Annotated in this window: 76 protein-coding genes and 1 pseudogene (2 of these 77 only partly in view); 17 read left to right on the top strand and 60 right to left on the bottom strand. The window is 37.5% G+C overall.

The window, feature by feature from the left end; all coding sequences use genetic code 11:
* From HX129_RS07370 to HX129_RS07150, 45 genes are all read right to left on the bottom strand, one after another.
* Window positions 1-555 carry the 5' portion of a C40 family peptidase gene (locus HX129_RS07370; protein WP_286436130.1) on the bottom strand. Its footprint begins 195 nt before the window's first position, so only the first 555 of its 750 coding nucleotides appear in the window; it begins with the start codon at window positions 553-555; its stop codon lies off the left edge, out of view.
* Between the two features lie 3 nt (window positions 556-558).
* Window positions 559-1368, bottom strand: coding sequence for a phage minor tail protein L (locus HX129_RS07365; RefSeq protein WP_286436129.1), 810 nt, complete (start codon window positions 1366-1368; stop codon window positions 559-561).
* Window positions 1358-2326 carry a phage tail fiber protein gene (locus HX129_RS07360; RefSeq protein WP_286434740.1) on the bottom strand — a complete coding sequence of 323 codons (969 nt, stop codon included), beginning with the start codon at window positions 2324-2326 and terminating at the stop codon, window positions 1358-1360. Before HX129_RS07360 ends, HX129_RS07365 begins: the two co-directional genes overlap by 11 nt.
* Window positions 2327-2377: 51 nt before the next feature.
* Window positions 2378-2722, bottom strand: coding sequence for a phage tail protein (locus HX129_RS07355; RefSeq protein ID WP_180046628.1), 345 nt, complete (start codon window positions 2720-2722; stop codon window positions 2378-2380).
* On the bottom strand, window positions 2723-6859 hold the full coding sequence (locus HX129_RS07350; RefSeq protein WP_286436128.1) for a tape measure protein: 4137 nt from the start codon (window positions 6857-6859) through the stop codon (window positions 2723-2725). It abuts the gene before it with no gap.
* A gap of 164 nt (window positions 6860-7023) precedes the next feature.
* A complete protein-coding gene (locus tag HX129_RS07345) occupies window positions 7024-7674 on the bottom strand; it encodes a hypothetical protein (RefSeq protein ID WP_286436127.1) in 651 nt (216 codons plus the stop codon).
* Window positions 7675-7746: 72 nt separating this feature from the next.
* Window positions 7747-8133: a type II toxin-antitoxin system death-on-curing family toxin gene (locus tag HX129_RS07340; protein WP_286436126.1), complete on the bottom strand. Its 387-nt coding sequence runs from the start codon at window positions 8131-8133 to the stop codon at window positions 7747-7749.
* Window positions 8130-8309 carry a hypothetical protein gene (locus tag HX129_RS07335; protein WP_286436125.1) on the bottom strand — a complete coding sequence of 60 codons (180 nt, stop codon included), beginning with the start codon at window positions 8307-8309 and terminating at the stop codon, window positions 8130-8132. Before HX129_RS07335 ends, HX129_RS07340 begins: the two co-directional genes overlap by 4 nt.
* Window positions 8310-8389: 80 nt before the next feature.
* Complete coding sequence (locus tag HX129_RS07330) at window positions 8390-8614, bottom strand: hypothetical protein (protein WP_286436124.1); 225 nt, start codon at window positions 8612-8614, stop codon at window positions 8390-8392.
* Between the two features lie 326 nt (window positions 8615-8940).
* Complete coding sequence (locus HX129_RS07325) at window positions 8941-9117, bottom strand: hypothetical protein (RefSeq protein WP_286436123.1); 177 nt, start codon at window positions 9115-9117, stop codon at window positions 8941-8943.
* 138 nt (window positions 9118-9255) lie between these two features.
* On the bottom strand, window positions 9256-9426 hold the full coding sequence (locus tag HX129_RS07320; RefSeq protein ID WP_228199118.1) for a hypothetical protein: 171 nt from the start codon (window positions 9424-9426) through the stop codon (window positions 9256-9258).
* 50 nt (window positions 9427-9476) lie between these two features.
* Window positions 9477-10001: a phage-derived protein YdaY family protein gene (locus tag HX129_RS07315; protein WP_180046620.1), complete on the bottom strand. Its 525-nt coding sequence runs from the start codon at window positions 9999-10001 to the stop codon at window positions 9477-9479.
* 22 nt (window positions 10002-10023) lie between these two features.
* Window positions 10024-10935: a phage tail tube protein gene (locus tag HX129_RS07310; protein ID WP_286436122.1), complete on the bottom strand. Its 912-nt coding sequence runs from the start codon at window positions 10933-10935 to the stop codon at window positions 10024-10026.
* Between the two features lie 63 nt (window positions 10936-10998).
* A complete protein-coding gene (locus tag HX129_RS07305) occupies window positions 10999-11508 on the bottom strand; it encodes a Rha family transcriptional regulator (RefSeq protein ID WP_286436121.1) in 510 nt (169 codons plus the stop codon).
* Window positions 11509-11766: 258 nt separating this feature from the next.
* Entirely contained in the window at window positions 11767-12171 is a 405-nt protein-coding gene (locus HX129_RS07300) for a hypothetical protein (RefSeq protein ID WP_286436120.1), read from the bottom strand.
* On the bottom strand, window positions 12168-12548 hold the full coding sequence (locus HX129_RS07295; protein WP_130075269.1) for a hypothetical protein: 381 nt from the start codon (window positions 12546-12548) through the stop codon (window positions 12168-12170). Before HX129_RS07295 ends, HX129_RS07300 begins: the two co-directional genes overlap by 4 nt.
* A gap of 23 nt (window positions 12549-12571) precedes the next feature.
* Window positions 12572-13267, bottom strand: a complete 696-nt coding sequence (locus HX129_RS07290; protein WP_286436119.1) for a hypothetical protein — start codon at window positions 13265-13267, stop codon at window positions 12572-12574.
* Window positions 13268-13296: 29 nt separating this feature from the next.
* Window positions 13297-13668 (bottom strand): glutamate 5-kinase, encoded by a 372-nt coding sequence (locus HX129_RS07285; RefSeq protein WP_502872673.1) that lies wholly within the window; start codon window positions 13666-13668, stop codon window positions 13297-13299.
* Complete coding sequence (locus HX129_RS07280; RefSeq protein WP_286436118.1) at window positions 13661-14038, bottom strand: hypothetical protein; 378 nt, start codon at window positions 14036-14038, stop codon at window positions 13661-13663. The genes HX129_RS07285 and HX129_RS07280 overlap by 8 nt, the downstream gene beginning before the upstream one ends.
* Window positions 14039-14045: 7 nt before the next feature.
* On the bottom strand, window positions 14046-14429 hold the full coding sequence (locus HX129_RS07275) for a hypothetical protein (RefSeq protein ID WP_286436117.1): 384 nt from the start codon (window positions 14427-14429) through the stop codon (window positions 14046-14048).
* A gap of 4 nt (window positions 14430-14433) precedes the next feature.
* A complete protein-coding gene (locus tag HX129_RS07270; protein WP_286436116.1) occupies window positions 14434-15045 on the bottom strand; it encodes a HeH/LEM domain protein in 612 nt (203 codons plus the stop codon).
* A gap of 37 nt (window positions 15046-15082) precedes the next feature.
* Window positions 15083-16033: a major capsid protein gene (locus HX129_RS07265; protein ID WP_130075274.1), complete on the bottom strand. Its 951-nt coding sequence runs from the start codon at window positions 16031-16033 to the stop codon at window positions 15083-15085.
* A gap of 9 nt (window positions 16034-16042) precedes the next feature.
* Complete coding sequence (locus HX129_RS07260) at window positions 16043-16807, bottom strand: DUF6651 domain-containing protein (protein ID WP_286436115.1); 765 nt, start codon at window positions 16805-16807, stop codon at window positions 16043-16045.
* Window positions 16808-16915: 108 nt separating this feature from the next.
* Window positions 16916-17263: a hypothetical protein gene (locus tag HX129_RS07255; RefSeq protein ID WP_130075276.1), complete on the bottom strand. Its 348-nt coding sequence runs from the start codon at window positions 17261-17263 to the stop codon at window positions 16916-16918.
* Window positions 17264-17378: 115 nt separating this feature from the next.
* Window positions 17379-18488: a phage minor head protein gene (locus HX129_RS07250; protein WP_286434752.1), complete on the bottom strand. Its 1110-nt coding sequence runs from the start codon at window positions 18486-18488 to the stop codon at window positions 17379-17381.
* Window positions 18454-19932 (bottom strand): DUF4055 domain-containing protein, encoded by a 1479-nt coding sequence (locus HX129_RS07245; RefSeq protein WP_286434753.1) that lies wholly within the window; start codon window positions 19930-19932, stop codon window positions 18454-18456. Before HX129_RS07245 ends, HX129_RS07250 begins: the two co-directional genes overlap by 35 nt.
* 2 nt (window positions 19933-19934) lie before the next feature.
* Entirely contained in the window at window positions 19935-21221 is a 1287-nt protein-coding gene (locus HX129_RS07240; protein ID WP_286436114.1) for a terminase large subunit domain-containing protein, read from the bottom strand.
* Window positions 21160-21702, bottom strand: coding sequence for a DUF2280 domain-containing protein (locus tag HX129_RS07235; RefSeq protein ID WP_286436113.1), 543 nt, complete (start codon window positions 21700-21702; stop codon window positions 21160-21162). The genes HX129_RS07240 and HX129_RS07235 overlap by 62 nt, the downstream gene beginning before the upstream one ends.
* Before the next feature lie 58 nt (window positions 21703-21760).
* Entirely contained in the window at window positions 21761-22399 is a 639-nt protein-coding gene (locus tag HX129_RS07230; RefSeq protein ID WP_286436112.1) for a putative metallopeptidase, read from the bottom strand.
* Window positions 22400-22440: 41 nt separating this feature from the next.
* Window positions 22441-23364, bottom strand: coding sequence for a DUF6414 family protein (locus HX129_RS07225; RefSeq protein WP_286436111.1), 924 nt, complete (start codon window positions 23362-23364; stop codon window positions 22441-22443).
* 178 nt (window positions 23365-23542) lie between these two features.
* Entirely contained in the window at window positions 23543-23974 is a 432-nt protein-coding gene (locus HX129_RS07220; RefSeq protein WP_286434758.1) for a hypothetical protein, read from the bottom strand.
* Between the two features lie 49 nt (window positions 23975-24023).
* The gene (locus tag HX129_RS07215; RefSeq protein WP_286436110.1) at window positions 24024-24416 is read right to left on the bottom strand and encodes a PDDEXK family nuclease; all 393 of its coding nucleotides are present in this window, start codon (window positions 24414-24416) and stop codon (window positions 24024-24026) included.
* A 260-nt stretch (window positions 24417-24676) separates the two neighbouring features.
* Window positions 24677-25063: a beta-sandwich lipoprotein gene (locus tag HX129_RS07210; protein ID WP_286436109.1), complete on the bottom strand. Its 387-nt coding sequence runs from the start codon at window positions 25061-25063 to the stop codon at window positions 24677-24679.
* Between the two features lie 62 nt (window positions 25064-25125).
* Window positions 25126-25428 carry an Acb2/Tad1 domain-containing protein gene (locus HX129_RS07205; protein WP_286436108.1) on the bottom strand — a complete coding sequence of 101 codons (303 nt, stop codon included), beginning with the start codon at window positions 25426-25428 and terminating at the stop codon, window positions 25126-25128.
* A 774-nt stretch (window positions 25429-26202) separates the two neighbouring features.
* Window positions 26203-26706, bottom strand: a complete 504-nt coding sequence (locus HX129_RS07200) for a hypothetical protein (protein ID WP_174492729.1) — start codon at window positions 26704-26706, stop codon at window positions 26203-26205.
* Between the two features lie 5 nt (window positions 26707-26711).
* Window positions 26712-27107, bottom strand: a complete 396-nt coding sequence (locus tag HX129_RS07195; protein WP_286436107.1) for a putative endonuclease domain-containing protein — start codon at window positions 27105-27107, stop codon at window positions 26712-26714.
* Window positions 27104-27451, bottom strand: coding sequence for a hypothetical protein (locus HX129_RS07190; protein ID WP_286436106.1), 348 nt, complete (start codon window positions 27449-27451; stop codon window positions 27104-27106). Before HX129_RS07190 ends, HX129_RS07195 begins: the two co-directional genes overlap by 4 nt.
* A 68-nt stretch (window positions 27452-27519) precedes the next feature.
* Window positions 27520-27846, bottom strand: coding sequence for a hypothetical protein (locus HX129_RS07185; RefSeq protein WP_286436105.1), 327 nt, complete (start codon window positions 27844-27846; stop codon window positions 27520-27522).
* Window positions 27843-28025: a hypothetical protein gene (locus HX129_RS07180; RefSeq protein WP_286436104.1), complete on the bottom strand. Its 183-nt coding sequence runs from the start codon at window positions 28023-28025 to the stop codon at window positions 27843-27845. Before HX129_RS07180 ends, HX129_RS07185 begins: the two co-directional genes overlap by 4 nt.
* Window positions 28022-28783, bottom strand: a complete 762-nt coding sequence (locus tag HX129_RS07175; RefSeq protein ID WP_286436103.1) for an ATP-binding protein — start codon at window positions 28781-28783, stop codon at window positions 28022-28024. The genes HX129_RS07180 and HX129_RS07175 overlap by 4 nt, the downstream gene beginning before the upstream one ends.
* Window positions 28783-29625 (bottom strand): hypothetical protein, encoded by an 843-nt coding sequence (locus HX129_RS07170; protein ID WP_130075289.1) that lies wholly within the window; start codon window positions 29623-29625, stop codon window positions 28783-28785. Before HX129_RS07170 ends, HX129_RS07175 begins: the two co-directional genes overlap by 1 nt.
* A complete protein-coding gene (locus HX129_RS07165; RefSeq protein ID WP_130075290.1) occupies window positions 29622-29888 on the bottom strand; it encodes a hypothetical protein in 267 nt (88 codons plus the stop codon). The genes HX129_RS07170 and HX129_RS07165 overlap by 4 nt, the downstream gene beginning before the upstream one ends.
* A complete protein-coding gene (locus HX129_RS07160; RefSeq protein ID WP_228257115.1) occupies window positions 29885-30097 on the bottom strand; it encodes a hypothetical protein in 213 nt (70 codons plus the stop codon). The genes HX129_RS07165 and HX129_RS07160 overlap by 4 nt, the downstream gene beginning before the upstream one ends.
* 186 nt (window positions 30098-30283) lie before the next feature.
* The gene (locus tag HX129_RS07155; RefSeq protein ID WP_286436102.1) at window positions 30284-30784 is read right to left on the bottom strand and encodes a phage regulatory CII family protein; all 501 of its coding nucleotides are present in this window, start codon (window positions 30782-30784) and stop codon (window positions 30284-30286) included.
* 70 nt (window positions 30785-30854) lie between these two features.
* Complete coding sequence (locus HX129_RS07150; protein ID WP_286436101.1) at window positions 30855-31076, bottom strand: XRE family transcriptional regulator; 222 nt, start codon at window positions 31074-31076, stop codon at window positions 30855-30857.
* Between the two features lie 127 nt (window positions 31077-31203).
* On the opposite strand from HX129_RS07150, the gene HX129_RS07145 reads away from it, so the two are divergent.
* The 3 genes from HX129_RS07145 to HX129_RS07135 are packed head-to-tail and all read left to right on the top strand — an operon-like array spanning window position 31204 to window position 32749.
* Entirely contained in the window at window positions 31204-31896 is a 693-nt protein-coding gene (locus HX129_RS07145) for a LexA family protein (protein WP_286436100.1), read from the top strand.
* 33 nt (window positions 31897-31929) lie between these two features.
* Window positions 31930-32151 (top strand): hypothetical protein, encoded by a 222-nt coding sequence (locus HX129_RS07140; protein ID WP_286436099.1) that lies wholly within the window; start codon window positions 31930-31932, stop codon window positions 32149-32151.
* A 58-nt stretch (window positions 32152-32209) separates the two neighbouring features.
* Window positions 32210-32749 carry a hypothetical protein gene (locus HX129_RS07135; protein WP_286436098.1) on the top strand — a complete coding sequence of 180 codons (540 nt, stop codon included), beginning with the start codon at window positions 32210-32212 and terminating at the stop codon, window positions 32747-32749.
* A 282-nt stretch (window positions 32750-33031) separates the two neighbouring features.
* On the opposite strand, the gene HX129_RS07130 is transcribed toward HX129_RS07135, so the two are convergent.
* Complete coding sequence (locus HX129_RS07130) at window positions 33032-33211, bottom strand: hypothetical protein (RefSeq protein ID WP_286436097.1); 180 nt, start codon at window positions 33209-33211, stop codon at window positions 33032-33034.
* 124 nt (window positions 33212-33335) lie between these two features.
* On the opposite strand from HX129_RS07130, the gene HX129_RS07125 reads away from it, so the two are divergent.
* Complete coding sequence (locus HX129_RS07125; protein WP_107010229.1) at window positions 33336-33536, top strand: hypothetical protein; 201 nt, start codon at window positions 33336-33338, stop codon at window positions 33534-33536.
* Between the two features lie 22 nt (window positions 33537-33558).
* Here HX129_RS07125 and HX129_RS07120 read toward each other — a convergent pair whose 3' ends face one another.
* Window positions 33559-33792 carry a hypothetical protein gene (locus tag HX129_RS07120; RefSeq protein WP_286436096.1) on the bottom strand — a complete coding sequence of 78 codons (234 nt, stop codon included), beginning with the start codon at window positions 33790-33792 and terminating at the stop codon, window positions 33559-33561.
* A 189-nt stretch (window positions 33793-33981) separates the two neighbouring features.
* Between HX129_RS07120 and HX129_RS07115 the strand changes: the two genes are divergently transcribed.
* Genes HX129_RS07115 through HX129_RS07085 form a run of 7 tightly spaced genes read left to right on the top strand, consistent with a single transcriptional unit; the run spans window position 33982 to window position 38001 of the window.
* Window positions 33982-34446, top strand: a complete 465-nt coding sequence (locus HX129_RS07115; RefSeq protein ID WP_286436095.1) for a hypothetical protein — start codon at window positions 33982-33984, stop codon at window positions 34444-34446.
* Window positions 34446-34742, top strand: a complete 297-nt coding sequence (locus HX129_RS07110) for a hypothetical protein (RefSeq protein WP_286436094.1) — start codon at window positions 34446-34448, stop codon at window positions 34740-34742. Before HX129_RS07115 ends, HX129_RS07110 begins: the two co-directional genes overlap by 1 nt.
* A gap of 11 nt (window positions 34743-34753) precedes the next feature.
* Complete coding sequence (locus tag HX129_RS07105; RefSeq protein WP_130075533.1) at window positions 34754-35548, top strand: hypothetical protein; 795 nt, start codon at window positions 34754-34756, stop codon at window positions 35546-35548.
* Window positions 35549-35558: 10 nt separating this feature from the next.
* On the top strand, window positions 35559-37154 hold the full coding sequence (locus tag HX129_RS07100) for a hypothetical protein (RefSeq protein WP_286436093.1): 1596 nt from the start codon (window positions 35559-35561) through the stop codon (window positions 37152-37154).
* Complete coding sequence (locus HX129_RS07095; RefSeq protein ID WP_130073635.1) at window positions 37154-37357, top strand: hypothetical protein; 204 nt, start codon at window positions 37154-37156, stop codon at window positions 37355-37357. The genes HX129_RS07100 and HX129_RS07095 overlap by 1 nt, the downstream gene beginning before the upstream one ends.
* Before the next feature lie 9 nt (window positions 37358-37366).
* Complete coding sequence (locus HX129_RS07090; protein WP_130073636.1) at window positions 37367-37714, top strand: hypothetical protein; 348 nt, start codon at window positions 37367-37369, stop codon at window positions 37712-37714.
* Window positions 37714-38001: a DNA-binding protein gene (locus HX129_RS07085; protein WP_286436092.1), complete on the top strand. Its 288-nt coding sequence runs from the start codon at window positions 37714-37716 to the stop codon at window positions 37999-38001. The genes HX129_RS07090 and HX129_RS07085 overlap by 1 nt, the downstream gene beginning before the upstream one ends.
* Here HX129_RS07085 and HX129_RS07080 read toward each other — a convergent pair.
* On the bottom strand, window positions 37998-39017 hold the full coding sequence (locus HX129_RS07080) for a tyrosine-type recombinase/integrase (protein ID WP_286436091.1): 1020 nt from the start codon (window positions 39015-39017) through the stop codon (window positions 37998-38000). The genes HX129_RS07085 and HX129_RS07080 overlap by 4 nt on opposite strands.
* 144 nt (window positions 39018-39161) lie before the next feature.
* Complete coding sequence (locus HX129_RS07075; protein ID WP_180045559.1) at window positions 39162-39746, bottom strand: YceI family protein; 585 nt, start codon at window positions 39744-39746, stop codon at window positions 39162-39164.
* A 412-nt stretch (window positions 39747-40158) separates the two neighbouring features.
* Between HX129_RS07075 and HX129_RS07070 the strand changes: the two genes are divergently transcribed.
* On the top strand, window positions 40159-41430 hold the full coding sequence (locus tag HX129_RS07070) for a mechanosensitive ion channel family protein (protein ID WP_174492749.1): 1272 nt from the start codon (window positions 40159-40161) through the stop codon (window positions 41428-41430).
* Between the two features lie 102 nt (window positions 41431-41532).
* A pseudogene (locus HX129_RS07065) lies at window positions 41533-42194 on the top strand (transposase).
* A gap of 224 nt (window positions 42195-42418) precedes the next feature.
* Here HX129_RS07065 and HX129_RS07060 read toward each other — a convergent pair.
* From HX129_RS07060 to argC, 8 genes are all read right to left on the bottom strand, one after another.
* Window positions 42419-43060, bottom strand: coding sequence for a hypothetical protein (locus HX129_RS07060; RefSeq protein WP_174492750.1), 642 nt, complete (start codon window positions 43058-43060; stop codon window positions 42419-42421).
* Between the two features lie 95 nt (window positions 43061-43155).
* Complete coding sequence (locus tag HX129_RS07055) at window positions 43156-43371, bottom strand: hypothetical protein (protein ID WP_130073642.1); 216 nt, start codon at window positions 43369-43371, stop codon at window positions 43156-43158.
* 183 nt (window positions 43372-43554) lie between these two features.
* On the bottom strand, window positions 43555-45543 hold the full coding sequence (gene tkt, locus HX129_RS07050) for a transketolase (protein WP_286434780.1): 1989 nt from the start codon (window positions 45541-45543) through the stop codon (window positions 43555-43557).
* A 350-nt stretch (window positions 45544-45893) separates the two neighbouring features.
* Window positions 45894-46247, bottom strand: a complete 354-nt coding sequence (locus tag HX129_RS07045; RefSeq protein ID WP_286434781.1) for a YnfA family protein — start codon at window positions 46245-46247, stop codon at window positions 45894-45896.
* A 74-nt stretch (window positions 46248-46321) separates the two neighbouring features.
* Complete coding sequence (clpA, locus tag HX129_RS07040) at window positions 46322-48598, bottom strand: ATP-dependent Clp protease ATP-binding subunit ClpA (RefSeq protein ID WP_286434782.1); 2277 nt, start codon at window positions 48596-48598, stop codon at window positions 46322-46324.
* Between the two features lie 9 nt (window positions 48599-48607).
* The gene (clpS, locus tag HX129_RS07035) at window positions 48608-49024 is read right to left on the bottom strand and encodes an ATP-dependent Clp protease adapter ClpS (RefSeq protein WP_286434783.1); all 417 of its coding nucleotides are present in this window, start codon (window positions 49022-49024) and stop codon (window positions 48608-48610) included.
* A gap of 18 nt (window positions 49025-49042) precedes the next feature.
* Window positions 49043-49792 (bottom strand): DUF6776 family protein, encoded by a 750-nt coding sequence (locus tag HX129_RS07030; RefSeq protein WP_130073647.1) that lies wholly within the window; start codon window positions 49790-49792, stop codon window positions 49043-49045.
* 79 nt (window positions 49793-49871) lie between these two features.
* On the bottom strand, window positions 49872-50930 hold the full coding sequence (gene argC / locus HX129_RS07025; RefSeq protein WP_286434813.1) for an N-acetyl-gamma-glutamyl-phosphate reductase: 1059 nt from the start codon (window positions 50928-50930) through the stop codon (window positions 49872-49874).
* 408 nt (window positions 50931-51338) lie between these two features.
* On the opposite strand from argC, the gene HX129_RS07020 reads away from it, so the two are divergent.
* The 3 genes from HX129_RS07020 to HX129_RS07010 all read left to right on the top strand — a co-directional run bounded on the left by HX129_RS07020 (window position 51339) and on the right by HX129_RS07010 (window position 53840).
* Window positions 51339-52076, top strand: a complete 738-nt coding sequence (locus HX129_RS07020) for a class I SAM-dependent methyltransferase (protein WP_286434784.1) — start codon at window positions 51339-51341, stop codon at window positions 52074-52076.
* Window positions 52077-52232: 156 nt separating this feature from the next.
* Window positions 52233-53399, top strand: a complete 1167-nt coding sequence (gene metK / locus HX129_RS07015; RefSeq protein ID WP_130073649.1) for a methionine adenosyltransferase — start codon at window positions 52233-52235, stop codon at window positions 53397-53399.
* A 123-nt stretch (window positions 53400-53522) separates the two neighbouring features.
* The gene (locus HX129_RS07010; RefSeq protein WP_286434785.1) at window positions 53523-53840 is read left to right on the top strand and encodes a monooxygenase; all 318 of its coding nucleotides are present in this window, start codon (window positions 53523-53525) and stop codon (window positions 53838-53840) included.
* Between the two features lie 101 nt (window positions 53841-53941).
* On the opposite strand, the gene HX129_RS07005 is transcribed toward HX129_RS07010, so the two are convergent.
* Window positions 53942-54193, bottom strand: coding sequence for a hypothetical protein (locus HX129_RS07005; protein WP_130073651.1), 252 nt, complete (start codon window positions 54191-54193; stop codon window positions 53942-53944).
* A gap of 267 nt (window positions 54194-54460) precedes the next feature.
* On the opposite strand from HX129_RS07005, the gene HX129_RS07000 reads away from it, so the two are divergent.
* Entirely contained in the window at window positions 54461-54673 is a 213-nt protein-coding gene (locus tag HX129_RS07000; RefSeq protein ID WP_130073652.1) for a hypothetical protein, read from the top strand.
* On the opposite strand, the gene HX129_RS06995 is transcribed toward HX129_RS07000, so the two are convergent.
* Both HX129_RS06995 and HX129_RS06990 read right to left on the bottom strand, forming a co-directional pair.
* Window positions 54627-55256 carry a LysE family transporter gene (locus tag HX129_RS06995; RefSeq protein ID WP_130073653.1) on the bottom strand — a complete coding sequence of 210 codons (630 nt, stop codon included), beginning with the start codon at window positions 55254-55256 and terminating at the stop codon, window positions 54627-54629. The two genes, HX129_RS07000 and HX129_RS06995, sit on opposite strands and share 47 nt — an antisense overlap.
* 133 nt (window positions 55257-55389) lie before the next feature.
* A protein-coding gene (locus HX129_RS06990) for an FxsA family protein (RefSeq protein WP_130073654.1) crosses the window boundary here: on the bottom strand, window positions 55390-55672 show its 3' portion. The gene runs 278 nt beyond the window's last position; the window shows 283 of its 561 coding nt (coding positions 279-561); the start codon falls outside the window, past its right edge — the gene reads right to left on this strand; it ends in the stop codon at window positions 55390-55392.

Raw genomic sequence — 55672 nt, 5'->3', positions numbered from 1 at the left:
TCCAACTTTGCATAAAAGTACATCACCATATTGCATATCACTGACTTCAACAAAACCTGCTTTGGAAAAGTTCTCTAAATACAGTGATTCATTTTCTACCGATTCCCACCAACGATCTTGACGCTCAAAATCAATGAGCTGAATACCCAATTCACGCTGATAAAAATCACGCACGATTGAATAACAGTCTTGCCAACCATGATGATAGTTTCGCCCCACAAGCGGTGCCCTATAGCCGAAAGGCTCATAGATCTGAAACTCAAGATCAGGATAAGCACAAATCACCCATGGTTTTTCATGCAATTCTATTTGATGTAAATCAAGATCAGATGCCTGTGCTGAAGCATTGGGATGTGAGTGTACATAGGCTTGAATTTCCCCCACATCTTCAGCTTTGGCTAAGTCTTTATGATGGATTTCAAACTGATGATCATTTTGAGCAATGTTTCGACATGCAATATATTGATCATTCACAACCACGCCACAGCACTCACGTGGAAAACACTTTTCAGCATGAGATCGAATAGCTTTTTTTAGCTTAGCTGTGATTTTCATACATCACCCCAATAAATTCGCAGCAGGAAAACCACCAAATGGAATCGCTTTGTTTTCACCGAAACGCAGCCGGCATGAAGTAAGCCGACCACTGCATTTGTCTAATGCTGGGTTGTCTGTTATCTCGTCTTTTTCAGTGAACATTGCAACACCTGTGTAACCACATTCTTCACCGCGATAATCTCCCATCGTCGCCCAATGACACATCGATGTAATCTGTCGAACTGGAATACGCAAACCCTCAAAATCAATGGGGTTTGAAAGCTCAAAAGTCACTGCTTGCGGGTTTTCAGAGGTTTTTTGCTCAATATACCAAAGCTGTTCTTTTGCTTCATTTGCAGCAGTTTGATTACCTGAACCAAAGTTTTCAGCATCAAGATACTTTGCAAGTGTGGTGATAACTTTAAGCTTTGCGCCTGCAAAATCATTAAATTGCAAACAATATGCAGAGACCGCATTTTGAATACCATTGATATTGTTTGCCATCGAAAGTGTTGGTGCTGAAGCCTTACCATCTGAGCGCATTTCTAAGCCGGATACTTCAAGCGCCATCGGCTCAAAAGTCTGTCCTTGCCAAATGATATTTCGATACCAAACTTTTTCACTGCCTGAGCCGAAAAGCTGATCAGCCGTAGGTTGGAGAGAATCAGGATTAATATTTGCATCAACTGTCGAATAAATTTTTTCCCAATCTGCAAAGGAAATATGCCCATGAAAACGTAAGATGCCAGCACCTAAGGCACTAGCATCTAACTCATAAAGGGTAATCAATCCATCAACATAAAGTTTCTGAAAATCACTATTAAGGCTCATCAATCCCCCCTTGCGGTAACTCTTGAAGTCGTAAATCAATCCAACGCCCTTCAGGAATATCTACAGGCTGTGTTAAATCAGCAACAATCGAAGCAGTTTCAATATCAAATTTCTTTTTATAGGTTTTGACAGAAATATCATTATTTTCAAGCTGCTCATAAACTACAGCAACAAGAACATTACCGTTTGCATCTTTTGGCATCTCTACATACCAGCCTTCTTGTGCAAAACCTGTTGAACCTTTAATTACATAATCGCCCACATCAAGTTTTTCAAACGTAATATCTTGCTGCTTCGCTTCATCATTGAGTTCAATTTTTTCAGAAAAAAGCTGAAGAATTGGAGATGCGGCTTTAATAAAGCCGTTACCATCTACAGATGTATTATTTGAGGTTCTTAGAAATCCAGTTGTGAGTGAGCTTGTAGCACTTGCTGTACCTTGTCGAACCATATAACCAACTCTTCTATTTGAGTGATCAGACCAAAAGGCTAAAGCTGTATCTTGAGATTTAGCATACATCATTGCTGCATACAATACACGTGATGATGTTGTGCTAGTCGCCGCCTCCCCCGTCACATCATCCGAGCGATAAAACCCTGATCCCTTTCCATGCATTTCAGTGAAAAATGCATCAAAAGTTTTTTCCCCAATAATTTGTGGATTTGCTGTATTTGAACCCAATCCAAACGCCCCAACTTGCAGTACGTTGCCACTTGCAGTTCCTACAGTTTTTGTAGCTGCATCACCAAGCCCCAAATTTGTTCTCGCTGCCGCCGCAGTGGTTGCACCCGTACCACCATTCACAATAGGAATAGCACTTGGAATCGTGCCATTTGAACCACCTACAGCATTATAAAGTTCTGTAAAATTCGCATTCACATATTGAAATGCTGTACGAGTTGGTGTGCCTGTACCATCGTTCGCTGCTGAACCAACGCTAATTGTTTGTTTTGACATATTTTTCTCACAAAAAAACCGCCAAAAGGCGGTGATTAAAATCTAAATGAATTAAGGGTGAAAAACTTGATAGAACGTTGTTGAGATTTGCCAAACATCACCCCCAATTTGCTTTGGTGAATATGATGTATTTGTTTTAACCCACACCTCTCCATCCAAAGGTGAATCCCAAAGAAAGGAATCAGCACCTTTATGCTTATCAAAGAATGCTTTAATTAAAAGAATTTCATCTTTATAGGCTGTTCGTTGGTAAGACCATTCTCCTTTTCTGTTATTAATCCCTATTGAGATATTTTGTTCATACCCATCACCAAATTTACTGGTTAAAACATTGAAGTTTTGGGTATTTGAGTTCCCATCTAAATCACAGGGAAATGTAAATTTTTCATTGCTCATCTATTTCCACCCCTGACGATTCGCCATCCTAAATCGCTTCTCGATCTTCGCATCCATCATGGCTTCATTCTGCTTTCGCATTTCAGTTAAAATTACCTTTAATTCATCCCCATCCCATTGAGATGTAGCTTCAACTGGTTGAGAGGTTTGATTAATAATGGTTACTTTTGCTTGCTTAGCTTCAGGTGATCGTTTCTCAACAAGTTGCCTTTCACGATAAATCTGCGAATAAGAATTAGGTTGAACGCGCGAAGATCCAACCAAACCACCATCTTTATACTTGGATACAATAAACGGTTCCGGAAGTTGATTCCCCGCAATTCGCTTATGTAATTCTTCGTACTCACGTTGGAATGGCATTTCCCCAGTACGGTTCATATACTCCATATTCGCAACACCAATCTTCTTCACCGCGGATGCTTTAGTCACAAACTCGTAGTCCGAAAGCATTGCGGGAATGGAATCACTTGTTGAAGTACCGGGACCGCGAACGTGACCACCTGTGGCGAAGCCTTGTGGAGTAGCTGCTTGGATTAAGGAAACAAATGCGCTTGATTCAAGAGTAGCCATTGCTGCCGCACCAGCTTTTTGGTACCACGTTCCAGGTTCATTCGCATAAGCATCAGAAGCTGACTTAAATACATTCATACCCGCTTGAGATAGTGCAAACATCTTCTGAGCCATGTAAAGAGCCCTATAAGCAGTCGAAGATTCACCCTGCATTACTTTAAACATATTTGCTAAAGCACCTGCTGAATTTACTGCATATCCTAATCGCATGTTCAAGGATTCATGATTGTATTGTTGATCAATCAGCAACATCCGATCATTGTGCTCTTGCCATGCCTTTTCTCTCAATGCTGCAATCTCAAACAAGTCAGCAGTTGGATTTTGCTCTTGCTGGTCGATAGATAACATATTTGAATTAAATAATTCTTCAGATGCTTTATATCGATCATTTCGAGTGTGACCGAGCTGATCCATTTCACCGGTTCCGTAAATTTCAGATTGAATATTGCCCCAATTTTTCATAGCATTATCCGATCTGTTTTTTACTTCCTCTTGTTTTTGTAAACGAAGCATTTCACGTTTAAAGTTACGCTCTTGAAGATCATTAACTTCAATGAGTTTCTTTTCCTCAAGCTCATAACGCTCTTCCATTGCTTGCGTTTCAGACATGAATTGCAAACGCATTTGGAACTCGCGTTCCTCTCTTGCAAACCTAATTAAAGCGAGTTCGTGTTGGTATTGATCTTCTGCAGATTGGAGTGCTTGATTTTTAAAATCATCATTCATATCTGCATCAAGTTGAATCATCAAATCATTTACATTTTTCTTTAATTCAAGCTTACGCTCTTCTGATAATCGCCATGAACTCACATCTTCAGTGAGTTGTGCAACGTAGAGTCGTTTTTCTAGATCGGCTCTATGTTTAGCATTCTCGATATATCCTGCAGTGTCTTTAGGGCTGAAATTTGCCTTCTGAATCTCGGAGATTTCATTCTCTAAGTCTTTTTCAATCTTTAAGATTCGGTCTTTGTAATCATAAGCAATTCTTTCACGAGATTGATATTGCTCCGATTCTATTTGTTCTGACTCTTTTTGCTGAGTCAAGAAAGCCTCATAAGCTTCATTACTTGATGCTGAATGTCCTTTGCTGACCCCACCTTTGATTTTAGATTTCATCTCAGGGATTTGATGCAATAAATTTACAATCACACCATCCTCAAATGTCACTCTTGATGTATAGCCACCACCTTTTTTATCGTAAAAAGTTTCTACATTTTTTACTGCAAAATTGGTTGTAACTTGTGTGCCTTCAGGCGCTCTAAAATCATAACCACGATGTAATTGCTGTTTCCCTGTGATGGGGTGGGTACGCATACCATAGGGAGAGTTAGAGTTTTTAGGATCTAGAGTTTTACCACCCAATTGGAAGCGAGCCATGTGCTCAGCAGAAATTGCACCATTTGAATATGAGCGATCGTATCGAATGTCGAGATGATTACCTGTGCTTTTACCTGTGCTGCCAACCAAGCCAACTAAGCGCTCAGTGATCTTTAATTGATCCTTTGACTCCTTATTTTGCTTTCTTTTAGCCTCTGTTATCTCATCTTCTTTCTCTTTTACCTTATCAAGAATATTCTGAGCTTGAATAATACGACTGATTTCTTCTGTTGTTACAATAGCTGTAACACCATCACCCAAGGCTTTCTGCTTCTCCTCTTGGAGTTTATTAATTTGATCAATCACCTCTTTGCTAAAGCCCAAATTCATGTAAGCTAGACGCTCATTTGCACTAAGAACATCTTGATTTAAACTGTCAAAATAGTCCTTTTGAGCTTTTGCGGCTTTATCGGCAGCACTGGCGTTTTTATTCAACGCTTCAGTGTACTTGTCCAACCCAACTGACGCATTTGTCGCCTTATTCCCATTTAACTCAACTTGATTACCATAAAGTTTTAATTTATCGGCAACTTTTACGGTAGTAGAGGCTTGCTCAATATTTGCATTTACAAAGTCTAAACCCTGCTTTTTCTGCTCTGGAGTAAGAATATTTAAGCTATTTAGCTGCTCCAATGCATCAGCTTGGGAAATAAGACCAAGTCTAACTTTGCGAGAAATTTCAGCAACCTCTTCATTTCCCTTATTTGCATTCTGAACGGAGATAACAAAAGCATTAAATTGATAATTCAACTCTTTTAGTTTCTTGTTCTGCCCCTCGAATGCTTCTTCAAGGTCTTTTTTCGCTACGTCAGCTTCAACACCTTTTAACTTCAGCAATTCTTCAGTGGTTCTTTCAGCAACTTGAGTCTGCTCTTCAAGTTTTTTGCTTGCTTCTTCTGTACGTTTTTGCATGTACATGTAGCCCGCAGCTAAAGCAGTTACTCCGATTGTTAACGCACCAATAGGACCACCAACCAAACCAAGCAAGCGAGTACCAACTGCACGGCTTGCATTTAATGCATTTTGAGCTACTGTCTGTGCTGCAAGTGCTGCTGTGCCTTGATTTAAAGCTAAACGATGTGCAACTTCAGCTTGCGTTAAGCGTATTGTTGCTGCTGCGCGTGCTGCTCTGGTTTGTGCCGAGTTGTATTCAGCACGAGCCAAATTAACCTCGGTTGCTGCTAATGCTGTAACTTGACGAGTACGCTGAACCTCTAATGCTGCAAGTCGAACATGTGATTCTAGTTGCGCTGTTTTTGCTGCTCGATCTGCTATTGAATCAGCAATTCCCTTTTTCATTGCAACTGATTGCGTAAGAATTGCTTTGGTCAACATTGCAACACCGCCAAGTACAGCAATATGAGCTATCGAATCAAGATTGTCTGCTAACCCTTTAATTGATGATGATAAGAATGATGCTGCACCTGATGCTTCACCTGCACCACCAATAAACTGTGTTGCAGCATTATTTAATTGAGTGAATGATTGCCCAATTGTAAAATTGGTTTTCCCGAAATCCTCTTCAATTGATCCAGTCATTTTTTCAATAGCTTGAACCATTTTGTCAGTCGTTAATTCACCTGCCGTAGACATCGCCTTTAATTCAGCACGTGTAACGCCTAAACCTTTAGCAAATACCTCCATGAGATAGCCTGCGTTTTCACTCATAGAAACAAATTCATCACCATTTAAGCTTGATTTATCAAAAGCTTGTCCAAGCTGGTAAAGTGCTGCTTGAGCCGCTTGAGCGCTCGACCCTGAGTTACTGATTGATTTAGAAATTGATTCAGTGATACGCGCTACTTTCTGCTGACTTAAACCCAATTTTTCACTGTTGTATTGGATTTTTTGATAGATTGCTGCTGTTCCACCCCATGCAGCACCTGAACGCTGAGCAATATCAAAAGTATCTTTCATCGCCTGAGTGAGTTCTTTTTGGCTATTAGTTACGAGGCGCAAGCGGTTGTTTAGATTTGTGTAATCATCCATCTTTGCAATTGCCGCACCCGCAGTAACCACCCCCATCATGTAACCTGCAAGCTGCCGAGTGGCTACAGACATGCCGTCCATCGAACGTGACGCAAAATCACCGTTTCTCTGGATGCTTCTTAACTCTCGATCTAACGCCTGTGCATTTCGTTCAGCATTGCGTGAGTCAATCACGATTCTTAAAATTGATTCTTGAGCCATGTTTACTTTCCTGCGGACATAAAAAAGCCCGCAGATGCGAGCTATAGGCGTAAAAAAACCGCCTTTAGGCGGTGTTGGAATTATTTTGGTAACTTTAGGATGCTATCTAAACAGTCATGTAGAACTGAATTTCTATAAATGTTTTCTCACTCTGCATCTAACCTTTAATCAATAAACTGAATAATTTTTTTACCCGTAAAATCATAAGTACATCTAGCCCGTTTCTCTACACCATCGGACAAATACTTAATTGACACAGCAGAAGTCATTGCTGACTTCCCTTTAAATCCTGTGCTATCTAAAATTTTAGCTTCATTTATGCTGGTATCATTTTTTAACTGTTTAACCAACTCTAAACACTGCTTTGAAGCATCAATTTCATTTATTGGGTGTTTGATCTTTAAGTCAATAAAAACATGATTTGTTATATCGTTTTCAGATATATAAAACCTTTCTCTATTAGCGCAGTCTATAAAAACTACAGCTTCTTTTTTAGGATTGCTCTTGTTTTCTGATAAAGCAACCATCTCAATGTAATTACAATTATTTTGTTCCGTTGATATTTTAAATGCAGCATCTCTCTCTAGTTGCTCTATTCTCTTAATTCCATCCACACCCCACACTTCATACGTTCTTGGGAAATTTTCCCTGTTATAAGATGTAAAAATTAATGGATCTATCTCTTTAATAACAAATGTGTTATTGCTCGGATCACTTTTATTTTCTGCTTGCGTTTTCTTGATTGAGATTGGCTTTTCTGGTTCGACACACCCAACCAAACTCATCAATAAACCTAAAAGCAAAACCTTCTTCATACCCCACCCCCAAAATTAAATTTAGACCAAGATACTAATTTATGAACAAAAAAACCACTCTTTCGAGTGGTTTTATATTTCAGAAATTTCAAACAAGAAGTCTGAAACCCTTAATGCCAATATTTCATGGTCATCTTGTGACTTCACAATATCAACCATAAGATCATCCAAACCAGTATCATCTTTAATTGATACACCTTGAATCTCAAGAAAGGTTAACATCGTCGCAAGTCCAGTACGCTTATTTCCATCTACAAAAGCGTGACCTTTTGCTATAGCGATACCGTACCAAGCTGCGATTTCAAATAAATCCTCAACATTGTTGTAATACATTTGTTGATCTATACGACCTAATACACCCTCAAGTTTCTCAACATTACAACCCTCTCTCCCCACACCTGTTTCTTTCAGGATTTCATCATGAACAGCTACAACAAAGGTTGAGTTAATAGCGCTCATTTATAGGCTAACTCTTGAATTTCTGCTTTGTGTTGCTTAATTACACGGCGAGCACTATGCATAACAACACGTTTGGTTGCTTCATCATTTTTAAACTGCATTGACAAAACCTGACCTGATAAACATGAGCGAGGTTTTCTGCCCTCAACTTTATAGTCTTCAAGACGCTTAATCATCTCGCACCTCAAGTAATTTATTTAGTTTTAATAATATAACATATAGCTTCATGCATTAAAAAACCACCTTTTAGTGATTTTTACTTAATCTCGAGATAATGCTTTTCTGTAATCATTTTAATTTTAATACCTTGATAATAGCGAACCATTGGATCATTTTGGTCTTTACTAAGATGATCAATAAAACTTTCTTCTTTCATTAGTTTCGAATATGTTTTATAGCCAATCACAATCTCTCTAGGTTCTTGACCAGTACTTTTAAACTCTTCAATGCGTTTATTGAATTCTTTCAGATTAATTCCCATTATTCACTACTCGCAATAATTTTGCACAACCTAACATTCAATTATGACAAATTAAAGAAATTGGAGTTAAAAAATAATATTGATTTGATCGTTTTAGTTAAATAGCTTAAAAACTCGCAGCAAAATTTCAACATAGAAATTGGCTATCAGGAATCCCACAAACAATACAAATGGATATTGTAGAATTTCAAATTTCCCAGCCACATACAAAGTCAAAATAGCTAAAGCGATACAAACCAAAATGCACAATATTACAAGTAAAAAAGCTATTGGATGGTTGATCAAAATATCAAATAAGCTATTGAGATTTTCTCTAAATATATTGATCATCGTCCCACACCTAGCACATTAAAAAAATGCGATAATGAGTAAATAAACGGACTTGCAGCAATTAATAGAATTGCCACTCCAATACAAAATCTCAACCAACCTGATAAATAACCTTCCATTTCCACACCTTCTTTAGGATGTAATTTAAATTTACCTTTGGTAAACTTGTTCATAGGTTCTCACTTATTCCTGACTAATTTGTGGGAAACAAAAAACCCAAGACTGCGAATCTTGGGTTTTTGCTTTTTCAATTATTGATTTCTGAATTCCAAAATCATATTTAATAAAGTTGTAAAATGACTTAATACAACTCACTTCTTCTTATAAGCCTGATCTAGAAATAAATTATCCAACATCAAAACACATTCAACAAAGACATGCAGTTCAACTGGAGAATCATGTAATTCTAAATATGATTCAATATCCGCAATGCTCAATGCCAACGGCGTACCCTGCTCATATCTTCTAGAACGCGCAATCATGTTGTAAGCATGCAATACCGCATGTGCAGTATAAGAATATTTAGGTGGATCTATGTAGTCTGGCGGTTTGACACCGATTTTTTCGTAGACTTCGCGACTCTTTTCCGTGCCCCATTTGAGGGTTTGGTGGTGGTACAATCTTCGGACTTTCCCAAAGTATCTTCCTTGATTTGATTGGCTTCCTTCTGAATCTTTTCAGCCTCAGACTTTACAAAGCCCCAGATCTGCCAACCCAAATCCCCCATGTGAAACAACTTAGTTGCATTTTCTTCAGAATATGGTTGCTCCTTAACAACTTCACCTTCTTCAAACTCAATACCTTCCCAATCCTCAATCAGGTGACATGCCACGGCTTCCATTGTGAGCTGATACCACACCTTGTCATCGGCAGAGGCTTTTCTAACATCATAACCTTTGGACACAATCTGATTCTGTGCGCGTTCTAATGCTACTTGATACGCCTGATATTCAATACCACGAATTTTAAAACGTGCTAATACTGTACCTTCCTTATCCTTGTATTCACGCCACAATGAAATTTCTTTGCTTTCTTTAATTGCTACTTTTAAAGCCATGTTAATACCTCAAAAACAGCTCTTAAGGAGCTGCAACTGGAATTCGAGTTAAGGTTGGTGCTTCATCTGCCACTGTAAATGAAAACTGAGTATTCAAAACATCGCCCGCACCACCACTTGGTAATGGTGCTGAAACTGTTAATTTTGGAAGCAACAAGGTGTATTTATTACCCTTATTGTCTTTTAGTGAATACTGAAGACTAATCGGCTCATTTAAAAACTGATTTTCATACAACTCAGCAGTATTTTTAGACCAAGCAACCGTGAAATTACCTGTACCCTTCATAAGAGTTTCAAGGATTGCACTGATATTATTTTCATAATTCAGGCACTTTTGAACCTGCATCGAATTATCAATTGTTAGGTCCAGCTGTGTGACACACATACCCGCTTTGGCTTGACCATCAATTAAAATGTCACCAGTAGAAAGTGATGTAAAGACAATGGCATCTTCAGCAGGTGTAACGGTAGTTGCTGGTGATACTTCGTAAGCTGTACGCTTCATTCCCATAATTGAGAATTTTGAAGTCACGATACCACTATCAGGAATAGATAAAGACCATTGATTAATATGACAACCTGTAAATACTTGGTAGTTATCAATATCCGTAAAACCACGAATAACTGAGAATGTTTTACGCGTTGTGCCACCAAAGATTAAAATATTATTTAACCACTGGTTGAATGCAACACCTTCAAGCAAATCGTCTTGGATACCATAAGCAAATTCTGTTTCAACGTCACCAGTTACCTCAATTCCAGTCACCATTGATCCAGCAGCAACCCGGCTATCTTTGATTGTTTGTGATTCAGTTGTCTGTGCAGCCGCATCTAAACCATTTGATGTAAATGCCAGTGTTTTCCACGTTGTTGCGATTACACCTGGTGCGGATTCAATTCCGTACGGTGTTGTTTGTTTAGCGCCTGAACTCATAGCGACTCCTTAATTTAGGCATTAAAAAACCTCCGCTAAGGAGGTGGATAAATAAAATCTTGTTTATTCAAATAAGCATGGTTGCATCAAACGTTCTACTTCTTTGATTGCCCCCACCAATGTGTCACGTTTCTTTCGATAACTTCCTAAAATGTGCCCTGATAAACTCGCATCTGCTTTTTCTAAATTCAATTGCAAACTAAGCTTATTGTGGATATTTACATGTGATTGATATTGAGTACTCAGATATTCTTTTGTCTCATAAAATGCTTGAACCAAAGCACACTTAAAATCTACAACTCTCTCTGTGTTACGCATTAATGTCATCAAAAATGTTGCTTGTTGTTCATTTAAGATGGCGATTCGTCTAGATTGGATGCCACCTTCTGTTTCAAAGGGTCGCATTTCAAATGCCACCCTTCCAAATTTATTAAAGTGATGGATATGCGTTTTAATTAGCTGCATCACAGCCTTGTGGTTCGCTTTCGCTCCATCCGCAATATGCAATGATGTAGTTAAAGCCTTTTCATTTTCTACAATCACAATCTCTTGGGTTGTTAGTACGTTTGACATGGTTTATTCCTAGATGCTCAATTGATTTAAACCATTCACCTGAGCATCAAAAAATTGTGGTGAATGGCATAGGTAATAAAAGAGCCGACAAGAAGATGCAATGAATAGTCGAAACGACCATCTTCTCTTTCGGGAGCTACCCTAGTCGGCTTGATTGCCATATTTCAGGCAATAAAAAACCCCGCTATTGCGAGGCTTAAGGTAAAACTTGGTTTAATTATTTGAAATTTGACAGCGTTGTATTAACGCTTAATACAACTAATTCACTCGAAACTCAGCACGAATGATCTTTGCGTAAAAATGCTTATCATCCATATCTTGTGGTGCATGAACTAAATAAACCTCTAAATGAGATACACCAAAGTTTTGCAGGAACGACCGCCAGCCATCACACAACTTTGCCATTGCTGTGGTACCTGAATTCAACGGTGCAAAACATTGGATTGAAATCATTCCATGGTCACGAATGCAGGGCTGGTTACCAATACCTACAACATTACTTCCTGAATACTGAATGTAAACCTTGCACCACAACTTATCCTTAGGTGGTTTGAAGTGTTCACCATTATTAATTTTTTGGTTTTGAAACTGAATTACATCCACACCGTCAAACTGTGCCAAGCGCGTTCTAATTTCTAATTCTGCTTGTTCAAGTGTCATCATTTATATTTACTCGTCACTCGCTGAAAGGTTAAGGCATAGATCCCTGTTGGAGCTTGCTGAGAATACCCATTTTCCAAAGCAACGGAATAAGGCAAATTATTCTGCACATAGACTAGATCACCAATCTTTGCCTGAAGAATTCTCATATTTCCCTCAGCAATTGTTTGCCCACCTACTTTATCCACTTTATTCAAATCATAACGAACATCCACAGAGCCAATTGAAACAAGGTTATTACCACGGAATGCGCCTGTGTCAACAGGACTTGCGAGTACAACACCTTGTAGGAACTCGCTAATAATTTTTCTTTGTAGAACAGTTGCACTTTGCAGTACTTCAAAGGTGAACTGTGATAATCGTGTACCTTGCCATGACATTTAGCACCCCTTAAGTTTTAAATTTAACTTTGTAAAATAGATTTTTGCACATTAATTGCTTGTTTATTAAATTCTACAACAAGAGCATTGAGCTTCTTAAACTTGCTATTAAATTCATCTGAGTGCTCTGAATATTTTTTGAAATTGCCTTCGTAGTTAACATGTTTTTTATCCGATGCTAAATTAAAAGAAAAATACTCCATCCCATGCAAATCATCCAAAGCCTTACCTGCCAGCTCCTTAAATTGTATTTGCAAATATTTAAAAGCCTCAATGTCTTTATTTTTTATCAAAAATTTACCATTCAGTCTTTCTAATTCTATAAGTTGCCATAATAACACTTGACGATCTTCTCTATTTCTAAATTCGTTCGTAGTTACTTCTCTCTCTTTAATAATTTTAACGTTATAAAAACCTAATCCTTTTTTAATATCAAAAGACGCATTATTTAAATCATCTAAAAGCTGAAGTGTGTTTTTTATTTGATGTTCAATCCGCCAATCATTAAAAAGTACAATAGCCACAGCAGGCGCAAGGAAATAAGCTGAGAGTGTGAGGGCATCCCTTAGAATCTCGTACGCTTTACCAAGATTAAAAGAGTATTTGTAAGTTGGATAATTACTATTTAAGAAAAAGCCTACAACTAAATACCCTAAAAAGAATATAGAAATACATATTAAAACTTTTTTCAGCTTCTTCTCTAATTGATTACTTTTCATAATATCCCCTAATTTTAAAAGTGATATTACTAAACTTTCCTCAACTGGCATACCCAAATCGAATCTGTTGGATCTGTTCCTACATTCAATACCTTAAAATCACCTTTAGCCGTTATCCAAACATCACCAATCTGCGGTACTGCCGCAACCTCATTTTGGAGGACTGTCGCCTTAGAGTCTGTCACCTGATAATCAGTAGGCTTAACCAAATCTTTTTTATAGCTACCGAACAATACGCCACGACCTGAATAAGAACCGTCAATTTGATTAGGATACGTTTCAGTAACTGGATCATATTTGCCAGAGTTAATAATTTTGGTGCAGGAAAAACTCGCCACCGCATCAGCGAGTTTTGTATCAAAGGCTTTGGCAACTTTGGATTGGATTTTATTCTTAATCATCACATTGACTCTCTTCAAACATTGCAAATAAATCCTGAGCAATTGCCTGAATTGAGTAGGCTTCAAATTCAGTGCTTGGATCACGCTCATTCATTCGCTGTTTAATACGCTGCCAAATATGAACAGCTTCATGCAGTAATAGACCATGTATTTCAATTAAAGGACGCTCACAGTCTTGAATCTGGACAATTGCCATTGAATCATCATTGTAAAAATTCACCTGAGCATCACAACCATTTGACATAAACTCATCAACATCATTCATGTTTTCAAATAGCAGATCCATGTGAATCTGATTACGAGCCAATGTATATTTGACGTGCTGGAATGGCGATATATACCATTCAGGCACATAATTATTATTAATCATACCTGTATCAAACTCGCGTTATCAAAATACCAAACGGCATTTTGTTTGGATTCACTAAATCAAGTGAAGCAATCAAAGCTTTAGCAATTTGCTCAAACTCTGAAATATCCACACTACCCTCAGCAAAAGTTTCTGTGACCTGTATCGTGTCAGCCTTTACACTTTCACTGACCGTCTGCCGAGCAACACCACTGTAAATTACCCCTGCTTGAATACCTTTGATGATTTCGCATGCAGCATCCTGCAGTAATGGATCAATTGGATCAGGAACAAAGCTAACTTCATTCTTCATCCAAGTATTTGCTAATAAGATCAAACGCGCTTTATCACCATCTGGTGCAAAGTCACTTCCTAAAATTCGATCTGCATCATTTATGGTAATAAAGCTCATAAAATTATTCCTTTGGAATTAATGCTAAAAGCTCATCTTTAGATGCAGATGCCTTAAAGCCAATTTCTTTTGCTGCCAGATAATCTTTGATTTGTGGAATTGTCCAGCTCGCAAGGTCATTTTCAGTAGGTTTTGGCAGTTGTGTTTCTTTTGGAGCTTCAGAAGGCTGTTCAGCACTCAAATCAGGATTTGCAGCAGCTGACTTAAGCTCATCAATTCGAGCTTGCATCGCACTCACATCATCCATAAATGCAAGATGTACAGCGCGTTCTGTTTCTAGATCGGCAATGGCTTTTTTGAGTTGATCATGCAAAGTTTCATTTTCAGCAACTACTTTTTCAAATTCAGCCTTGGTATCCGCAAGAACTTTCTGTAATTCAGGAGATGTTTCGACACCCAATTGAACAGTAATTTTTTCCACTTTAGCTTTGCGCTCTGGTACTTCACGCACCTCAACTTCCACACCGAGTGCATCATAAGCTGCTTTGATTTGAGGATAATCACCGTAAATCAAAACTAATGTTGCAGTTGTATCTGGACGATCAAAGTACTTTGGATTTTGAAATGAACCTTTTTCATCAATCCCTGCGCTTTTTTGAGCATAAATAATTTTCATTTTATTCTCACAAAAATGGGGCTTAAAGCCCCGATTGTTATGGTGTGATTCCTGATAGATCTAGCAATGTACCTGCTGTCATCTTGTTGCTAGTTGCGTGTTTTTTCCAATTCGCATCAGCACCCAATAGTGCCAATGTTGGATTAGCACCTTTTGTGGTATCCCAAGAGTAACCTAGTAAATCTAGATTAAAGGTCCCTTCAGCACGCATACCAATTGCCAAGTTCTCTTCATCATTAATGTCATATGCACGGAAACCCGGTGCCTGAGACTCAGTGACAGTTACTGCACCAGTCTGCAAACCAAAAGCATCATCGTCTTCAATCAAATCTGTGACTAAAACAGGCTTACCCAACGTACCTGGTAAACCGCCATAAATCACAATTTCAGATTCACCATAAATTTGATTTGTTAATGCTTCATCCACAATGTCGAAATAAGTGTCTGAGTTCATCACCCAAAGTGAGATGCGACCAAACTTATCGCCGAACTTACGCATACCTTTGGTTAAGGCTTTACGACCATCTGTAGCAATACTACCTTTGGCAATCATGTCAGGATTACTGGTGATTGCCGCCTTAAGTGCAGCTAAGCTGTATTGCAAACGGCCATGGACAAGCGCATCTGCCAAGTCATAACCGATAATTTCAGCAAATTCTTCAGGAGAACGTGCACGGCGTTTAAACGCTTCTTCAGTTGAAGCATAAGGACCATATTTAAACGGTACTTTCACCCCCACAGATTCACCTGCACCAATTTTTTTATTGGTCACTTTTGCTGTCGAGTTCACATCACGGTGTTCAATACTACCGCCAACACGATAAAAAGACTGCTGATTAAAATCACCTTGAATGATCTCATTCACATAACGGATTGCTCCGTTTGAAGCTTGGTTAAATACATTCAGATTATCTTGTAGACGTTCCAAATATGCGGTTTGCGCCAATTGATTGTAGATAATCATGTCGCTATTTACAGTAGTAGTCATAATGACTCCTTATTTTTCAAGTTTTAAATATGCTGCTTGACCATGAGTTTGAATGAAGTCTGATTTAGCTTTAGCATCCATTTGGCTTCGCTTCAGACCTGCATTTGCATTGGTATTGCCTTGGAAATTACCACCTGAACCTTGACCACCTTTTAAAATGTGATCTTTGTACTGATAGCCATCAATTAACTGATCTAGCGCTTCATCGAAATCAGCCAACTCCCCCGGACGAGAACGCGAATAGATTTGTTGGCCCTGATTGTCATAAGCCACAACTTTGCCATTTTCGACTTTGAAATTACGACCGAACTGAGCCTGCACCATGTCCGCTGGTACTGAAATTTTGTCTTTAATCATTTGTGATCGAGCAAAGCCACCACCAATCAACTCGCTGTGTAATTGATTCTGTAATGCATCACGCTCCTGAACGATCGGAGCATACTTTTCTTCTACGGCTTTAATTGCTTCCGCTTTCACTTTCTCGACTTCACCTGCATCCACAAGCTTTTTATCGTCAAAGTTTTTTAAAGTTTCCATTGCTTTTTTGGCAGCAACTGGATCTTCAATACCTGCAAAAGTCGTTAATGCTGTTTCGGCTTTTTCATAACGCTCACGATTTGATTTAGCTTCACCATTTAGACGAGTAATCGTTGCTACGGTTTGTGCTGCATCGTGTGCGACCTCTTTACCATCATCGTGAATATACAAAGGCAAACCTTGTTCATTCACTTCTGCATACGTTTTGCCATCAATCTGAGTTGTTTTAAGTTTCATAAGTCATCCGACCCTAATTTGATTTGAGCATCCGCTCGTTACGCCTTTTTCATCCGAAATTTAGGCAATAAAAAACCACCCGAAGGTGGTTTTAATTTGTGTACTTGATTAATCGAAAAGCCCTGAATATTCCGTCAGTGCTCTATAGCACGTTGCGTTTCTACCCGTTTCTTCCATCTCTCCTTTTACCGAGAAAATTCCAGCTCGAGTAGCATTTGCCATTGAGTTCTCTCCGTACTGAGCTATACATTGTCTGCTCATTTGATTAATGGTTTCTACGAGCAGATTACCATCACTTTCACTTTTTAAATTGCATTGTGCTTTAATCGTAAGCATATACCCCAAAAGATCTGCATTATCTTTACAATTTTCCAAACTTGGATTATCTAAGTCGATTGCCCAAGCATTAATCGCTGTTATAGATAAAATAAAAGTTAAAATAGCTTTTAGTTTCATTAATTTCTCATTTAAAAATAATATCTTTCATTATCTTAAATAAAATACATCATCTAGGAAAAGTTGTCTAAAAATTCTCGGTATATAAGAAATTAAGAAATGAAGCATCAAATATTCACAACCCCAACTCCTTGAATGTCTTTTCATCTAGAGCTTTTAATTGCTTCAAAGTAAAAGGTTGACCACTCAAAGGATCCACAAACTTATCTAAAGGATAGCCACCTTCCTTGTAAAGCTTATATTTAGATGGTCCAAGCCATTCGCGTTGGAAGCTCTCATCTTGCTGTGCAAACCAAGCTTTGTATGTCGTATTTGCATCAACCTGACCAATCTTACCAACGCGCTGATCTTTAGGAATATCTTTCACAGCGCGTTTATCTGCTACAAATGGTCGTAATCCCTCTACAGATCCATCAACACTACACCCAATTTGAGTCGTTCGACAACGGCGATGATAAGGTGGTTTTTGATGACCTTCTCCAAGTTTTTGAATCCGACCATCTTTCATTGCACAACCTTTTGAGGTTCGACCATCTAAAGTGGCCACATCTTTGGTGTACTTATAACCTAAGGCTGTCCAAGTATCTAAGTAAGTGGTTGAACTAATATGTGCTCTGGCTGTTCTCACCTCTGCATCTATTGAACTACGCGTTTGATTTAATAAACCATCTGCGTAGTTTTGCTTTTTAGTGCCTTTAATTCTCTGGATGATCTGTTGATTGCTTTGACCGTTATCAATACCATCACGAATCACATATTCAACTTTCTTTCGTACGCTATCTGCAATACCGGGAAAGATATAATGGATTAATTGACCACCTGCATAAGGTGCTTTCTTAGCTTTCTTCAGTAAAGATTCACCACTGATTGCTGGAGCCTCTTTATTGGTGAGTTTATAAATATAAGCCGCTTCATAGGTCGCTAAAGCAATCATCGACACATCCAGCAATTGTGGCAAATTCACCGCGATTGCTTGTTGCCAACTCACCATGACACTCTGAAGCTCTTTTAATGATGCTGTGCTGTACTTCCCACTCATTAAAATCGTTTTTTCAGCTTCAGTTAAGTCGTCTAGTAACTCTCTAAGCTTAGTCAACATCTCCAAAGAATAGCCATCAAACTTTTTAAGCAGCTCATTGATTGCAGAAGAAGATAAGCGTTGTAGATAAGAATTATGCTGATTCAAGGCATCAAGAATTGCCTGCTGTATTTCCTTCTTGTCCATCATCTACACCCTGATAAGGTTGATAACCACCTAATGGCTTACTCATACGATATTCTTCAATTTTCTTTTCGATATCCTCCCATTTATCCTCTGGGAAAGTACCTGTTTGCTCGTAGTGATACCAAACATACATTGGCAACTCGCCAGCAAGACACACTTCATAAATTAACTTAGAGCGCGTTGGATCATATTTTGGCTTATTAAAGTCCTGAGCAATCGTAAAGCTGAGTTTATCGACCTTTAAATCATGACTTGCCATTGCAAACTTAGCACACCAACGCAGCGCGTTAGTAAAAGCCTCTGATACATTAGCAACAATCAAAGATAAAACTGAGTGCTGTACAGAATTATCATTTTCAGATTGTGTCGCTGTTTTATTTGCAGATCCAACTTCAATCAAACGTGCACCGAGTTCCTTCATCTGATTCCATTTATCATTCATGCGCTCATATGCTAAGCCGTTCTTTTCTGCCTGAACCATTTTTGCATCAGTAGGAATACCTGTGCGACTTCCAACAGCTGCACCACTCTCCTTAACCATTCGGTACTGTTCATCAGTAATTGAGGGAAAGCACAAAGTTGGCTGCCCCACAATAAATGCTGACTCTTCTACATCTGCCGTACTTGCATAATAAGAAAGTTCCATAGAGGCGAGTTCGTATAATGGGGGCGTGCTAATCTCGTCTGAGTTATCGATTGCCCCACAAAATGTAAAAGGAATGTAGTCCCAAGTCTTGCCATGATAATCCACAGGAGTGAACTCTTTATCCTTAGTCCATTCAGCATTTTCATTCTTTTTTTGAATTTCAATTGAATAAACAAAACCAAGCTCTGTTTCTTTTAAATATAAAATTCGATACTGATCTTGGGTCTCCACAATAAAACCATTACGAACTTTAATACTCTCCAGAATCTTAACAAAGCTCAATTTTTTCTGATTACCAACAATAATATAATCCCAGTCTTCAATTGCTGCTGCCTGAATCACATGGATCATTGGGAACGCGCCTTTTGTTGCATCCTCAGCACGATTTTTGCTTGGTGCAACACTTGGATAATCTACATATACACCACAGCGATAATTACGATTAATTAAACGTGTAGCGCGTTGAGCGACTTGATAAATAGATCGTCCTGCACCATCAGCATTACGCTCTAAATATTCGAGTTCACTTGGGCGATTAAATACTGGCGTTTTACCAAAAGCTAAACCAATATGACTTGCTAGTGTTCGATTCGTTACACCTGGGAAGATTGCACGATGTAGGTATTCTGCATAACGCTTTTTGCCATCAGGATCATCACGAGAGGTAAATAAAGAAGGTCTCTTCAAATATACTTCAGTCTTTGCTTTAATGACCTCTTGACCACCACAAACATCATCCAACTTATTCCAAGTCGCAATGTGCTTATCATAGTCAGTATGTGTTGTCGTAATGCTCATAGTTAAAATCCAAACATTGGTATATCGATGCGAGTTACAGGTTTGATGATTGGAAAACGTTTAACTAATGGATAACCACCAGCATCCCCCACATGATCTAAACCTGATTTTTTATCAGGCATGCCAAAATCATCATAAACTTGCTGTTCTAATGTTTCAGTCAAACGTGGGCACTTATTAGTATTCACTTTTAATGTGCGCTCACCCTCACCATTTAGAATTAAAGCATTGACTGAGTTGATACGATCCTTGATTGCAGGATTGGTTCCATTCACTTCAACTCGAAACCCTTTATCTCTTAAAATTTGATGATCTGATTCACTGCTGTTTTTTGATGACTTTGCTTGTCCAGCTGCATCAGGAATTACCGTCATTTCATGAAATGGAAAGCGCTCAATCAGTAGTTGTGCCATTGTTGGCGTATCTCTTACCCCAACCATTTCATCTAGCGCTAATGGCTTTCCTTCACGAATTACATAAATTACAGCAGCCATTTTGAGAACGTTAAAATCCATACCAATAATTAAAGGCTCATTGGCTTGTATTTCTTCATCCGTATGGTTGAGCTTACGATCAAAATCAGGATAAACAGCACCACTGGTTAGGTTTACGAACTGACCTTTCAAGTAGGCTGAGATCAACTGTGGTGGATATGACTCAAATAGTGATGAAATATAATCATCTGGTAGATTCAACTCGTTATCGTAGGTTGAAGCTTGAATCATCCCATAAAGCTTTTTCTTCGCAGGTGATGAATTAGCTTCCTTTACAAATTGCTCATAAGTAAATTTAAAACCTTCTGGTGTTGTAGCAACATCAATACCATTAATTAAACCAGAATGCTTTACACGCATACGCGCAATAATTTTACGCCATGCTTGTTGGGCCTTATCCTTATTCATGACATCGAGTTCATCAATCAAGGCATGACCAATTTTAAAACCTACAATTGTTTGTGGCTTTTCCATGGATCGGCAGATAATCGTATTTCGGTACTGCCGACCATAATAAATATCCACCTCTTTATTAGATTCATAGATCTTTGTTTTTAACCCCCAATCAAACGCAACCTCATCAATTGTTGGAAAGAAAATGTCACGGATCTGCGGATATGTAGGTGCAAAGTACCCTAATGGTACCTTAGGAAATTCCCACGACTTATCACAAAGACTTGAGCACCCAACCCAAGTTTTACCACTTCCAAATCCAGCAACAAAAGCACGAAACTTATTTTGAAGTTGTAGAAACTTTGCCTGAGGCACATTCAGTGTCGGGTTGATATTCGGCATCGCTTCTACTCGCATCTACAACTTGAATGGTGACTTTGACTGGAGTTGGATCATCTGCACCCTCTCCGTCACCTGTTTTAATTCGCTCAATTTCAAGCTGCTTTAATTGAATATCTAAAAGCTGAAGCTCATACCCTTGCATTTCATCCTTAAATTGCCTGATGAGTTTTAACTTCAATATTCTATTCATTTTGGGATCGTCATAAATCTTCTGAAGCTCATTCAGACGCACTGCTTTATTTGCTAAAGGAATACTAAAAACATTGGTCTTAAATTCAGCCCGAGTTTTATGAAATAAATCTTTTAATTTTTTACTTACATTTCTACACGTCGCCTTAGTTGGATCGTACGAAGCGACTTGTTGACGCTCAATTTCAATACCAAATTCTTGTCTTACAGACTCTACAACTTGTTGAGGGGTTTCAAAGCAAGCAAGAGACTGAACTATAAAGATTTTTACAGGCTCTTTTAATGTTGCCATAAATACCCCTTTGTAAGACTACGTAAGACTAAATAGTCAAAAAAAAGAGCCCTTAGGCTCAAATCACACACGTCCCACAACACTTGGAAATATCAATATCAGGAACAAACGGCGCATTCTTTGTGATTTCGACCAAACGCTTAACTGATTCATTTGCTCCCCAACGTCTGACCACACCGAAGAACTCTTCAATGTCATGAGCTGCCAAATAATGTTTAGGTAAACCTGTCATATCGCTATACAGTATTTCACCATCTTCATCGCGTTCTACACCGATGTGATAAAGCTCATGATCCAGTAACGCGCAAAAGTTACGGTCATTACTCTTTTCACAATAACTCGCATCGATCGTAATTAAATAAGTGGGTACAAATCCAAACCAATCCCGCATCTGTTGTTCTTGTCGTGCTTTCTTCCAACCGCCCACGTTGAACATCACCTTTTCACATTGACCTAACACCATACGTTTTTTAGATTGAGCTGCAGATGATGCCCAAGCAAATGCTAGAAACTCGTCATTGTCATGAAGTAGTTCAGCAATGTGGTCATGGTCAGGATTATGTAATGCACCACCAATGGTGAGGAAATTTGCCACAACCCAATCTTTTAGATCTACGGCGGGTGCTATACGAATGCTTTCTTCTTCCTCAGCTTTGTCAATCAGCTCTGTTGGTGGGAATGGTCTGATCTGTTGCATATTTCACCCAATAAAAAACCCACCATTAGGCGGGTTATCTTTTATTCAAAATAAGCGGCTATTGGATCAATGATTACTTCACCTGTCGCAAGGCCACTTATATTTTGATCTAGACTTATTTTTATTTCAGCTAAGTTACTTATTGCATCTGAGAATTTTGCAAAATCATTTTTCCCTGCATTCTCTATCACACTATCCTCAAATTGACTAATGACCCCAAAAACAACTAGTTCTTTATGAGTTGAAAATTGGTATTTTTTAAGCAGAAGACTTACAGGTTCTCTTAAATAAGAACGATTCACATAGCTATTAAACTTTAAACTTTTAAGCTTCTGATTAAATATAAACTCATCAGTAAAAGCAAACTTTGCAATATTTTGTATGTGTTTTAAAGTATCTGGATTGATATTTAAACCACTTTCTAACGCTAGTTGCTCCACAGTTGGTAATTGTGCATATTTAGCACTCTCAATAGCTTTTTTATTTCTATCACCTATTTTGTTAATCACTCTCTTAATCTCAGCATGACTCTCAAATTGAGATTGATTAACTAAATAAGTTAAACTTTTTCCAACTTCATTAAAATCATCTAATAATTTGTTTAAACTCAAATAATCAATAAATTGAACTTTTGCTTTAATTTTAACAAATGGGTATTGGCTAAAATCATCTATAGCTATCTTATCAATACTGCTATTCAAGATTAAAACTTGATTTTGAGATTCTAGATTTTCCTCAACTACAACAAATGCTTGATCATGTAAAAATTTCTTTTCAATAGATTTAGTTGCTTCAATATATAAATGCCCTAAAGACTTACCCTTTACATACCCCATCTCTTGAGTTTCTTCTGTTGATTCGTTATGACCTTTTTCAGCTATAACCTCTTCAGTAAAACCGTTAAATAATTGTGATGAAATGGAATACAGTTTTTCAGTATCAAGATAAATAAAATGTCTTAGCATTACAAACCCTAATCCTTTGGATAGTTATTGTGTCTTCTTAAAGTTTTCTCATGCCGACGCAAAAAATCAGCAGCAGCATTTTTTCGAGTATCCAAAATAGATTTTAAAGCCATGAATAGAGCTGAAATACCCATAATGAATCCAATTAAATATAGCACATATTCCATAATCATCTCACTCAAACACTTGAAGAATCAGGAATTTGACAACATGTTTTATAAAAAATATTAAAACCAATCACCACACTAACTAAGGCAAAAAAAATACTCATAACTAAAAGCGCAACTTCATTAAAGTTTTTACTCGCCTCATTTAAATAAGAGCATAATAAAAAGATCATAATAATAAAAATAAAAACCACAGATAAAATAATAAATTTATCCCTCCAACCTTTTAGCTCTTCGCTCACCAAATGTCTTAGTTCGTGTATAACAGACAAATGAATAATTAATGAAAAAAGAAAAATATCAGAGATTGAGTAAATAGAAAAAGATGGAAAATTGCCAAATACCCACACAATAAATCGAATTAAGATTGGTAAGAAGGCTACAAAAACTGTTGAAAACAACCATGTTAGCGCTTTAGAATTATCTAAAAAACTAGTAAACATAAACCATCACAATTGAAAGCCACTACTCTTTATACTACATTTAACATGATTAAATTTCTAATTGAATTTTAATCCAACGAATCACATAACCCGATTCAACTGTATGTGGTTCAAATCGTTCAATCGTATAACCCATGTTTTCAGCGAGTTCATATTTGTTAAATGCGTTTGCAATCTTCTTACCACCACGACCTACCGACCATGAGCTGCCCACAATTTCAATCAGAAGATTGAGTTTCACAATATAGAAATCGAATCGCCAATTTTTCGTAGGCTCAAATTGGAATTTTCTTCGATAACCAATGTTATTTTCTTCTAGTTCTTGAAATAGAGTTTCTTCAGCTTCTAAATATTTTTGTGTTGCTTTGGGCAATGGACGAGTTTTGGATTTAGGCTTTAATGGTTTCTTCTTGGTGAGTGCAGTGTATTCGGAGGTTTCCATGAATTTAGCCCATAAAAAAACCTACAATTTGTAGGAAATCGTAGGTATAAAAGTCACATACATAAGCAATTTGGGGAATTACTTATGCAATTCAATATTACTTGAATTTAGTTTTATGCCAAGTAATTTTTTTGTAAATTTTACTCAAAAAGAAGCCCTCCATTACTGAAGGGCTTTCCCCTGATCTTTTGCGCTGATTCAGGTTGTTGTTTTGCAAGGTAATATTAACATAAATATATAAAATATACTCTATATATCAATTAATTTAGCTTTAAATCTATATCAGAAATAATCGACTGTGGCTTGAATGCAACTTTATAGTGATAAGCACTCACACCCTTACTGGATAGCTGCTCTGAAAAGTAAGTTACATTGTCTGAGATGCCTAACGAATGTTTTTTGAATTCTGACGCACCAGTCTTACAAGTCACATCAACCTTACGCTCACTAACAGCATCGAATGAGCACTTACCTTCAATTGTCAGAATATATTCGCCAGTGATTCCATTGTAGAAAACCACACGGCGATCCAGTTCAAAGTTATCCGCAGCATAAGATAGATTTTTAGATGCGACTTGAGCATCACGAGAACAACCGACCATTGCTACTGCACACACTAGACCAACAACTAAAAGACGTTTTTTCATTGTTTTGCTTTCTCCAAGACAAAATAAAACCCCTTTCGGGGTTAAGTAAACGTAGCGAAAGGTTAGAAAGTTGTCGGTTGAGCAACTGCACGAACCAAATACATTAAACCTGTTTGAAAATCTGTCTTGGCCATAGCAGCAAAGCGTTCAGGTGTTGCAGATTCAAGACGATCCCACTCATCCAAATCATGAACTTGCTGACCAGCATCACACTTACAGTTATAGCGTTGTGTCGAAATGTGATTTTGGACTTTCTCAATAACAGCTTGGACTTGTGGACCTATTGCCTTAATTTCATTCATCAAGTCAATTTCTTGTTGAGATAGGTCACGATAACCCTTAATTTTTTGATGTTGATTTTTCACTTCACTTCCCTCTAAGCATTAAAAACCCCATCAAATGACAGGGTTATGTATAAAAATAACTATGAATTACTATGAATAGCTAAAGGGTTCGAATTCGATGGGCTTAAATGGTACGAAATCGATCTAATTAAAACTACTCACCACAAGCAGCATTACTCAATGGACCACACTTACTTTTAGGACCATCAAAAAAAGTGGCATTTGCAGTAACTGAAACAAACAAAAGTAACAAAGCAGCAATAATACTTTTCATCTTATTTTCCTGAATTGAAATATTAAAAAAGGGCTTCGCACAAAAACAAAACCCTTGCAGTATCAATACTGGCAAACTGACTGTGTTAATGGGTCGCCAATCCAAAATAATACTCACCTTTTACTACTAGATGATTGTCTTTTCACAGACAATAAAAAAGCCCACCTTTCGATGAGCTTTTATATAGATTAATTTAACTTACTACATTGGTAAATTTCCAATCATGTATACCAATGTTGTAAGCGCTAGGTACATAAAAACAAAAAACAAGAAATTTATAGAATTATTAAGCATTCAATTTCCCCTTTCATTTTTTACTGTACTTTTTTTATACAAAATTTAGAAAGAAATAACAAACAATTTTTTTGATATTTTATATCAACTTATTACACACACCAAATTCCACTAAACAAAAAAATACCCACTTATTTGGTGAGTGGGTATATTAATCGTACAATTTAGTGTGAATTACTATTACTTCGTCCACTATAGCAGAAATATGCCATACCCCGTATATACAGTCAAGTGGATTCAATTACTTCCTTTTTTACAAACTTTTCAATGATGAAATTAGGGTAGCGCGATTTAACAAATGCTAAACCACATTTAATATCCTGTTGGATCTGTGAAACATACGTATCATTACTTTTTGCAATATCTCGTACTGAACTTCCCATAACATAGTGCGACCAAATGGCGCTGATCCATTCATTAACGACTTCATCATCAATAGCTTGAATATCTAAAAATAACTTGTGTATTGCACGCGCCTCATTACTATCTAACTCGCAACACGTACCCTTACGGCGTACACATAAACGATCCTTTAGCTCTACATCATTCATATACATAGCGAGTAGCTTTTCACGTTGTTGCTGTGTAATACGTTTGGTTGGCATAGTCTTTACAACACGTACCATCGTTTCATTATCACCATTGATCCAAGCTCCGAGCTGGCGACACCATTCTTCAAAGCTATACTTCTTCCAATCCGTTGCTTGCATAATCGTAACCGCTGCATTCATACCCATCACTCCACCAACCGTCTAATGTCTTCAATCGCTTTGCCACTCTTAACCTGCTCAGTGCTATACCGATACACTGAATAACCCAGTAGTTGTGCTGAATTGTATTTTTCCATGTCTGCTATGTAACCTTTCCCTCTTGTATGCCTCCCACCACTCCAAATCCCACCTTCAACCTCGATCAAAACATTGCTACCCACAATATAAAAATCCGCCCTCCACTTGCGTTCAGGATTAAATTGAAACTCTGCCTGAAACTCGATGTTGTACAACTTTAAATGCTGTGCGAGCGTAGCCTCACCCTCACTGACTACTCGTTCTTTTTTCACAGTCACACGGCGCTTACTACGGCGTGGTTTTGCATACTGGGCTCTGTATTCAGCGGTTGATATGCTGCTCAAACCACTCGCTCCAACATTGTCAAACATGAACGATATGCAAACGCATATTCTGAGTTGTTATTCTTTACAGCATCACTCACAGCAAGCTTTAAGCATGAGATTAAATGCAAATGCTGACTATTCAGCTTTAACCATTTACTCTTGTAATGCTCAAGCTCTTTTTCAATAACCTCTAAACGCTCAACCGATTCAACATAAGAGAGTTGGTTAAAGCATTCACCATATTTGCAATACCCTGCCTCAGGACAATCCTGTGCAGCATTTTGGCAACGAGTTATTGCATTACCATAAATTTCAAGATCAGTGCTGAGTAGATCAGCTTCACAAGGGATACACTTATTCACACCCAATTCATTGATATGAGTTTGATTTACTCTTGACGGATACAATTTGCTGATCTTATTACACTTGTTCACAATGTGACCTCACACCGAATACACTTCGCATTTTTTGACCTAAACTGAGCAATCCCATGCGTGTCACACCAATAGCTAAACGACTTTCGCTTGTTTTTAATTGCAAGCTGTTGTAACTCATGTATTGATTTGTCAAAACAAGGGCTTCTGAAAGTCTGATACTGTGAGCGATCTAAAGTCTCCACCTCACCACCTTTCGCCAAGAACTTTTCCATTTCAGTTTCAAGCTCTTCACGCAATCGGCGTTTAGCGATAATTTGAGCATGTGTTGCGTTCTTGCCGACTTGTACCGACCAAATACGTTGATTGAATGCTTCGTTCATGCTGTCGCTCCAAACACCTTAGGGCCATCCCAAGGCTTACAATCATCCGCTTTAACCCAACCAATTGTGTTTGAGCCAAATCCTAACCATCTCACACCCTTACTAATACGGATTTGCTTAATCTTATTAGGGCGACCTGTACTCGGATGTGTGACGTAATTGCCTATTTGAAAATTCATACCGCACCATTCTTTTGCACGCGCTGATCTGCCCAATTACATTCAACAATCGTCAAACCATCATGTTGAAATCGAGACCAAAGACGATCCCCTAAGTCTTTTTGCAATTCAGCTAAAGTGAGATTTGAAATCAGCATGGTGGGCTTACCTGCGTCATAACGTGCATATAAAACTTTATGGACCAGTTCCAAGCGCTTTTCGCGATCGTGTAAACCGTATTCATCCAAGATCAACAAATGGTATTGAGTAAAATCATGAATTACAGATTCTTCAGATTGACCTTTGCTGTCCTTATCCCAAGCATTCATGATTTTTTGAGTAAGTTCTTCGCTAGTGATATAGCGAACATACAGCCCTTTGCTGAGTAAAGTTCTTGCTGCTGCACACGCTAAATGTGTTTTACCAACGCCAGTACTCCCCACCATGATTAAATTTGATTTAACGCCCATTGCGATTGATTTGGTGTAACTCACACACTGACTTCTCGCATTGGCTTGACCAGGATTGCTTGAATCCAACATGTAATTTCTAAATCCTGAATTTGCATGACGAGCTGGAAGCATTGCGCTTGAGAAATGTTTATCACGAACCATACGATCTACTTCAGCTTGTCGATCTTGATTGGTTGTTTCAACGTGATTCACGGCGCACTTAGGGCAAGTTTGAAATGGACCAGACTGAACCTTAGCAATACGGTGTATGGTGCAATATGCTTCCACTTGTTGAAAACCGTGGTTGATTAGAGAAATTGCATTCATCAGTAAAAATCCTCCGGTATGTCAACATGATCAACAGGTCCTTCGTACTGTGGTTGATTTGCCCATGCCTCGTTGACGTTGCGATTTGCAGGTTGAGTTTTTTTGTTTTCAGCGCGTGGTGGTTTTTTCGCTGTTGATTTATTGCGCTTAATCCACTTCACAAAATTTGAATACATTTGGGTGTCAGTGAGTTTTCCTAGTTTTAAACGCGGTGAATAATATGAATTCACCTCAATCAAAACTTGCTCAGCTTGATCTTGAGTCATTGCTTGTTCACCAGAGCGCTGTAACCAAGAATTCAAAGAATGCAAATCAGGTACCCAAAGATTTAAAACTTCATCGACAGAATTTTTAGGCGAATTTTCTTGTGTGTTTATATCTGTAGTAATCTCTGAAGTAATCTTGTGTATAACGGATTGATGATCTGACGACCCCGAATTAATGTTTTGCTTATCCCCGAACGCTAAATCTTCATTTCGGGAATTTGCAATTTGAATTTCGCTGATTTCAGCTTTGATTACGTTGGTTTGATACCAATGATCGAATACAGCAATATCTAATTTATAGAAAATCTTATGCTCTAATCGTTTTTCAGTCTCAACTAGAATACCTAGTGAACATAGTAATTTTCGAGCTGTACGCTGTTGGCTATATGTTAGCCCTGTTTCTGCCGTCCACTCTTCAGCAGTCTTATAAACGCCAAGCTTATTATCAGTTTTATCACTCCAATAGATCAACTGAGATAGCATGATGCCAGCAAGTGGATTACCTAATGCAATACCAATAGCGGGATAATAAGCAACTGCTCTACCTAGACCTTTTAGTGTTGAATAATGACTCACGCTGCACCTTCCTTGATCTGTAAAAACCGACCGTAACGTGCCACTCTTCCAGCACGTACCAAGCTTGCAGCGATTTCACTCGCTTGCCACAAAGAGATCCTGTGGTAGTTCATCAGTGATTCAATGAATTCTTGCTGTAACACCATGGCATTATTTTCATCACGATTGATCTTGCGTAAATTAGCTTTACGCACTGAGAGCAATGAACCAAGCATGTGTAACGCAGGTTCATGCCAAGATTGAATGATTTGCTCAGTGTTCATGACACCTCCGCTAAAGCATGTTCAGCTTCGGTTAAACGGCGGTTGGCGTGGAGTTCGGCGACGGTGGCTTGGCGGACAAACTTTTTATTTAAAGTTAATGTCCCTAATTCAATGAGCACACAAACTGTATTTTCGTAAACCTCAAGGACGTTATAAATTCCCTCAAAAGGTTTTAGTGTTGCACTTAATACTGTTATGTCTAAAACCACAGCATCACCAACCAAGAAATCACTTTCGGTCGATTTTAATTCCAGCGAATTCGAGGGAATTAAACAGTGATTACACGGCTCGTTTTTAAACTCAGTGCACTTGTTAGTGCATGGGTGATTTGGTATATTTAATTTCATATTCATTGGTTTCCTACTTGTGAATTACCAAAAGCCTGATTCCCAAGATCAGGCTTTTTCATTGTCTACACATGATGTGTATTTCTTCATTTGCTTAAGTGCTGCCAGATCAACAGCTGTTGCTAACTCAATTAATGTTTGTGTGAGTTGATGAATAGTCTCGTATTCTTGTGGTGTTACAACGCCATCTTCATAAGCCTCGTAAACTGCTTTATTGGCTTTGCCTGACTTTATGTTGTGCTGCATCATTGCTTCAAAAACTGATAACTCGTGATGCTTGTTGGAACCACAATCTACTGGAACTAAGGCATACCCCAACTGATGTGCCCACACTTTCAAAATTTCAGGATTCCGTGTGTACATCATGATTGCTTCGAGTTTCTTTAAACTCGGTAAATGATTAGGCATACCCACATTTCCGTAATTACAGATTGTGTTGTGTGAGTCACCAGTAACCTGAGCAATTTCTTTTGGTGAAATCCCTTGCGTTTGGTTAATCATTTTAAAAATAGCCGTTTGCGCTTCCCGACTAAGTGAAATTTCTTGCATTGTGAAATCCTTGTTTTCTTTCACGTATATTTTTAAGCAAAGAACATGAATACTTTGCTCATAATGTTGCTTAGATGGCAGCTGAGCTTCCCAAGAAGAATTCAAAAATTCCTTTGTGAGTTAGCTTTTCATTACTTGCATCAACCATTTTTTGAATAGTTTCCATGCTTGGTTTTTTTCGACCATGAATTAAGTGAGATTCCATGTACCCATAAGAAATTTTTGTGGTTTCACAAAATTGGATACGCTCACTTTTTTCTAATCCTCGCCAAAAATCATAAAGGGTAAGCATAAATACACCTTAAAGGTAAATATTAATTAAATATACCTAACAGGTAAATATTTTTCAACCTCTGAGGGTATTTATTTTTTCTACCTATAAGGTAAATTTATTATTAGTTTTTAGAGGTACTTCCGTGATGACTGAGTTACAAACAATTCATGAAATAAGACTTAGCAACACCAAAAGATTAATAAAAGAATTAGGTTTAACTAGAACAGAATTTGCTGAAAAAATTGATATGTCTTACAACCTTGTGAGCCAATATATTGGTAAAAACCCAACAAAAAATATTGGTGACGATACTGCTGAAAAAATTGAAAAAGCCTTTCATAAGCCAAAGGGTTTTTTAGACCAGTCAGGCATTGCAACACCCAAACAGGAAAACACTAACGTTAAATTTATTAAGCCAAACATGGCTCCAGTGCTGTCATGGGTTCAAGCGGGTACATTTACAAATGTAAGTACTGTTGATATGTCGCAGGTTGAAGAGTGGCTTCCTTTGCCAGATGAATGCACGAATTGCTATTACTTAAAGGTTCAAGGTATTAGTAATAATCCTGATTTTCTTGAGGGTGATTATATTCTGGTAGATCCTGATGTTTATTATGGTGATATGCAGTCTGGTGACATGATTGTTGTAAGAAAGTTTGAGGATGCTACTTTTAAGAAGTTGGTGATTGAAACAGATGGTTCTCGCTATTTGCAAGCTTTAAACCCTGAATTCAAGCCAAATGTCATCCCTCTTGATGAAAATTGTAATTTTGTTGGACAAGTGATTGATTGTATTCGATACACATATCGAGCAAAACGTAGAAAGAAATGTAATTAAAACATTAACTTTAAATAAGCATTAGAGAAACCTATGGATAATTTAGCACTACCAATCAATCAAATTATTACTCGAATTAATGATGCAGCAGCAAATAATGAGGCGATCGTCCTTACAGCAGAAGAAGTAAAAATCTTGTCAAAGGATATTGGAGAAACGTATTTCATACCTGTCTTAACTAATGAGCAGATTGTTCAACTTTGTGAAGAAGGAAAGTTAGGAAAACCAATGTTTCCTAAGAAAACGGATAATTAAAACTGCGAACCCGACGCGATACTTTTAAACATGCGAATTACTAAAGGTGAAAACTGAGATGGTTGTAAAAAGAGTTAACGATTCTTGGCAAAATTTCCCATATAGAAAAGATTTTGAAGGTGGTGCCTCAAATAATGGTGGATTTAATTTAGTTGAAAATCCAGCGCAAATTGACTTAATAACTGAATTCGAGAATCTTCCAGAGATCAAAAAAGCTGTATACCAATTAAATATACAAAACACTCCCTTCATGACAACTGGCTTTCTTTTTGATAGAGAAGACGAACACGCTGTCTATCATGGGTATATCGAATTTTGCTTTAGACCAAGTGTTAATTACTCATTAATCGATATCTATAAACTTGATGAGATGTTTATATCCCATACCCTTGAGGTTATTGGGAAACAGTTTGCTGATTTTTATCAAACGGAGTTTCTTTGGGAAATTCGTGAAGGAAGCGTTCAGCAATCTTCCTTAGTTCCGATTTATTGTGTTTTCTTTCGAGCTCGCAATCATGCTGAAGCTGAGCTGGAGCTGGTCCCTCTTCTGAATTGGTTACAAAGTTCATTTCAACACCTCGTTAAACAAAATAATTAAATCTGCGAACCCGACGCAGCTTACTGATCGGGTGGAGAGAAACTGTGAAATTCAAGGATAATATTCCCAAAAAATATCAATCTAAAATTGTTAATATTGGTTATCTTGGTAAAAGCTCTGAGCACAAAAGTCGTCTTGAGATAAATTTCGAAAATGACATGAAATTAACCATTTATGATATTTCAGAGCAAACTTATCAAGAAATGAATTCCTGCAAATATGGGTGGGAGTATTATTTTGCCGAAAATATCTACCCAAATTACCGAGACCAAATAGAGATGGTTAAGAACTAGAATTAAGCCACGCCAATGTATCTTTTAATTGCTTAATTTCCTCATCTGGAGTTATTCGACCTACTTTTTGGTAGTTTTCAGACCACTCTAAAATAAAGGATTTGAGTTTCACTGATTCAAGTTTTGATATTGCTGATTCAATAGCTAAAATAGCTTTGGTTTTATCCATAACAAACTCCATAACCCACCCAGTGTGGGTTTTCTTTTTAAAAATCCATACTTTCCCTGATATTATGAAGTTGAGACTCTGCACCAACATTGTTCTCAAAACATCCATAAATATCGGAGAAAATATGAAACCTGAAATTATAGAAGCCCTAGCGTTAGAGCTTACTAAAGCAACTATTAATGAGCGTTCCAAACATGAAAGCGCTTTTGACATTACTGATGCAGAATTATGGGTTCACGTATACTTGGAATCTTTAGAGCAAATCAAGAAAGGTTATGAAGAGCAATCAACAGAACAAAGCCTTAATGACTGGAAAAAGCTCTAACCCACGATATCAACCTTTTGCATTAATTAATATCTAACAAACAGCCATTCTTTTTTGAGAATTCAAGAAGAGTGGCTTTTAGCTCATCTGCATACTTAAGTGGCACTTCAATAGTAGCAGTAACAACCCGACCACCAAACACAACCAGCTTAGCCGCGTTCACCTGCTCTTCCAAATCCTCAGGCTTCACGCCATTCAACAGTAGTTTTTCTACTAGTTGTTTACGCCATTCGTGTATTTCATTTCCTAAACTCATTCTTATCACCTTAGTGGTTGGTTTTCTTTTGTCTATTATACTTAAAATACACCTATAAAGCACATTAAATTTTACCTACAAGGTATTTACTTTATTTTACCTACAAGGTATATTTTATCTCACAGACAATAAAAAAGCACACCGACCTTCAAAACCGTGTGCTTTTTACAGAAACCTGCGAGATCAATTATGAATGCAAAACTAAATTCCATCAACCCCACTGTTACACACAGTGTACAGCCAAAGCGCTTTTTCCAAGTATTTGCGCTCAGTGCTCTAATCACAACGGGTGTAGCTGCTTTCATTCATGAGCCTAAGGCTACCGAATACAAACCGCCTTTAGCATCTGAATACATCCCTTCCACTTATGCTGTGCAAACCGTTGAAATCACATCAATGAGCACAGGCTATGCGGTGATTCAACTTGATGACCTTACTGTGACGTTCCCTTTTAGTTATGAAGCACATAAAGACAGCAACGGCGTACCAGGTTATGACTTCACAGCTGTAGAAATTAAAGAACTCGGCGAAATCAAAGTCTTTGATGAAAAAGGCAATCCATATCGCGACTTCACCGACCAGATCGACCACCGCAACTTTAATAACGTGCTTGTGGGTTTTATTGAAAAAAATCATTTGGTGGAGGCGATCTGATGACAACTTCTACTCAAAAACAAGAAGTGATTCACTTCGGGAAATACCGTGGCACTGCCCTTGCAGATCTAAAGCATAGCTATGTGCGTTGGTTGCTTACATTAGAAAATCTTAATGCTGCTTTACGTGAAAAACTCAATCAATTGCCTTGGGTTCAAGAAGAATTAGCACGTGAGCGTGACTTTGAAAGACGTAAAGCTTTGGCAATCATGTTAAGTAAGCCTTGCTTCCAACGTGATACACGATACTCAGCGAATCAACGCATTGCCTATAACAATGCTAAATACAATAACTAAAGGGGCTGGTCATGACAACAAATAATCTTAAAATTTGGAATGATGTTAAACAAACCCCTAGCAACTTCCTGAAAAAAATTGAATTTGGTTATCTTAAAGGTAAATCTGATATTAACCCACAATGGCGATTAATGGCCATGACTCAAGCATTTGGTCCTGTAGGTCATGGTTGGACATATCGAATTGTGCGTACCTGGTCTGAAGCTGCACCCAATGGATCTATTATGTGTTTTGCAGAAGTTGCTGTTAAAACTAAATTTGAAGGTGCATGGGGTGAAGAATTCTCGGGTATTGGTGGTTCTGAAATTGTTGAGATAGCTAAAGGTCAATTAAAAGCTAGTGATGAAGGTTACAAGAAAGCAGTCACTGATGCATTGGGTGTAGCATTTAAAGCCGTGGGTGTAGCCGCCGATGTATATCTTGGAAATTACGATGGTAGTAAATATTTATATGAGTATGATCATGCTTATCAAGCAGACAAAATACTTACTCAGTCGCAAAATCAAGGCTCACAACAATCTAATCAGCAACAAAACCAGAACATGCAACAGCCTGTTCAACAACAAACTACCCCACTAAAACCCAAGGATACTCGAACACAGGAACAGATCTATAACTCTGCCTTAGCTGCAATTCAAAAGACTGAAGATAAGAGTGTTTTGCTCACTGCTGCTAAGACATTCAAAGGCACAAAATATGAAACACATATTAATAATGCCTGTCGTGCTCGAGCAGATCAAATGGGTTGGCCAACAAAACAAACCCAACAAAATCAAAACTCACCACAACAAGCAATGCACCACTGAGGGATAACAAATGGATATTTTAAACGCTAAACAAGCTTTTGAAGCAATGTCATCTGGTCAAGCAGTGTTGTGTCGTGCAGTCGGTCAACTGCTCGACTTTGGCGAGTTGAGTCAGTTCCCTGCTACTGTGTTCTTTGGTGCTGATTACGAGTTTTGCCTTGCGCCTCGTTTTATGACGATTGGCCAATTAGATCTAGAAGTGCCTGAGTGTATCCAAGGTGCAGATGATTTAATCAATTCTACCATGTATTACGCACCTAATCTTTTAGATGTAAATCGTCCTATTGAAATTTTAAGTACTACTGACAATGCTAATTATTTAAAACGTTTGATCGCATCAAAGCTTTTACATAGAACTTCTGATGATGCTATTGCCCATGCACGTGCATTTATTACTCTAAACGGCGGATCATTAGGTCCTATCGAAGTTGAAGCTGTTGCTGAGCCTAAACCAACACCTACTATTGTCATTGGTACACCAGATGACTATTTTGCTTGCATTGAATCTAAAATCTATAAAACAAAGTCACCTGAAGATATACAAAAAATCAGTGATGAAATTAATGCTGATCCAAAATTAAATGATGATGATCGTAAAGACTTATTCAAAATAATGGATGCATTTCATGCTACGGAAGAAGTTTCTGATCTTGTACCCACTAAGATTGTTGAAAAAAAGCCTATTAAAAAGCGTACACGTAAAGCCAAAGAACCTGTGGTTGAAGCGGAACCGGCACCAAAAAGTAACCCTGCTTTCACCGTTGAAGATGTTGATGCAATAGAGACGGATGCAAACGCAATAATTGAAAAGTTCAGCGAACAAATTGCCAATTGCACCACGACAGATGCAGTGCTTTCATTGCGCCCAATATTTCTCGCCAATGGTCATTTGGAGCGTGAACAGCATCAATACTTGTGCAAACTAACTGAAGACAAATTACTTGAGCTAGATCCCAAAACGTATACACCTCAGTCTAATATTGAGATTGAAAGCCAAGAAAATGTAACTGTTTCAGAAGACAAACTAACTGACGATTTTTCTCTAAATAGTGATGAGGAAAAGTCTCACATAAGCGCTGAAATCAAACAGGAACTAACGTACAAAATTTTTCAAATGAGCGCTGAGGAATTGGACGCTATTACGACTGAGATTCACAACAATCCTAAGTTGATATTTACACACAAAAATCATCTGGATGGGCATATTGAACTTCGTAGAAAAGCTTTGGCCAAAGAAGCAAATGCAGAGGCTGAACGTGAATACCAAACAAAACTTACAGATTTAATCAATAGAGCGAGTCAAGCACAAAGTCCTGCTGAAGCTAATGCTTTGGTTCGATATATAAATAAATGGTCAGCTGAACAACGCCAACCTTTATTACAGGCAATTCATAAACGCTTAAGCGAGTTGAGTGTTGATGCTCAACCTATTGAACAACCACCATCATTGATGGTGCAGATCCAAAATGCACCCAACCTTACCACGTTAGATGCACTAGAAATTGATGTTAGTGGTCGTCATCCAGACATTCAGCCAAAACTCATGGGCTACATTCGTGCACGTCGATTTGAGTTAGAGAATGGACCTAATGGAGATGCTCAATAATGAAAACAGTCGTCAAAGCTAAAAACCTTCTGGCCTTTCGACTTTGGCTAGAAAAATTAGGATATAAGGTAAAAATTTTAGCCGATGGTAAAGCATTTAATTTTCGCTTTAAAAAACAGTATGGACTGGTCACTAGTGAGTTAAATGGCAATGCTCTTGCTATGGCTTTAGGTGCTGAATTTGAAGAACATTTGAGAAGTTGAGGTTGTGTGATGGAAATCAATCAATTAAAACCCGAAGAAGTTATTCGTGACAAGTGCGGTTTTTGGGTTCATCCAATTTTGAATGAATATCTTTGTAATTTGCTTGGTGATCGTGAATGTATGACTGAATCAGAGCATTCAACGATGTTAATCCATTTCAATATTAATGTGCGTTGTAGTGCGATGGAGTGGGATTGCACCGAGGAATTGGCAGATAAATATTGGGGTGAAGGTGATGTTGATGCTGTTAAGGAATGGCAACCTACCCCGCCGAAAGGTGATGGATGGTTTCTTATAGCCATAAACGATACAGATGATGGTCCAGTTGCTTGGTGGGCAAAGGAAAAGGTGGCGTGATGGGAGCATTGCAAGAATATTTAATTGTAGTCGAATCTAACAGCCCACCCCAAGTCACAATTGGGCAAAATATTGGTGGTGCTGTTGTTAAGGAATTGAAAGAAGTTGAGGTTAAATTGGTCTCAGCAGCTCAACTTGCAAAAATTTACAACCTCAGTGTAAATACAATTCGAGATAAATTGGTCAGTATTAATCAAGGCACAGCAGGAAAATGTTTGTACAATCCCCAACTTGCACATAATGTACTAACTACAAAAAAACAAAGAGGCAGACCGAGAGCTAATTAGCTCTCGGTTTCATTAAACATCTCAACTAGATCCTGCGCGTCTGGATTGTAATAAGTATTGATTAATATCCCAATAGTCTTATGCCCAGTAATTTTCGCCAAAACTTCCACAGGTAACTTTCTAACTTTCACCATTCGTGTAATCGCTTCATGCCGTGTATCATGAAAATTAATATGTGGTAGCCCTGCTTCGCCTCTTACTCTAATCCAAGTTCTACCCAATGACTTCTGCTTTACAGGAACAATATAATCTTGATCCAAAGGAATGAGATCTAAAAGCCTTTTAGCTTCTTTAGATAATGGTACATTTCGAGATTCACCATTTTTTGTCATGGGTAGAAATATAAAACCGTCTTTTATATGTTCACGCCTCATTGCTAAAATCTCGCCTTGGCGCATTGCAGTTTCAAGTGCAAATAACATAGCCCAGCATGTGTAATGCATCACTCTAGTTGGTTTTTTCGTTATATCCCATTTAAAAAACTGAATTAATCTTTCTTGATCTTCAATACTGATCCGCTGATTACGCCCCTTGCCTTTATCTGGCTTAACAACGGTTTGCCAAACATTACGGTCAATTAAAAATAATTCTTTTTGTGCATAGGTAATAATGGATGAGAACATTGCAAATTCTCGCAATGCCGTACTGCTTTTAACTTCCTCAAGGCGTTTGTTACGCCATTTAACAACATCATTGGGTGTAACGTCATGAATAGACTTTGTGGCCAAATCACCCAAAATTCTGTCGATATTATCTAATTTATTTCGAATCACATATGCAGACTTTAATTTACTGCCTTTCTCGAGATAATATTTTTCACAAAGTTGCTTAAATGGAAAGCTAGGTTTAATACCTTGATCAACTTGCGCTTTACCAGTCTTAAGTTCTAATAATTTCAAAGCAGCCCATTGTTCACATTCTTTTTCAGTGTCTCTTGTGGCACTGATTCTCTGCCCATTAAACATTAATTCAATACGGAATGAATTGCCTCTTTTGCGTGGCTTTGGGATCTTCATTTCTGGCGTAATCTTGGCGTAATAAACTTACAATTATTCTTATTTTATAGTAAAAATAGGTAAAATACTCATCTTTTAGCGCAACATAAACGACAAAATAGCTTGTGCTAAAAAATAAATTTTTAACACAAACTATTGATAATATTACTTATCTGTAGCAACTGAAGCTTCAGTAGTGATGTTTACAGTGATTTTATCGCCAACATTTGGCACATAACCACCAACACCAAATGCAGAACGGTTAAATGACGTTGTTGCATTAAAACCAATCGCCTGTGCTTTAGTCATCGGATGCACGCCTTGTTTGTTTAGCACTGCATCTAATACCACAGGTTTAGTCACATCTTTCACAGTTAAGTTACCTGTAATTTTGTATTTGTTTTTACCTAGAGCTTGTACTTTTGTACTTTTAAACGTGATGTTTGGATATTTTTCAGCATCAAAAAAGTCAGCAGTTTTTAAATGCTCATCCAAAGCTTTTACATTGGTATTTAAGCTTGCTAATGGAATGGTTACATTCACTGAAGAATTTGCAGGTTTTGCATTATCTACAGAGATTGTTCCCTGAATGTCACTGAAATTTGCTGATGGTGTAGAAAAACCAAAGTGATTCCAATTAAATACTGTCGCCGTATGCGTTGGATCAATTTTATAATCCACAGGTTTTGCAACCGAAGCTACAGCAACTGATGCAACAACTAAACCGAATGTAAATGCTTTAATGTTCATGTTTTTAATCTCACTTCTGAATGTTTTCAGTTTAAACTTTTTTAATCTTAAATCAGCGTTACTTGTAAAACGATATGTTGCATGAATAGAACAATCAACCCAAATAATGGTGATTTCTCAACCAGTCAAAATATCATTGTTAAAAATTATCTTAAAAACTAACTGAAGTGAAAATCAAGATAAATATATGTAAAAAGTTACCTGCTATATCCATGCCTAAGCTTAAATCTTCCCATTAAAGCTGAACAAAAAATACGATACTGATTGCTTATGTTGGCTTAAAACAACCAAACAGCATTTTGCAGATAGATCATTTCTGTGCAAACAATGTAGCAAAATCGTTATTAATCAGGATATTGTCATTACAAATCAATAGAATTGCCTTAATCAAATATATGAGAGGTTTTTACTTTTGGAAAAGTTTGCTTTTATCCAAAATATTCAAGATTGGTCAGATCAATATCCTTGGTTAGAGATGCTAACTTCACTCAGTATTTTGATTTTTTTCGCTTTATTGGCAAATTTTATTGCTAAACAAATTGTGGTACGTGGCATCCGCAAATTGATTGAAAAATTAAAATTCGCAAATCGTGATATTTTGTCACAGCATAGTGTTATTCGCCGAGTTGCGAATATTGTTCCTGCAATTGTCATCATTAATGGTATTGTCACAGTTCCACATTTATCAGCAAAAGTGATTTCTATAGTACAAATGTTGGGACAAGCTTTTATTTTTGTCACGATTGCCTTAGCGATCAGTGAATGTCTCAGTATTTTTAATTTAGTCTATCAAAAAAATCCGAAGTCAAGAAACAAGCCAATCAAAGGCTATTTGCAGTTAATTAAACTGATTATTTACATTGTCTGTGCTTTGCTGATTTTAGGTACATTCCTGAAAAAAGATGTCTTTAGTTTACTTGCAGGCTTTGGTGCAATGGCAGCTGTACTGATGTTAGTGTTCCAAAATACCATTTTATCCTTAGTTGCTTCCGTTCAAATTTCATCTTATGACATGGTACGGATCGGTGATTGGATCGAAATGCCATCGTTAAATGCGGATGGTGATGTCATTGATATGTCATTACATACCATTACGGTACAAAATTTTGATAAGACCTTTACCACCATTCCTACCAACAAATTGGTCACAGATACCTTTAAAAACTGGCGCGGAATGAAGCAGTTAGGTGCTAGGCGTATTAAGCGTTCTATTTTTATAGATCAAAATAGTGTGCATTTTCTCAGTGCGCAGGAGCAGAAAAAATTAAAAGCTTTTTTATTATTAGATACATATTTGGATGAAAAACAAAGTGAGTTAAAAGAGTTTAATCAACAATTTTTAAATGATGCTACATTTAATCAACGTCGCTTAACCAATCTTGGGACGTTTCGTGCTTATGTCACTGCTTATTTAAAACAGCATTCGGGTATTTCTCAAACTCAAACGGTTATGGTTCGACAAATGCAACCAACCAGTGAAGGTTTACCATTGGAAATTTACGCTTTTGCCAATACTACAATTTGGGGAGATTACGAGATGATTCAATCTGATATTTTTGATCATCTAATCGCAATCTTACCTGAGTTTGGTTTGAAGATTTATCAGGCCCCTTCTGGCTCAGATCTACAAGCTATGTTTCAGCAAAATCATATGGTAAATCACGATCAGCATGTTTCATCTTAAAGATGAATATTTCATTGCACTCAGTTGCGGGTGCAATGGAGATTATTTTAAAAAATACAATTGATCTCTTGCGAAAGTAAAAATCATCTCAATATAAATTTCATGAGATATCAGAAATTAAACCTTTTTTCAGATTCTGAATTCAAACCTTTGGTTGACGTACCTCGTCAGGTTTTTGCTGAGATGGTAGAGTTCCTAAAAAATCAAAATCAGTTAAAAAGAAATCAGGTCGTCCTCATACTTTAAGTATAGAGGATCAATTGTTATTAGCCCTCAATTAATTACCTAACCACAACACTCAATTGGAATGAGCAGCAAATTAACATGTCGCTGAAAGTAATGTGAATCGAACCATTAAAAAAGTTGAAGATGCATTGATGAAATCAAGATGTTTACCCTACCAAAACGAAGTATTACCACAGCAGATGAACACTTTAACTGGGTTATAATTGACGCAATAGAATGTTCAATAGAACGCCCGAAAAAAATCAGAGTAAATTCTACAGTGGTAAAAAGAAGAAATTTATACTAAAAGCGCAAGTAATTTATCATCCGAAGAGCAAACAAATCATAAGCATAGATCTATCGAATAGCAGTCAGCATGACATTAAGCTAGCAAGAAAAACAATGAATAAATTCAAACATTGTAAATATGTTATGATTGATTTAGGATATTAAGTGAAAGCTATGGAAATAGAAGAAAAAGATTCGGTTCACGCATTAACTTAATCGCTGTACTAGTCAACTGCATAAACTCGCAATGAGTACTTTCGCAAGAGCTTTATTAGATGATAAATAGATTTATACTAGTAACAGTTATAAGGAAAATGGCTATAATAGTTTCAAGAAAATAGCTAAAGATGAGAGATCATGGTGTCATTTAATTCACTCTTTTATCTAAATAATTTTGAAACCCAAATTAGTCATAATTAAATAACATAAATCCAAGTGTTGTAATATCGGTAAACACAGAAGGCTCAAAAACAAACTACAGCTTAATTATAAGATTATAACTGTACTCAGCACATTCAAATTCATCTAAAACGTGTTGTATTTCTATCGGAATGAGGGATTTAGCATTCGGTAATGTAACAATATAGACGAGATCATACCACTCAACTTTTTGCATATTATCAGTACAATAAAAATCATTTCGATCATGAAAATACTTTGTGTATTGCCCCTCGATATCTCTAAGTTCATATCCACATTTATGCTTTAAAAGTAAGTCAATCAAATTAACGATAGATTGTTTCTTCTGAGGAAACAAATCTGGTTTTTCAAACTGAGTAAGCATCAATTTACTTGCTTGTTTTAAATATTGGGTATCAAAATTATCTGACCAATCTAAGCCCATATAAGCCCATGCAGATAAGTTCTCTACAGCTTCCATATTTTGAATTAATATATCCGTACTTTTAAAACATCGATATTTAAATATTTTTTGTTCGGGTACTGTTGTATAAAGAATTTCCGTGTCAAATCCCAATCCACAAGAGGCAATTTCACTCTCCCTAAATAGCTCATCTCTCAATTTTAAACACCATTCATTTTCATAAGAAGGAATATGATTGGCAGTGATTCTACAAATTGCTGCAAATAAATCAGGATGGATATCTAAATCTGACATCTTATTCTCTTTTTTTCAAATGATTTTGAAAGCTTACATTTTCAATTAACAAAATTAAAGCCCCATTTAGGAGCTTTATATTTATCAATTTCAACTTACAACTTTTCTACCAAAATTCGATCGATTTGCTTTAAACCTGTTTGCTTTTCATGGTTTTTACGGCGGATTTTGATTTGCTTATCTTCAGCCATATCCTGAAGTAACAACTCTACAGCAACCATTGATTCAAGCGGTAAATCTTGACCAATCCATTTTTGCTCACCCGCATCCATCAGCACAATTTCATCGCTAATTTGCTCATAAAGACTCATACTTTCCTCACTTATGGTATCTAATTCACCATATTTCATGAAAACGAAATGACGTTGCTCACTATATACCTTTTAATAAAAACTGCTAGTAGAATTTGATCATTTTACGCACAATTTTAAAAAGATATCACCAAAATAAAAACGCCTCACGAGGAGGCGTTTCCATCTATAACAATTTATAAATTAAGCTGTTAATTCTTTTACAGCAGCAACAACAGCTTCAGTGGTAATACCAAAGTGTTGATACAAATCTTTCGCAGGTGCTGATTCACCATAAGTCGTCATACCGATCACACGACCATCAAGACCGACAAACTTCCACCAGTAATCCACATGAGCAGCTTCTACAGCAACACGTGCGCGGATATTTGCAGGAAGAACCGCTTCACGGTAAGCAGCATCTTGTTTTACAAATTCCTCAGCACATGGCATAGACACGACACGCACACCTTCAAGCTGTGCATATGCTTCCATAGCCAATGAAACTTCAGAACCTGTTGCAATGATGATTGCTTTTAATTCACCTTTTTCTTTCGCAAGGATATAACCACCTTTTGCAACATCAGCAATTTGATCTGCAGTACGCGTTTGGAATGGTAAGTTTTGACGAGAGAAGATCAATGCAGTCGGACCTTCTTTGCGCGTTAAAGCAGATTTCCAAGAAATAGAAGCTTCAACTGTGTCACATGGACGCCAAGTATTTAAGTTTGGTGTACCACGTAAAGATGCAATTTGCTCTACAGGTTGGTGAGTTGGACCATCTTCACCTAAACCAATTGAGTCGTGTGTATAAACATGAATCACACGTTGTTTCATCAATGCAGACATACGTACTGCATTACGCGCATATTCCATAAACATAAGGAATGTTGCAACGTAAGGAATGAAACCACCATGAAGTGCAACACCATTAGCGATTGCAGTCATACCGAACTCACGTACACCATAATGCACATAATTACCAGCAGCATCAGACTCAACGCCTTTTGCACCTTTCCAAAGTGTAAGGTTAGAACCTGCTAAGTCAGCAGAACCACCTAGAATTTCAGGAAGTAATGGTGCAAATGCTTGGATTGCATTTTGGCTTGCTTTACGTGTTGCAATTGTTTCACCTTTTGCATTGACTTCAGCAATATAAGCATCTGCTTGTGCAAGGAATTCAGCAGGTAAATCACCTTCTAAACGACGTTTAAGCTCAGCAGCTTCAGTTGGATATTTTGCAGCGTATGCAGCAAAAGTTTCATTCCAAGCCGCTTCAGAAGCAGTACCTTTCGCTTTTGCATCCCAAGACGTATAAACATCTTCAGGAATTACAAATGGTTCTTCTTTCCAACCTAAAGCTTCACGAGTTAATGCAATTTCGTCATTACCCAGTGGCGCACCGTGGCAATCTTCTTTACCTTGTTTGTTTGGCGAACCTAAACCAATAATGGTTTTACAAATAATCAATGTTGGCTTATTTGTTTCTGCACGTGCTTCAACAGTTGCAGCACGAATTGCATCGCTGTCATGACCATCAACTTTCAGCACTTGCCAACCATAAGCCAAGAAACGTTGCTCTGTATCATCAGAGAACCAACCTTCCACTTCACCATCAATCGAAATACCGTTGTCATCATAATAAACAACAAGTTTACCTAGACCCAAAGTCCCTGCCAATGAACATGCTTCATGGGAAATACCTTCCATTAAACAACCATCACCCAAGAAACAGTAAGTGAAGTGATCAACAACTTTAATATCTTCTTTGTTGAATTGTGCTGCTAACGTTTTTTCAGCAAGCGCAAAACCCACTGCATTGGCAATACCTTGACCCAATGGCCCCGTGGTTGTTTCAATACCCGGCGCATAACCCAACTCAGGGTGACCCGGTGTTTTTGAATGCAATTGACGGAATGATTTTAAATCTTCAATTGAAAGATCATAACCAGTCAAATGTAATAATGCATATTGAAGCATTGAGCCATGACCATTTGACAATACAAAGCGGTCACGGTTCGCCCATTGTGGATTTGTTGGATTGTGATTTAAAAACTCACGCCATACCACATCAGCGATATCTGCCATCCCCATTGGTGCACCTGGATGTCCAGAGTTTGCTTTTTGCACAGCATCCATTGCGAGTACACGAATTGCATTGGCAATACGACGTTCATTCAGTGGGGTTGTCATAGATCAGAGTCCAATAAATTTGAAAAAATAACAATATGAATAGAGATTCAAAAACCCCTATATTGTCGTAAAAAAACAAGCAAGCGTAAAGCCTACAACAGCATATTTATCTATTCCTCACGTAACAGAACAAAAAATATGCAATACCACAGCATTATAAAGCAATTGGTTTAATTTCTTAGAACTTAAACCAATAAATATAAACTTTCATATCTTTTAAACTGATAAATAAGAAGCATGCTGTTCTCATCAATCAAAATGATTGTGCTACATTTGACCCTCACGCAGACTATTCAACACGTCAGCTTTTATCAACCATAAAATTAAGTAGAAATCACTTTGAAATAAAATTAACGTAGCGTGCCATTAGGCTGAAGAATGATTAAAGCCGCGCCGCACACAACTACAATTCCACCCATCACATCCCAACGGCTCAGACTCACTTGGTCAACATATTTTAGCCACAGCAATGCCGTAAAAATATAAATCCCACCATAAGCTGCATAAATACGCCCAGATGCAGCAGGATGTAAAGTGAGTAACCATACAAACACAGCTAAACTCAGTACAGTCGGGAGCCACAACCAATGACTTTTACCTTGATTTAAAATCAAGTATGGGAAATAACATCCTAAGATTTCAGCAATAGCGGTCATGAAAAATAAAAAAAATGTCATGGCGATTTTAGAAAGCTGTACATCCATAAATTAGATCCCAAAATAAAAATGTTAAAATAAAAAACCCGTGCTTATAACACGGGTTTTTATTTCAAATAAAATTAGGCAGGTTCTGCAGTTTGATCTTCAAACACTTCAAGTGTAAGCCCAACCGCTTTGCCATTTTCTTTTTTCACAGAAACGGCAACATTACCACCGTGATCAGCAAGTTCACCAAATAAAATCATTTCAGCCAACGGTTTTTTCAAATGCTCTTGAATCAAACGCTGCATCGGACGAGCACCCATTTGACGATCATAACCATTTTCAGCCATCCAATCCCGTGCAGATTGATCCACCTCAAGCACTACTTTCTTCTCATCCAATTGTGCTTGAAGCTCCGTTAAGAATTTATCCACAACAGAATCAATCACCGTGGTTGGCAATGCTTTAAATTGAATCACACCATCTAAACGGTTACGGAATTCAGGTGAGAATGCTCGCTTCATTGCATCTTGATTATCATTACTGTTGTCTTGCTCAGTGAAACCAATACTTGTACGAGAAATACTTTCTGCACCGATATTGGTCGTCAATACAATAATCACATTACGGAAATCAGATTTACGTCCATTATTGTCTGTTAAAGCACCATGATCCATCACTTGCAGTAACAAGTTAAAGACATCAGGATGTGCTTTTTCGATCTCATCCAATAACAATACGCAATGCGGATTTTTATGAATCGCATCGGTGAGCAAACCACCTTGATCATAGCCCACATAACCCGGAGGTGCACCAATCAAACGTGAAACCGCATGACGCTCCATATATTCAGACATATCAAAGCGGACAAATTCAACACCTAACAATTTCGCTAATTGTTTTGTAACCTCAGTTTTACCCACACCTGTTGGACCTGCGAATACAAAACTACCCACGGGTTTATCTGGTGATTTTAGACCTGCTCGCGATAATTTAATTGCAGATGCTAATGCAGTAATCGCTTCATCTTGACCAAATACCACCCGTTTAAGATCACGCTCAAGATGTTCAAGTACTGATTTATCATCTTTAGACACCGTTTTTGGTGGAATACGTGCAATCTTAGAGACAATATCCTCGATATTTTCAACAGTGATCTGGGTATCATCTTGCTCAGCTTTTAAACGGCGTTGTGCACCCGCTTCATCAATCACATCAATGGCTTTATCAGGCAAGAAACGATCGTTAATAAATTTTGCAGAAAGTTCTACAGCCGAAATTAAAGCTTGATCATCATATTTCACATGATGGAATTCTTCAAACTTGGTTTTTAAACCACGTAAAATATCAATGGTTTCTGAAATAGACGGCTCATTTACATCAATTTTTTGGAAACGGCGTGATAAAGCATGATCTTTTTCAAAGACTTGACGGTATTCTTGGAAAGTCGTTGAACCGATACAACGTAAAGTACCATTCGCCAAAGCTGGTTTGATGAGGTTTGATGCATCCATCGTGCTGCCCATACTTGAGCCTGCACCGATGATCATATGAATTTCATCAATAAATAAAATAGCTTCGGGCTTTTTCTTCAATGCATTTAACAGTTGTTTTAAACGCTTTTCAAAATCACCACGGTATTTAGTTCCTGCAACTAAAGCACCAATGTCCAAACTAAACACTTCTGCATTCGCAAGAGGTTTTGGTGCTTTACCATTCACAATGAGCCAAGCCAAACCTTCTGCAATAGAAGTTTTACCCACACCTGGATCACCCACTAACAATGGGTTGTTTTTACGGCGACGGCATAGAATTTGCGCAGTACGCTCAATTTCTTTTTCACGACCAATGAGAGGATCTGTTTTACCTTTTTGCGCTTCAGCATTTAGATTGAGCGTATAAAGTTCTAAAGGTCCTGCGTTTGCAGTCGATGCTGATTCTCCATCTAGATCATCAGACTCTTCTTCAACTTGAATTTCTTCTTTACGCCCACCATGTGACAAATATTGTGTCAAGGTTAAACGATTAATTTGATGGCGCTTCAATAAATATACTGCAAATGAATCACGTTCAGAATACATTGCAACGAGGACATCTGCACCCTCTACCGTACGATCGCCGCCACTCGATTGCACATGGAATATTGCACGTTGCAAAATACGGTCAAAGCTTTCTGTAGGATGCGGTGCTTGATCACTATTTTCACCCAATTTTGGCGTATGTTGCTCTACATATTCTTCTAATTCTTTACGTAGACTCACAATTTCTGCGCCGCACGCCTTTAATGCATTTACCGCAGAATCATTATCGAGTAAAGCCAGTAGCAAATGTTCAACCGTAAGAAACTCATGTCTCTTTTGACGAGCCATGCTAACAGCCAAACGTAAAGAAACTTCCAATTGACGACTGAGCATGTAACCCCCTTATTCTTTTGGCTCAATCTGACAAAGTAACGGATGACCTTGAGACCGAGCATAATTATTTACTTGGTTGGCTTTCGTTTCCGCAATGTCTCGTGGATATACGCCAGCTTCACCTTTTCCTTCATAATGTACTGTTAACATTACTTGAGTAGCTTGGTCAAGATTCAAAGCAAAGTATTGTTGTAAAATTTCGATTACAAAGTCCATGGGTGTGTAATCATCGTTCATTAAAACAACAGCGTACATCGGTGGACGTTTTAACTCAGGGGGTGCTGTTGCAACAGCTACATCCCCGTCAGCGTCTTCATTTTGCTGCGAATCACTTAAGCGTGGATTAAAATGCCAATCGATATATCCTGTTTCTTTAAAGGATAATTTCACTTCATTTAAATTAGTTTTACGTTTAAGAGTTCGCATATATTTTAATTTCATAAGTTATTGAGCATTTGCTTCAGCTTGTGGAACTTCAGAAGCAAAAGCCTCTGTACTTTCCACAGCTTTACCACGAGACCAAGCAAAGCGCTTAACCACTGGTGTTGCTCCATTGAGTCGAATTTCAATAAATTGTGGGGTAAAACCTTTCGGCATGGTCCAACGTCCAGTGAGGCGTTCAAAGTCTTCAAAATTGTAGCTACCATCTTCCATTGGAATGGTTAAAACTTCTGTGCCGCTAATCAAACGCAACTCAGCAGAACCTGTTGCACGGCGATTACTTGGACTCACTTGTACCAAGTCAATCTGATACTCATAAGCATTTTCAGGTAAAGCCTTAACTGCGAGGTTTTGCACAGTCAAACTTAAGCCGCCTCGTTGTTTTAACACATCTCGGTAAACCTTATTTTTACCATCCACTTGAGCCTTGTCTGATTTGGCTTGATTGAGCGCATCAAAAAGGTCTTTGGTATTGGTTACAGCAACATCACGTTCTTGCACAGCCGCATTCAGGCTTTTATTTAAGTTCGTCAATGTGGCTTTTTGTTTCTCCACCACCTCAACCAACTGCTCTGCATCCGCATCATAACCAACAACTGTTAAACCTTGACGATGTCCAACCGTATAACCTAAAAGCATACTTCCTGCACATAAGACGACACCACCCGCCAGAAGTGGCAGATTGCCATTCATAAAACTCTTTTTAGACTTTGGAGCGGGCTGTGACGCGGTATTTGTTTGTGTATTTGGCATCGTCATCTCTGATCAGTGATAGCATCAAAACACACATTTAACCGCAAAGTTAAATGTGTGTGAAGTTGAAAAGCGTTTTTTATGGTAATAATCCGATGTTTTGTAATCCTGCATCTTCATTAAAACCGAACATTAAGTTCATATTCTGTACTGCCTGGCCTGCCGCACCTTTGACCAAATTATCTTGTACTGACAAGATCACCAATTTTTTCGGCTGTGGTTTATACAATGCAATGCGTAATTGGTTAGCACCACGCACTGAACGTGTTTCAGGGGAACTATTTGCAGGCATGACATCAACAAATTGCTCATTGGCATAAAATTCTTCATACAGACTTTGTACATCCATCGCATCGCCTGCATCAGTTAAATCCACATAAATCGTACTTAACATACCACGAATCATTGGCACCAAATGCGGCACAAATACGATATGATCAAATACGCCTTTTTGACCTGAAATATTTTCTAACGCTTCTACAATTTCAGGATGATGACGATGACCTGCAACGCCATAAGCTTTGAAGTTATCCGCATTTTCAGAATAAATCATACCCAAGCTTGCTTTACGACCTGCTCCAGAAACCCCTGATTTTGCATCAATAATAATACTTTCAGGTTTCACTAAGGTGTCTTTATGTTGTTTGAATAATGGCGCTAAACCTAATTGTACAGTGGTAGGATAACAACCTGGATTACCCACTACTTTTGCTTGTTTAATTTTGTCACGATTTAACTCAGATAAACCATAAACTGAATCTTTTAAGATATCTGGGCACGCATGTTCTAAAGCATACCATTTTTCAAACTGTTCCAAATTTTGCAAACGAAAATCAGCAGCTAAGTCAATCACTTTGGTGTTGGCAGCAACCAATTCTTCCGCATGTTTCATTGCCACACCATGTGGCGTTGCAAAAAACACCACATCACATTGTTTTAAAACATGAATATCTAAATCTGAATATTCTAAATCGGTATGCCCACGCAGACTTGGGAACATATCATCGACACGTTTACCTGCTTCAGTACGTGATGTAAGTACATTCACCTGCGCATTTGGATGTCGCAGTAAAAGACGCAATAGTTCAACGCCTGTATAACCTGTACCACCGACAATACCCACTGAAATCACGTTTATTACCTCAAATTTTAAAGTATCCATTTTCGTCCCCTAGTATGACAGGAACTTTGCTTTTTCCAAACTCTTTCACTTGGTTTTCTTTTTATTTCAACTCAATTTGATCAAAAATTTAATAAACTTTGAACAAAAATAAGTCTCACGATTTTCATCTGTACCTACGACTTGCAATAACGATTCTGCAGAACTTTAATGATGGGGATAAATATTCCCTTATTTATAAAACACGTTATAGCCATAGGCAAAACCAGCAATTCAAACAAAACTAATGATCTTCATGCCCTGTTTCTTGTGTTTTTGGCTCTATATTCATGAAAAACATACACAATATATTTTTATACACTGTTTATCTAAAAAATAAATATCCTTATACTTCTTTCATTCAAGTAAAGAAAAATTTAAATACACATGAACCTAAAACAATCTATTAAAAGTCTAAGAGCGCCATTTTTCAAACTCTTATATCCACATAAACAAAAATTTACCTGCCCAATTTGTTTATATAGTGGACCTTTTAAAGATAAAAAGAGCCGACTACATGCAAAATGCCCAAAATGTGGAGAAAATGAACGTGCTCGATTACAATTTTTGGTGGTACAACAGCTATTTGATCAATATCAAAATTTAGACGCTAAAGTACTGCACATTGCACCAGAACATGCGATCCAACAATATTTTCAACGTAAATTTAAATACTATACCTCTGCCGATAAATTTCGAAATAATGTTGATATTCAATTTGACGTGATGGATATACCTTTTCCTGATGCAAGTTTCGACATCCTATTTGCATCACATATCTTGCTCTATCCTCATGATGATCTAAAAGCCATTTCGGAGATGCGCCGTGTATTAAAACCAGAGGATATCGCAATCATTCCTATGCCCATTTTTGCGCAAAAAACAGTAGATGACTATAGCGGTCAAGCCCGTTGGACACATCAGTCAGGGATGGATTATTTTGATCGTTATCGCCAATTTTTCCCACAAGTTAAACTTTACTACTCACATATGTTCCCCGAACAACACCAACTTTACTTATGGGACAATCAGCCCGATAACCCTTTAGCCGTAGATGCTGTACGTAGAGAAGAGGTGGTACCTATTTGTTATGTCAGCCCTCAAGCATCCTTGTTGGAAAATTAAATCGTGGAAACTTATTTTTATTGTAAAGCTACGCTTTTTTGACTAAATCAAATCAATTTCTATAGTTAATTCGTTTTTTTCATCATAATAGCCTAGTGATTATAGACAACAAGATGTAACATAACGCATCGAGAAAAGAATAGCCGTAGGATTTTCATGCGCGAATACAGTGTTTTTACTTCTGAATCAGTAAGCGAAGGCCATCCAGACAAAATGGCGGACCAAATTAGTGATGCTATTTTGGATGCCATTTTAAAAGAAGATCCGTATGCACGAGTTGCCTGTGAAACTTTAGTAAAAACAGGTGCTGTCGTTCTTGCAGGTGAAATTACCACCACTGCAAATGTAGACTTTGAATCTATCGTACGCCACACTGTAAATGGCATCGGTTACCATCATACTGACTTAGGTTTTGATGGTTCAACTTGTGCTGTGATCAATATGATTGGTAAACAATCACCAGAGATTGCACAAGGTGTCGACCGCCAAAAACCTGAAGATCAAGGTGCAGGCGATCAAGGTTTAATGTTTGGTTATGCAAGCCGTGAAACCGATGTTCTCATGCCTGCTCCAATTTCATACGCACATCGTTTAATGGAAAAACAAGCAGAATTACGTCGCAATGGCAGCTTGCCATGGTTACGTCCAGATGCGAAAAGCCAAGTTACATTTGCTTATGAAAATGGTAAACCTGTTCGTTTAGATGCGGTTGTACTTTCAACTCAACATGATCCTGAAATTTCACAAGCAAATTTAAAAGAAGCTGTGATTGAAGAAATCGTGAAAAAGATTATTCCTGCTGAAATGTTCCATGCAGGTACAAAATTCCATATCAATCCAACAGGCTTATTTGTGATCGGTGGCCCTGTCGGTGACTGTGGTTTAACGGGTCGTAAAATCATTGTAGATACTTACGGTGGTATGGCACGTCACGGTGGTGGTGCATTCTCTGGTAAAGACCCTTCTAAAGTTGACCGCTCTGCAGCGTATGCAGGTCGTTATGTGGCAAAAAATATTGTTGCAGCTGGTCTTGCAGACAAGTGTGAAATTCAAGTGTCTTATGCGATTGGTGTTGCTGAACCGACTTCGATCTCAATCAATACATTCAATACCGGCAAAGTATCGGATGAATTAATCATTCAATTGGTTCGTGAACACTTTGACTTACGTCCATACGGTATTACACGTATGCTTGATCTTCTTCAGCCTATGTATAAACAAACTGCGGCTTATGGTCACTTTGGTCGTGAAGGCTCTGATACTGCATTTACATGGGAAAAAACAGATAAAGTTGAAGCATTAAAAGCATCAGCAAACCTTTAATTTTCCAATGAAATATCAAAAAGCTCGCATCATGCGGGCTTTTTATTTGCCCACACAACTATTCAAACATTATATAAAATCATAGAATATTACTTTCGACTTTCAAACCTTGGAATACACAATATGCCTGTATTATTACAAGTTGACTTTCCTACCATTGGACCATTTGCAGATGAAATGTCTATTGCATTTAAAGCACTTGCAGAAAGTATTAACCTAGAAAAAGGTCTATTATGGAAAATATGGACTGAAAATAGTCAAACTCAGGAAGCAGGTGGCATTTATTTATTTGATCATGAAGAAAATGCACAAAATTATTTAACGATGCATACTGCACGTTTACAAAGCTTTGGAATCCAAAATATTCGCAGCAAATGCTTTGCAATCAACCTACCTTTATCTCAAATCAATCATGCAAATTTTTTAAATCACCAAGCATAATAAATTTAGCCTTTACATTCTCTTAAATATGACTGAGATGTATAAAAATGACAGGTACTTTAAAATTTCAATTCAAAAGTACCTGATAATTTAAGCGAGTTTTATGATTTATTTTTATTCGAATTTTGATTGAGCACATTCAATAACGTGACTTGTTCAGGCGTATCTGCTTGATGATTCTTTAAATAGATCTGCCCTGCTTTAAATGCAATCGCAGCAAATAAGCATGTAAATATACAAAAAATCCAAAATCCATATGGACTGCGAATATGATGAGAGCCGCAGTCTTGGCATTCTTTGTCGTTTGCTGTAACAACCTTATTACAACAAGCGCATTGATATTGATATAGCATATATTCCTCCTGCTACTAAAACATTTATTGTTTTTCTCAGCGTGACCATATTAGTATTTGAAGATGTCACTTATATTAAATAAACAGATTTAAGATAATTTTACAAATGATTTTTTGTATACTTTTTTCATTATAAGTCAAGTTTTTTATTATTTTATTAAATATAAAAATGTTACTTCAATCATCTAACTCTTTATTAGCAACAACTTTTCTTTTACTCCCCATAAAATTTTAATTAGACTATGCAAAATTTTATGGGGAGTAAACATGATTAGATTGATTAAAAAAGGCGGTTTACGTGAACGCGCCAATCGTAGTCGCACTTACCAAGGTTCAGAGAATACTGAAACCACCTTGCTTGCAAATAAGTATCAAATCACACAAAAAATTCAACAGCACAATACCTGTGAAAATAATACCTCTAAAATAGAAGTTATATCAGATGAAGTGCATCCAACCACAACCATAGCGCAAAAATAACAAATAATGCACCTGATGCAATATCAATATAACTCCCAGATTTTTGATATAGATGTTTGACTTTCGGCATCGACATAATCAACATAAAAAGTGTAAACACAAAAAATGTCTGAATCGGAATAATAATTGCCAACTGTGTTTTTAAATGACTATTTGCTGAAGAACTTAATGCCAAAGAAAACACACTACTAAAATAAATCAAGGTCTTAGGGTTAGATAAATTGGTCAATAAGCCCATCATAAAATAATTTTTAGGTTGCTGTTCAATCACACCATGTAAAGATACTTCTTGTTTTAAAGTTGAAACTCCGCCTCTCAACATGGCGTACCCCATCTTCGCCAAGAAAAATCCCCCAATGATCATCAGAACTTGTTGGATCCATGGCCATTGTTGAATGAGCACCGTAAAACCCATTAGAGTCAAAACCACCCAAACAATGATTCCAACTGAAATTCCTAAAACAATTTTGAGTGTATTTTTTCGTGTTGTAGACGCTGAACTTTTTGCTACAAGCAAAACATCAGGGCCTGGACTAAGTTGTGCAAAAAAATGTAATGAACAAATGGTCAATAATAAAGACATGCAAAATATAGGAACAAATACGAAAAAGACCTCATTATTATACGCTGCACTAACAAGATTTAGTTCATTTATAGAAATCTGTCATAAAAAAAGCTAGACCCACATGTCTAGCTCATTTTCAAGTGCTCAGCTTTTATTTTTTATTAACATTTTTTAATTCAATTTGCTTACGTTCTGGCTCAACTTCACGAGCTTCACCATCAATCACCGATGAATCCTGAAACGGATTCCCTTGTTGATTTTGCATTTGACGCATTAAATCTGCAAATGGGTTTTGTCCAGCATTACCACCCATATCTCCCATCATGCCACCCATCATTTTTTCCATCATCGCTTGTTGGCGCTTCATCATGGTTTTCATCATGGCATTTTTAAAAGCTTGTTGCACAGGTGGAATCAAAATCAGAATTGCCAAA

The sequence above is a fragment of the Acinetobacter sp. 251-1 genome (genome assembly GCF_030329305.1).
Taxonomy (GTDB): Bacteria; Pseudomonadota; Gammaproteobacteria; order Pseudomonadales; family Moraxellaceae; genus Acinetobacter; species Acinetobacter piscicola_A.
This window is presented reverse-complemented; position numbering and strand designations above follow the sequence as displayed.

Bases quoted from the DNA above. Each gene is read 5' to 3' on its own strand.
- HX129_RS07365 (WP_286436129.1), bottom strand. From the start codon at position 1,368: ATGAGCCTTAATAGTGATTTTCAGAAACTTTATGTTGATGGATTGATT.
- HX129_RS07360 (WP_286434740.1), bottom strand. From the start codon at position 2,326: ATGTCAAAACAAACAATTAGCGTTGGTTCAGCAGCGAACGATGGTACA.
- HX129_RS07355 (WP_180046628.1), bottom strand. From the start codon at position 2,722: ATGAGCAATGAAAAATTTACATTTCCCTGTGATTTAGATGGGAACTCA.
- HX129_RS07350 (WP_286436128.1), bottom strand. From the start codon at position 6,859: ATGGCTCAAGAATCAATTTTAAGAATCGTGATTGACTCACGCAATGCT.
- HX129_RS07345 (WP_286436127.1), bottom strand. From the start codon at position 7,674: ATGAAGAAGGTTTTGCTTTTAGGTTTATTGATGAGTTTGGTTGGGTGT.
- HX129_RS07340 (WP_286436126.1), bottom strand. From the start codon at position 8,133: ATGAGCGCTATTAACTCAACCTTTGTTGTAGCTGTTCATGATGAAATC.
- HX129_RS07335 (WP_286436125.1), bottom strand. From the start codon at position 8,309: ATGATTAAGCGTCTTGAAGACTATAAAGTTGAGGGCAGAAAACCTCGC.
- HX129_RS07330 (WP_286436124.1), bottom strand. From the start codon at position 8,614: ATGGGAATTAATCTGAAAGAATTCAATAAACGCATTGAAGAGTTTAAA.
- HX129_RS07325 (WP_286436123.1), bottom strand. From the start codon at position 9,117: ATGAACAAGTTTACCAAAGGTAAATTTAAATTACATCCTAAAGAAGGT.
- HX129_RS07320 (WP_228199118.1), bottom strand. From the start codon at position 9,426: ATGATTGCGCGTTCTAGAAGATATGAGCAGGGTACGCCGTTGGCATTG.
- HX129_RS07315 (WP_180046620.1), bottom strand. From the start codon at position 10,001: ATGGCTTTAAAAGTAGCAATTAAAGAAAGCAAAGAAATTTCATTGTGG.
- HX129_RS07310 (WP_286436122.1), bottom strand. From the start codon at position 10,935: ATGAGTTCAGGCGCTAAACAAACAACACCGTACGGAATTGAATCCGCA.
- HX129_RS07305 (WP_286436121.1), bottom strand. From the start codon at position 11,508: ATGTCAAACGTACTAACAACCCAAGAGATTGTGATTGTAGAAAATGAA.
- HX129_RS07300 (WP_286436120.1), bottom strand. From the start codon at position 12,171: ATGATGACACTTGAACAAGCAGAATTAGAAATTAGAACGCGCTTGGCA.
- HX129_RS07295 (WP_130075269.1), bottom strand. From the start codon at position 12,548: ATGTCATGGCAAGGTACACGATTATCACAGTTCACCTTTGAAGTACTG.
- HX129_RS07290 (WP_286436119.1), bottom strand. From the start codon at position 13,267: ATGAAAAGTAATCAATTAGAGAAGAAGCTGAAAAAAGTTTTAATATGT.
- HX129_RS07285 (WP_502872673.1), bottom strand. From the start codon at position 13,668: ATGATTAAGAATAAAATCCAATCCAAAGTTGCCAAAGCCTTTGATACA.
- HX129_RS07280 (WP_286436118.1), bottom strand. From the start codon at position 14,038: ATGATTAATAATAATTATGTGCCTGAATGGTATATATCGCCATTCCAG.
- HX129_RS07275 (WP_286436117.1), bottom strand. From the start codon at position 14,429: ATGAGCTTTATTACCATAAATGATGCAGATCGAATTTTAGGAAGTGAC.
- HX129_RS07270 (WP_286436116.1), bottom strand. From the start codon at position 15,045: ATGAAAATTATTTATGCTCAAAAAAGCGCAGGGATTGATGAAAAAGGT.
- HX129_RS07265 (WP_130075274.1), bottom strand. From the start codon at position 16,033: ATGACTACTACTGTAAATAGCGACATGATTATCTACAATCAATTGGCG.
- HX129_RS07260 (WP_286436115.1), bottom strand. From the start codon at position 16,807: ATGAAACTTAAAACAACTCAGATTGATGGCAAAACGTATGCAGAAGTG.
- HX129_RS07255 (WP_130075276.1), bottom strand. From the start codon at position 17,263: ATGAAACTAAAAGCTATTTTAACTTTTATTTTATCTATAACAGCGATT.
- HX129_RS07250 (WP_286434752.1), bottom strand. From the start codon at position 18,488: ATGGACAAGAAGGAAATACAGCAGGCAATTCTTGATGCCTTGAATCAG.
- HX129_RS07245 (WP_286434753.1), bottom strand. From the start codon at position 19,932: ATGAGCATTACGACAACACATACTGACTATGATAAGCACATTGCGACT.
- HX129_RS07240 (WP_286436114.1), bottom strand. From the start codon at position 21,221: ATGCCGAATATCAACCCGACACTGAATGTGCCTCAGGCAAAGTTTCTA.
- HX129_RS07235 (WP_286436113.1), bottom strand. From the start codon at position 21,702: ATGGCAACATTAAAAGAGCCTGTAAAAATCTTTATAGTTCAGTCTCTT.
- HX129_RS07230 (WP_286436112.1), bottom strand. From the start codon at position 22,399: ATGCAACAGATCAGACCATTCCCACCAACAGAGCTGATTGACAAAGCT.
- HX129_RS07225 (WP_286436111.1), bottom strand. From the start codon at position 23,364: ATGCTAAGACATTTTATTTATCTTGATACTGAAAAACTGTATTCCATT.
- HX129_RS07220 (WP_286434758.1), bottom strand. From the start codon at position 23,974: ATGTTTACTAGTTTTTTAGATAATTCTAAAGCGCTAACATGGTTGTTT.
- HX129_RS07215 (WP_286436110.1), bottom strand. From the start codon at position 24,416: ATGGAAACCTCCGAATACACTGCACTCACCAAGAAGAAACCATTAAAG.
- HX129_RS07210 (WP_286436109.1), bottom strand. From the start codon at position 25,063: ATGAAAAAACGTCTTTTAGTTGTTGGTCTAGTGTGTGCAGTAGCAATG.
- HX129_RS07200 (WP_174492729.1), bottom strand. From the start codon at position 26,706: ATGAATGCAGCGGTTACGATTATGCAAGCAACGGATTGGAAGAAGTAT.
- HX129_RS07185 (WP_286436105.1), bottom strand. From the start codon at position 27,846: ATGAACGAAGCATTCAATCAACGTATTTGGTCGGTACAAGTCGGCAAG.
- HX129_RS07180 (WP_286436104.1), bottom strand. From the start codon at position 28,025: ATGAATTTTCAAATAGGCAATTACGTCACACATCCGAGTACAGGTCGC.
- HX129_RS07175 (WP_286436103.1), bottom strand. From the start codon at position 28,783: ATGAATGCAATTTCTCTAATCAACCACGGTTTTCAACAAGTGGAAGCA.
- HX129_RS07165 (WP_130075290.1), bottom strand. From the start codon at position 29,888: ATGAACACTGAGCAAATCATTCAATCTTGGCATGAACCTGCGTTACAC.
- HX129_RS07155 (WP_286436102.1), bottom strand. From the start codon at position 30,784: ATGCAAGAAATTTCACTTAGTCGGGAAGCGCAAACGGCTATTTTTAAA.
- HX129_RS07150 (WP_286436101.1), bottom strand. From the start codon at position 31,076: ATGCTTACCCTTTATGATTTTTGGCGAGGATTAGAAAAAAGTGAGCGT.
- HX129_RS07145 (WP_286436100.1), top strand. From the start codon at position 31,204: ATGACTGAGTTACAAACAATTCATGAAATAAGACTTAGCAACACCAAA.
- HX129_RS07140 (WP_286436099.1), top strand. From the start codon at position 31,930: ATGGATAATTTAGCACTACCAATCAATCAAATTATTACTCGAATTAAT.
- HX129_RS07135 (WP_286436098.1), top strand. From the start codon at position 32,210: ATGGTTGTAAAAAGAGTTAACGATTCTTGGCAAAATTTCCCATATAGA.
- HX129_RS07130 (WP_286436097.1), bottom strand. From the start codon at position 33,211: ATGGATAAAACCAAAGCTATTTTAGCTATTGAATCAGCAATATCAAAA.
- HX129_RS07125 (WP_107010229.1), top strand. From the start codon at position 33,336: ATGAAACCTGAAATTATAGAAGCCCTAGCGTTAGAGCTTACTAAAGCA.
- HX129_RS07120 (WP_286436096.1), bottom strand. From the start codon at position 33,792: ATGAGTTTAGGAAATGAAATACACGAATGGCGTAAACAACTAGTAGAA.
- HX129_RS07115 (WP_286436095.1), top strand. From the start codon at position 33,982: ATGAATGCAAAACTAAATTCCATCAACCCCACTGTTACACACAGTGTA.
- HX129_RS07110 (WP_286436094.1), top strand. From the start codon at position 34,446: ATGACAACTTCTACTCAAAAACAAGAAGTGATTCACTTCGGGAAATAC.
- HX129_RS07105 (WP_130075533.1), top strand. From the start codon at position 34,754: ATGACAACAAATAATCTTAAAATTTGGAATGATGTTAAACAAACCCCT.
- HX129_RS07100 (WP_286436093.1), top strand. From the start codon at position 35,559: ATGGATATTTTAAACGCTAAACAAGCTTTTGAAGCAATGTCATCTGGT.
- HX129_RS07095 (WP_130073635.1), top strand. From the start codon at position 37,154: ATGAAAACAGTCGTCAAAGCTAAAAACCTTCTGGCCTTTCGACTTTGG.
- HX129_RS07090 (WP_130073636.1), top strand. From the start codon at position 37,367: ATGGAAATCAATCAATTAAAACCCGAAGAAGTTATTCGTGACAAGTGC.
- HX129_RS07085 (WP_286436092.1), top strand. From the start codon at position 37,714: ATGGGAGCATTGCAAGAATATTTAATTGTAGTCGAATCTAACAGCCCA.
- HX129_RS07080 (WP_286436091.1), bottom strand. From the start codon at position 39,017: ATGAAGATCCCAAAGCCACGCAAAAGAGGCAATTCATTCCGTATTGAA.
- HX129_RS07075 (WP_180045559.1), bottom strand. From the start codon at position 39,746: ATGAACATTAAAGCATTTACATTCGGTTTAGTTGTTGCATCAGTTGCT.
- HX129_RS07060 (WP_174492750.1), bottom strand. From the start codon at position 43,060: ATGTCAGATTTAGATATCCATCCTGATTTATTTGCAGCAATTTGTAGA.
- HX129_RS07055 (WP_130073642.1), bottom strand. From the start codon at position 43,371: ATGAGTCTTTATGAGCAAATTAGCGATGAAATTGTGCTGATGGATGCG.
- tkt (WP_286434780.1), bottom strand. From the start codon at position 45,543: ATGACAACCCCACTGAATGAACGTCGTATTGCCAATGCAATTCGTGTA.
- HX129_RS07045 (WP_286434781.1), bottom strand. From the start codon at position 46,247: ATGGATGTACAGCTTTCTAAAATCGCCATGACATTTTTTTTATTTTTC.
- clpA (WP_286434782.1), bottom strand. From the start codon at position 48,598: ATGCTCAGTCGTCAATTGGAAGTTTCTTTACGTTTGGCTGTTAGCATG.
- clpS (WP_286434783.1), bottom strand. From the start codon at position 49,024: ATGCGAACTCTTAAACGTAAAACTAATTTAAATGAAGTGAAATTATCC.
- HX129_RS07030 (WP_130073647.1), bottom strand. From the start codon at position 49,792: ATGCCAAATACACAAACAAATACCGCGTCACAGCCCGCTCCAAAGTCT.
- HX129_RS07020 (WP_286434784.1), top strand. From the start codon at position 51,339: ATGAACCTAAAACAATCTATTAAAAGTCTAAGAGCGCCATTTTTCAAA.
- metK (WP_130073649.1), top strand. From the start codon at position 52,233: ATGCGCGAATACAGTGTTTTTACTTCTGAATCAGTAAGCGAAGGCCAT.
- HX129_RS07010 (WP_286434785.1), top strand. From the start codon at position 53,523: ATGCCTGTATTATTACAAGTTGACTTTCCTACCATTGGACCATTTGCA.
- HX129_RS07005 (WP_130073651.1), bottom strand. From the start codon at position 54,193: ATGCTATATCAATATCAATGCGCTTGTTGTAATAAGGTTGTTACAGCA.
- HX129_RS07000 (WP_130073652.1), top strand. From the start codon at position 54,461: ATGATTAGATTGATTAAAAAAGGCGGTTTACGTGAACGCGCCAATCGT.
- HX129_RS06995 (WP_130073653.1), bottom strand. From the start codon at position 55,256: ATGTCTTTATTATTGACCATTTGTTCATTACATTTTTTTGCACAACTT.